Consider the following 42,763-nt stretch of genomic DNA (forward strand, 5'->3'; position numbering starts at 1 on the left):
TCACGCATCCGGAACTTTTGCACCTTCCCGGTCACCGTCATCGGGAAATCGTCGACAAAGCGGATATACCGCGGCACCTTGAAGTGGGCAATGCGTGCCTTGCACCAGCCCTGCAGCTCCTCGACCGTGGCGCTGTGCCCCGGGTGCAGCTTGATCCAGGCGACGATCTCTTCGCCATAGCGGCTGCACGGAATGCCGATCACCTGCGCATCGGCCACCGCCGGGTGGGTGTAGAAAAACTCTTCCAGCTCACGCGGGTAAATGTTCTCGCCGCCGCGAATGATCATGTCCTTGTTGCGCCCGACGATGCGCACATAGCCCTGCTCGTCCATCACCGCCAGGTCACCCGAATGCATCCAGCCGGCCGGGTCGATGGCATCCGCCGTGGCCTGGGGGTTGTCCCAGTAGCCAAGCATCACGCTGTAGCCGCGGGTGCACAGTTCGCCAATCTCTCCGCGAGGGACGATGCAGCCATCGGCGTCCACCAGCTTGTTCTCCAGCTGCGGCTGGGTGCGGCCGACGGTGGTCACGCGCAACTCCAGATCGTCGTCCGGGCCGGTCTGCAGCGACACGGGGCTGGTTTCGGTCATGCCGTAGGCGATCTGCACTTCTGCCATGTGCATCTGGTCGATGACCCGGCGCATCACTTCGATCGGGCAGGTGGCGCCGGCCATGATGCCGCTGCGCAGGGTCGACAGGTCCATGTGGGCACGGGACGGGTGGTCGAGCATGGCGATGAACATGGTCGGTACGCCATAGAGGATGGTGGCGCGCTCCTCGGCCACGGCGCGCAAGGTAAGTTCGGCGTCGAAAGCATCGTTGGGGTAGATCATGGTGCTGCCGTGGGTGATGCAGCCGAGGTTGGCCATGACCATGCCGAAGCAATGGTACAGCGGCACCGGGATCACCATACGGTCGCGGGCCGTCAGGCCAAGGCTTTCACCCACCATGAAACCGTTGTTGAGGATGTTGTAGTGACTGAGCGTGGCACCTTTGGGCGCACCGGTGGTGCCGGAGGTGTACTGGATGTTTACCGGCTGGTCGAATTGCAGGCTTTGCTGACGGGCTGTGCAGGCTTCGGCAGACGTCTGCCCTGCCCGCTCGGCCAACGCGTGCCAGGGCAGGAAGCCGGCAGGCGGGTTGGCGGCCAGGCTGATGACGCCACGCAACTCGGGCAGGCATTCACTGGCCAGCTCACCAGGCGCGGCACTGGCCAGTTCAGGCACCAGCTCCTGCACCATGGCGTGGTAATCAGACGTTTTGAAGGCTTCAGCGCAGACCAGCCAGCGGCAGCCGGACTGGCGCAACACGTATTCCAGTTCGCCCACACGGTAGGCCGGGTTGATGTTGACCAGAATGGCACCGACCTTGGCACTGGCCAGCTGCAAGATGCACCACTGGGCGCAGTTGGGCGACCAGATGCCAACACGGTCGCCGGTGTTCACGCCCAGTGCGATAAGGGCGCGGGCGTATATTTCGACCTGTTCGGCCAACTGCCGCCAGCTGTAACGCAGGCCCTGGTGGCGGGACACCAGGGCCTCGCTGTCGGAACAGCGGGCCACGGTGGCATCGAAGGCCTGGCCGATGGTCTGGGTCAGCAAGGGTCGGTCCTGGCGACCGCGGGTATAGCTCGGTTGACTCATGGGTGTCCCTTCTTGTGGTTGTTTTGGGCACGGCTGAAGCAAGCGGGAATACTCTGGCGCAGATTTACGTTTACGTAAAGGTGACGAGTGGATTGACAGTGACCTCATGCAGGTTTACGTTAACGTAAAGGTGATGAACGACACCCACTTGAGGCGTCACGCCACCCCCTGTGGGAGCGGGCTTGCCCGCGAATGCGACCGATCAGGTAATGACGGTGACCCTGCTGACGTATTCGCGGGCATGCCCACTCCCACAGGGGGCGGGGCTGGATCCCAAGCTATGGTGTAACCCAAATTCAAGAACAAGAAGGTGCCCCAGCATGCATTACCCCTCCCTGAACTTCGCCCTGGGCGAGACCATCGACATGCTCCGCGACCAGGTGCGCACCTTCGTCGCCGCCGAACTGGCCCCGCGCGCCGCGCAGATCGACCACGACAACCTGTTCCCCGCCGACATGTGGCGCAAGTTCGGTGACATGGGCCTGCTGGGCATCACCGTACCGGAAGAGTACGGCGGCGCTGGCCTGGGCTACCTGGCCCATGTGGTGTCAATGGAAGAGATCAGCCGTGGCTCAGCCTCGGTGGCGCTGTCCTACGGCGCCCATTCCAACCTGTGCGTCAACCAGATCAACCGCAACGGCACCCACGAGCAGAAGCTCAAGTACCTGCCCAAGCTGATCAGCGGCGAGCACATCGGCGCCTTGGCCATGAGCGAGCCCAATGCCGGCTCCGACGTGGTGTCGATGAAGCTGCGCGCAGAAAAACGCGGCGATCACTACGTGCTCAACGGCAGCAAAACCTGGATCACCAACGGTCCCGACGCCAATACCTACGTGATTTACGCCAAGACCGACCTGGACAAGGGTGCGCACGGCATCACCGCGTTCATCGTCGAGCGTGACTGGAAAGGCTTCAGCCGCAGCAACAAGTTCGACAAGCTGGGCATGCGCGGGTCCAACACCTGCGAGCTGTTCTTCGATGGCGTGGAAGTGCCGGCTGAGAACATTCTGGGCCAGCTCAACGGCGGCGTGCGCGTCCTGATGAGCGGCCTGGACTACGAACGTGTGGTGCTGTCCGGCGGCCCGACCGGCATCATGCAAAGCTGCATGGACCTGGTGGTGCCGTATATCCACGACCGCAAGCAATTCGGCCAGAGCATCGGCGAGTTCCAGCTGATCCAGGGCAAGATTGCCGACATGTACACCCAGCTCAATGCCAGCCGCGCCTACCTGTATGCCGTGGCTCAGGCATGCGACCGTGGCGAAACCACCCGCAAGGACGCTGCCGGCGTGATCCTGTACACCGCCGAGCGTGCCACGCAAATGGCCCTGGAAGCGATCCAGATTCTTGGCGGCAACGGCTATATCAACGAATTCCCGGCTGGCCGCCTGTTGCGCGACGCCAAGCTGTACGAAATCGGTGCCGGCACCAGTGAAATCCGCCGGATGCTGATCGGCCGCGAACTGTTCAACGAAACCCGCTGAACATAAGGGACGGCGCACATGGCTACCTTGCACACCCAGATCAACCCGCGTTCGGCAGAATTTGCCGTCAACAGCGCGGCCATGCTCGAACAGGTCCAGGCCCTGCGCGGCCTGCTCGCCCAGGTTGCCCAGGGCGGCGGGCCCAAGGCCCAGGAACGGCATACCTCGCGTGGCAAACTGCTGCCGCGCGAGCGTATCGACCGCCTGCTGGACCCAGGCTCGCCGTTCCTCGAGATCGGCCAGTTGGCCGCCCATGAGGTGTACGGCGAAGACGTGCCAGCGGCGGGCGTGATCGCCGGCATCGGCCGCGTGGAAGGCGTGGAATGCATGATCGTGGCCAACGACGCCACGGTAAAAGGCGGTTCGTACTACCCGCTGACGGTGAAGAAGCACCTGCGTGCACAAACCATCGCCCTGCAGAACCGCCTGCCGTGCATCTATCTGGTGGACTCCGGCGGCGCCAACTTGCCACGCCAGGATGAAGTGTTCCCCGACCGCGAGCATTTCGGGCGCATTTTCTTCAACCAGGCCAACATGAGCGCGCAAGGCATCCCGCAGATCGCCGTGGTGATGGGCTCGTGCACCGCTGGCGGCGCGTACGTGCCGGCCATGGCCGACGAAGCGATCATGGTGCGCCAGCAGGCGACCATCTTCCTCGCCGGCCCGCCGCTGGTGAAAGCCGCCACCGGCGAAGTGGTGAGCGCCGAAGACCTCGGCGGCGCCGATGTGCATTGCCGCACCAGCGGCGTCGCCGACCATTATGCCGACAACGACGAACACGCCCTGGCCATCGCACGACGCAGTGTGGCCAACCTCAACTGGCACAAGCTCGGCAAGCTGCAGCGGTTGGCCCCAGTGGCACCGCTGTATGCCGCCGACGAGCTATACGGCGTGGTGCCCGCGGATGCCAAGCAACCGTTCGACGTGCGCGAGGTGATCGCCCGCCTGGTCGATGGCTCGGTGTTCGATGAATTCAAGGCACTGTTCGGCACCACCCTGGTGTGCGGCTTCGCCCACCTGCACGGCTACCCGGTGGCGATCCTGGCCAACAACGGCATACTGTTCGCCGAAGCCGCGCAAAAAGGCGCGCACTTCATCGAACTGGCCTGCCAGCGCGGCATCCCGCTGCTGTTCCTGCAGAACATCACCGGTTTCATGGTCGGCAAGAAATACGAAGAAGGCGGCATCGCCAAGCACGGCGCCAAACTGGTCACCGCCGTGGCCTGCGCCCAGGTGCCAAAGTTCACGGTGATCATCGGCGGCAGCTTTGGCGCCGGCAACTACGGCATGTGCGGCCGCGCCTACGACCCGCGCTTCCTGTGGATGTGGCCCAACGCGCGGATTGGCGTGATGGGCGCCGAACAGGCCGCCGGGGTGCTGGCCCAGGTCAAGCGCGAGCAGAGCGAACGCAGCGGCCAGCCATTCAGTGCCGAAGACGAAGCCAGGCTCAAGCAGCCGATCCTCGACCAGTACGAACGTCAGGGCCACCCCTATTATTCCAGTGCCCGCCTGTGGGACGACGGCGTCATCGACCCGGCACAGACCCGAGACGTCCTCGGCCTGGCGTTGTCTGCCGCGCTGAACGCGCCGATCGAACCGAGCCGCTTCGGCATTTTCCGGATGTGACCCATGAGCGATTTCAGCACCCTCGAAGTGATCCGCGACCCACGCGGCTTCGCCACCCTGTGGTTAAGCCGCGAGGACAAGAACAACGCCTTCAACGCGCAGATGATCCGCGAGCTGATCGTGGCCATCGACCAGTTGGCCGAAGACGCCAGCCTGCGCTTTGTGCTGCTGCGCGGTCGTGGCCGGCACTTCAGCGCCGGTGCCGACCTGGCCTGGATGCAGCAGTCGGCACAACTGGACTTCAACACCAACCTGGATGACGCCCACGAACTGGGTGAGCTGATGTACGCCCTGCACCGCCTCAAGGCCCCGACCCTGGCCGTGGTGCAAGGCGCAGCCTTCGGCGGCGCGCTGGGCCTGATCAGCTGCTGCGACATGGCCATCGGCGCCGAAGACGCCCAGCTGTGCCTGTCGGAAGTACGCATCGGCCTGGCCCCGGCGGTGATCAGCCCGTTCGTGGTCAAGGCCATTGGCGAACGCGCCGCGCGCCGCTACGCCCTCACCGCCGAGCGTTTCACTGGCGTGCGCGCCCGCGAACTTGGCCTGTTGGCCGAGGTATACCCGGCCAGCGAACTGGACGACCACGTGGAAGCCTGGGTAAGCAACCTGCTGCAGAACAGCCCACAAGCATTGCGCGCCACCAAGGACTTGCTGCGCGAAGTGGACGACGGCGAACTCAGCCCGGCCCTGCGCCGTTACTGCGAAAACACCATCGCCCGCATCCGCGTCAGCGCCGAAGGCCAGGAGGGCCTGCGCGCTTTCCTGGAAAAACGCCGCCCTGCCTGGCAAACCGTTGACAAGAAGGAGCCGCGCCCATGAGCCGCCCCGCTTTGACCACCCTGCTGGTCGCCAACCGCGGCGAAATCGCCTGCCGGGTGATGCGCACCGCCAAGGCCATGGGCCTGACCACTGTTGCCGTGCACAGCGCCACCGACCGTGACGCCCGGCATAGCCGCGAAGCTGACATCCGCGTCGACCTGGGCGGCACAAAGGCTGCCGAAAGCTACCTGCTGGTCGACAAGCTGCTGGCAGCAGCCAAGGCCAGCGGCGCCCAGGCTATCCACCCAGGTTATGGCTTTCTGTCCGAGAACGCAGGTTTCGCCCGCGCCATCGAGCAGGCCGGGCTGATATTCCTCGGCCCACCGGCCAGCGCCATCGACGCCATGGGCAGCAAATCGGCAGCCAAGGCACTGATGGAAGCGGCCGGCGTGCCGTTGGTGCCGGGCTACCACGGCGAGGCCCAGGACCTGGACACCTTCCGCGCTGCGGCCGAACGCATCGGCTACCCGGTGCTGCTCAAGGCCAGCGCTGGTGGCGGTGGCAAGGGCATGAAAGTGGTCGAGGAAGAAAGCCAACTGGCCGACGCCCTGGCCTCGGCCCAGCGTGAGGCACAGTCGTCGTTCGGCGATGCGCGCATGCTGGTGGAAAAGTACGTGCTCAAGCCACGCCACGTGGAGATTCAGGTGTTCGCCGACCAGCACGGCAACTGCCTGTACCTCAACGAACGCGACTGTTCCATTCAGCGCCGCCACCAGAAGGTGGTGGAAGAGGCCCCTGCCCCCGGCCTGTCGCCCGAACTGCGCCGGGCCATGGGCGAAGCGGCGGTGCGTGCCGCTCAGGCTATCGGTTACGTGGGTGCCGGCACCGTGGAGTTTCTGCTTGATGCACGTGGCGAATTCTTCTTCATGGAGATGAACACTCGCCTGCAGGTGGAACACCCGGTCACCGAGGCCATAACCGGCCTGGACCTTGTTGCCTGGCAAATTCGCGTGGCCTGCGGCGAAGCCCTGCCGATCACACAGGAACAGGTGCCGCTGATCGGCCATGCCATCGAAGTACGCCTGTATGCCGAAGACCCGGCCAACGATTTCTTACCCGCGACCGGCAAATTGGCGCTGTACCGTGAATCGGCGCCTGGCGAAGGCCGGCGGGTGGACAGCGGGGTCAGCGAAGGCGATGTGGTGTCGCCGTTCTACGACCCGATGCTGGGTAAGCTGATCGCCTGGGGTGAAAACCGCGAACAGGCACGCCTGCGCTTGCTGGCCATGCTCGACGAGTTTGCCATTGGCGGGCTGAAGACCAACATTGCCTTCCTGCGGCGCATTCTCGCCCACCCGGCATTTGCTGCGGCGGAGCTGGATACCGGCTTCATTCCGCGTCATCAGGCGGTTCTGCTGCCTGCGCCGCAAGCACTGCCGGCAGCCTTCTGGGAAGCGGCGGCAGAGGCGTGGCTGCAGGGCCAGGGGGTCCATCAGCGCGAAGACGACCGCCATTCACCTTGGGGCGGGCGTAACGGCCTGCGCGTGGGCCTACCGGCACGCAGCAGCTTGCATCTGGTGAGCGCTGGGCAAGATCAGGCAGTGGCCCTGGAACGCAGCGCTGCTTCTACCTGGCAGCTGCAAGGTGAGCAGTTGGTGCATGACCAGAACGGCGTGCGTCGCCAGCATCTGGCAATCCGTCGGGGTGGCACGCTGTACCTGCACTGGGATGGTGAAATGCATGCCATCGAAGCTTTCGACCCGATTGCCGAGGCTGAAGCCAGCCACAGCCATCAGGGTGGGATGGGTGCGCCCATGAACGGCAGTATCGTGCGGGTGCTGGTCGAACCTGGCCAGGTGGTGGAAGCCGGTACTGCGCTGGTGGTACTGGAGGCCATGAAGATGGAGCACAGCATTCGTGCGCCGCATGCCGGCACGGTGAAGGCGCTGTTCTGCCTGGAGGGGGATATGGTCAGCGAAGGGACTGTGCTGGTCGAACTGGTGGAATAACGGTGCCGGAGGGCCGCTTTGCGGCCCTAACGCAACACAAGGCCGCCCCTGCAACAGCCCGTAGGAGCGGGTTTACCCGCGAAAGGGCCGGGCCTGCCGGCCAATCTTCACCCGCTGTTCACCGTTGCCGCCGCTACCGTATTCGCGGGTAAACCCGCTCCTACACCTGATTGGGGGTGGACACACATCGGTGATTGGGCGCAGGCCGCGTGTAGGAGCGGGTTCACCCGCGAAAGGGCCGGTCCTGCCGGCCAATTTCCACCCGCCGTTCACCGTTGCTGCCGCCACCGTATTCGCGGGTAAACCCGCACCTATCGGGGGTGGACACACATCGGTGATTGGGCGCAGGCCGCGTGTAGGAGCGGGTTTACCCGCGAAAGGGCCGGTCCTGCCGGCCAATCTCCACCAGCCGTTCACTGTTGCCGGCGCCACCGTATTCGCGGGTAAACCCGCTCCTACACCCGATCGGGGGTGGACACACATCGGTGATTGGGCGCAGGCCGCGTGTAGGAGCGGGTTCACCCGCGAAAGGGCCGGCCCTGCTGGCCAACTTCCACCCGCCGTTCCCCGTTGCCGCCGCTACTCAAACCCTTTCAAAAGGCCCCATGCACCCGCACGACCACCCCAAGAAATTCGCAACCGTCTTCGCACAACAGCGCCGGGTAGTTACTGTTCAATGCCTTCAGATAACGCTGCCCACCTTCCTCGGCCAGCTCGCGGAAAATCGCCGGCTTGCCCGGCTGACGAGCGATAACCAAACGCCCCGCCTCAGCCTCTACACCTGGGTCCACCAGCATCCGCATGCCCTGCGGCACACTGCGGCCACTGACAGCGCTCATGGCATCGTTTTCCACGGTTAGCCAGAACGCCTTGCCCTGTGCCAGGTAGTCAGTCTGCTCGAAAACAGCAGGCTCTACAGCCGTCGCAGCCTCTAACTCACTCCAACCCAGCACCGGGTAACGGAAGCAAACGATGTACCGCATGAGGTCGAGTTCATCATCGTCTGCTATCTCGTAAACACTACGCTCCTCGCCAACCTGCCCCTGGATACGCAGCTGCAGGCTGACGTTGTAATGAGGCATGCCAATCTCGACGAACGTGCGGTTCATCGATTCGATTTTCGGCTGACGCCGCTTGTTCACCCAATGACCGACACTGCCTTGAGACACACCAACGCGCTCGGCAAGCTGCTCTTGAGTGAGCCCTAGCTCCTCCATCCGGTCACGGACGAGGGCAATCCATTTATCCATATTCATCGCTGGCACGATACGGACTGCCTTCAAGCGCTCAATAAACATTCAGTATTATTTATCGGGAAGAATAAAAATACTGTAGGTATTACCATCGACCTGACCCCTTCCCTACTGGCTCCGGCAGGTATCAGGATGAAACTACCGAAAAACGACGAAACAGATCTCGACAGCGAAGCAGCCCGCCGCGCGCTCGACTATTACCTCAACCCCAACCCACCGCGGCCCACCCTGGACAACAGGATCTGGACCCTGCACGAAGGCGTAACCGGCGAACAGGCCAAGGAACACGCCATCGCCCTGCTGCGCTGCGCTGCGGCCACCGCCCAGGAAACCGCCACCCACCAGCACGGCAGCCAGCGCGAACTGACGTTCGCGTTGATGCACATGATGGACATGGCTCGCGCACTGCTGGAGCACAAACACACCGAGTGACCGGGTTTATAGACAAGAAAGGAGGGAGAGAACGTGATGGCCGCGTAACGGCAAAAGCCCCGATTGCCGGGACAAGGAAGCGCGCCGGTAAAACTTTTTTACCGGATTAGCGAAAATTCATTTGACTGCCAAATGATAACGATTATTATTGCACTCAGCTGATCGCGAGATCCGCTGGATAACCTGAAAGCTTAGGTCGCTCTCAGATTATCTCCTCATCAGGCTAATCACGGTTTTTGACCCGGCTTTTTTGCCGGGTCTTTTTTTTGGCTCTTCAGGCTAATGAAGATCGTGATGGCGCGCATGATAGCAAAGGTGTTTCAGGGCGTGAACGCTCGTTACAAAACTTTGCGGAATCAGCACTTGAGAATCAATCTCGTTTCTACTACGCTGTTTCCGCATCAAGGAAGATGCCCCCTCCTCCCCTTTATAGAGCAAGGAGCTGTCCATGACCCGTCTGCTGCTGCCCCTTGAGCACCCCACTCCTGCTGCCGAGCATGATGCCGACGATGCCCTGCTGCATGCACTGAAGCGGCTACCACGGCGCGTACAGCAAGTATTCCTGCTTAACCGCCTCGATCAGCTGGACTTCGCCAGCATTGCTGTGCGCCTTGACCTGCCACTGGCGAGTATCGAGCGCAACATGGGCCAGGCGCTGCAAGCTGGCCGCTCGCGCCGGGATGTGCTGGCGAGCGTGGCCGGGCAATGGTATGTGCGCTTGCAGAGCCCGCAGGTGACGGCGTGCGAGCGTATCGACTTCCGCCGCTGGCTGGATGCCGATACAGCGAACTTGCAGGCGTTTCACGATACGGAACTGCGGTGGCGCAGCCTGCTGGCGCCGGCACGGCAATTGGGCCATGACGGCTGGTATCGGCAAGGCCGGGCGGCGCTGTCGCTGGGTGGCTGCTCGGTTGCGGTCGGGCTGGGTGTGGCGGCGTTGGTGCTGGTTGGGTTCTGGGCTTGATCAGCGCTTCAACATGCCTGTAAGTCCCTGCCCGAGCGCATGCCCGACTTCAGTTGCTCAATACCCTGGGTACAGTAATGCCGCGCCTGGACTCGCGCTTCGTTTTGCACCACCTCCTGCTTATATGACAGGCACATCCGCCTGTTCGACCAACACCACCCTGGCTGGCTGTTGCAACAACCCTCGGGGCAACCGAAAACCTTTGAACGGTTGTTGAGTAATTGGGTTGAAAGCCTTTTCCGCGTTCAGCCGGTAGCGCATCACACCATCACCCGTCCTGAAGCTCAGGTCCACGCTGGTTGCCGTACGTCCATTGAGCGAACCGCGGCTCAGCAGGCGGAACATCGACCAAGGCCCTCGATACTCCAGGCTGCTGCTATTGCCGTTCTGCCTGAGCAGGGTCAGGTTGCTGCGCACGTGTTGCCCCAAGGTATTGGGCCAGACAATGCCGGTGATCTGGCTTGGGCCGTGGGTGTAGGAAATCAGCTGCCCATCCAGATCCAGCAGGCTGGTGCGTTGATTTGCACTGAGCCCCAATGGCTCGATGCTGAACTGCACGCTGAGGTTACCGCGCTGATCAAAGAACGTTTCGCGGATGCGATCAGCCAGTTTCAGCTGCTCGATCACATCAGTACGGATCAGGGAACGCCCCTGCAGACCAGCCTGCAAGGCCTCCAGATTGTCCTTGAGAAAGAGCTTCAGGTATTGATCCTGGAACTGCTGCAGTCGCCCATTCGGTCCAAAGAACGCTTCAAAGTCTTCCAGCGAAGCGTCGGGTGCCCTGACGACGAATGGGTAGCGCTCGGCCAGGCGCTGCTGGAAGAAGCTGTAGACTTCAGCATCCCACCGTCGCTCCAGCTCGCGCAGCGCTTCAACGTTCAGCACTTGCGCCGTTTGCTCTGCCACCTTTCTGACGTGATGATTGATTGGCTCCGGCAAGCCAGTGGCGACGCGTTGCAAGGTGCCGATGGGGTCGTGCCCGGTCATTGAAAAGCGCTGATGCACCGCGTGCAGCGCGGCCTTGCCTCGGTCTGGGCTACCCTGTACCGCCTTGGCATAGTCGTGGACGGCGGCTATGGCTGCGTGGGTTTCATCGTAGTAGCTCGGCTTTTCGCCTGCAGCGTGCAACATGGCGTTCAAGCCTGCAAACGCCCGCTGGATGGCCAGCGCCTGTTGTTGCTCGGGCTTGCCGTTGACCGAAACAAGCGAGGGGGCCTCATCCGCCACGCCAACATTCATTGGTGATAACAGCGAACTGTTGTCGCGAACCGTCTCCAGCAATCGGTGCAACGGCGCCGCTGGCCCGGCCAACTGTTCAAGGATCGTGATGCCATGATCCAGGTCTCGAAAATCCGCCACGGAGAATGCGTTCAAGGCGCGGCGCCAACTGGCGATGTAGTCGGCGCTGTACAGGTTGCGCAGGCGCTCGTTCAGCGCAGCCTGGTCGGCATCGGAGTAGTCCAGTTGAGCACGTTCCCCCAGTGCCCACTGGTCGATCATTGCCATTTCCGTAAAGCGCTGACTACGCGGTTCAAAATACTCCTTGAAGCCTTTGGCGGTGAGCATGGGCGCCAGCAAAACACCATTGTCGCCCTGGCTCGACCCGGAAGACAGCTGGTAAACGACATCGAACGCAGGCCCCACCTGATGACGCAGGTCCAGACCGGTATGCAACTGTTCCTGGGCCTGCTGCTTCAGGCCCGCATACACGCGTTGTGGCAACGGCACCTTACGCAATGTCTGCTGCACGTGGCTGACACGCTGGCGATACTGCGGCAGGTCGGTATCCGCGTAGGCCAGGGCATACTTCAGGTGCCGCATGAGGTCACGTTGCAGCTGCCCCTGGCCGGGGAAGGCCTGTTGCCACTGTCGCGCCATCCAGTCTTCGACCCATTCCGCTCGGCGGTTCCGGCGATCCTCGATCATCCGGTAAACCCGGAGCGCGGCCATTTGCTGCTCGCTGCCGGGGGGCGCCGCATCCATGGCATCGATCACGCCGCTGGCCAACGCAGGCAAGAAACGCCTGGACAACAAACTGAGGTACGCCTCATCAACGGTCGGCCCGATGGCACGGCCCTGGTACAGCCCCAGATCCGCAACACCCGGCCACGCAGCGCGGTAGTCGCCAAACACTGCTACCGCATCGCGGATCTGGTCCAGCGGCTCCAGCAAGTTGCGCCCGGTCGGGTCCAGACGCTGATCCACTTCGTGATGGCTGTACTCCCGGCTCTTGGCCAGCACGCTGGCGGCCTTGATGCCATTGATGTCGAAGTAACGATGCCAGCTGGCAATAGCGACACAGAAGGCCAGAACGCCTACAGAAGCACCCACCCACAGCAATTGGCGCTTGCGCCGTGCCACCCTGACGTTGTCGCCGGCAAGGCCGGCCTCCTTGTAGATGACCCGCCCAAAGGCCTGTTGAATGAAGTAGGCCAACGCCTTGCCCTGCGCCTTGCCCTCCAGCAAGGGGAGGCTGGTCTTGTAAGGCTGCGCCGCCTCACGGACAAAGGCGTTGCGCACGTCACCGTGCTGTACGACTGACGACCAATACACACCGCGCACCAGCGCCGGGGTGGTGAAACGGTCACTTGCCAAGGTCTCGCGCAGAAAACTCAACAGCATTGGACGCAACCCGAGCAACTGCCTATGCAGTGAGTAGAGACGTGAACGCAACGCAGGGCTACCCTGCACGTCCAGATGATCGATCACCTGCTCGAACAGCTGCTCCAGCAACCGATCGTAGTGTTCGCCATACTCGCCCAGCCAAGCGTCGAAGGTGTCGACAGCATCCAGCTTGAACGTGAATCCAAACAGGCTGTTGCGCTTGGCGGCCGAAAGCTTGCTGTAGAATTGGTCGAAGCCGTCCAGCAGATCGAATTTGCTCAACACGACATACAGCGGCAAGCGCGAGCCCAACTGGCTGCTCGCCTCGTAAAGACGTGTGCGCAGCAGGTGGGCAAGTGCCGTGCGTTGCTCGACGGTACCGTGCAGCAGCGCGGGCAGGTCGACAACCAGCACCAGGCCGTTTAGGGCTCTCTGGCTTCGATTGCGCTGCAGCCAATCCAACAGATGCTGCCACAGTTTGGCTTGGGTTCCAGACGGTACCGAAGACTCAACGTCAGTGGAGTCACTGCCCAGCGAATCTGCGGGGCCGTTCTGGCTGATAAAGGCACCGGGCGGGTCGATGATCACCGCGTCATTGCTGATCCACCACCCCACGGGGTAGGCGAGCGCCTGCGCTGGCCGTCCCCGTGCCTGCGCCTTGTCGATGCGGGTCAACGAGAAACTTTGATCGGTGCAGTCAATAAAGCTGCTCTTGCCGGCCTGCCTGGCGCCCAGCACGAGGTACCACGGCAATCGGTACAGCGCGCGACGCCCACCGGCATTGTCCAGGTAGCGTGCGAGCCCTTGGCTCAACGCCTTCTCTTGTGCATGAACGAACGGTTGCGCCGGATCCACCTCGGCAGCCATCGCCTGCTGACGTTCTGCTTGCAAGCGGCGAAAGCGCGTTCTCAAGACAACCAGCCAGCACAACAGCGCCACCAACACGAACACCAGGCTGGCCATACTACGATGCGCCACACTGGCCAACGGCTGCTGATCGCGCCACGTCCATTGCGGGCCGAGCCACCAGATGGCGACCAGCATCAGCACAGCGCCAAGCCCAAGTAGCAGCGGCATTGCCAGACCGATACGGGTCATCAGCGGCCAGCCCCAACGTTTGAGGTACTTCCAGAGTTGACTCATCGAGGCTCCTGCTCCTTGTTCCGATCGGCCAGCACGTGGGAGGACGCGTATTGTTGAAGCCGCTGGAATACCTCGGGCTCCCAGTCGCTGGCGGTGGTTTGCTGCATCGTGCGCGCTACCCCGGCGCACAGGTCCTGGGCTAACCAGGACACGCCTCGTGCGGCCAACAGGTCAGCTGCAATAACGGTGGTATGGCAGCGCTCGCGAGGGGCTCGAAAATCTGCCTGCATCCCCTGCAGCCTTAGCAACACCGGTTCTACGCCGCCGCTTTCCAGCTGGCTGACCAGTTCTTCGCGAAGGCTGGTGAACTCTTGGGAAGCTCCGGCTTGCTCGGATTGCCCGTCTGCCCCTTTGAGCCAGGCCAGGCATTGGTCGTCGACAAAAACCCGACCGTCGCTGAAGCACAGCTGCTGCAGCGCTGGCATGCGCAGCACGAAACGAGCGGTCGCCGCACGGATGGCCTCAGCCACTTCGCCCATCGCCAGCCGCGACGCGGCGGTTGCGGCAAGAAAGCTGCCGCGAATCCAGAAGGGCGAAGCCGACACACTTTTTTCAACCCGCTGGAGCAACGCCGCGTCGATTACGGTACCGGCTATGGCCTCCTCGTAGTCGCTGGCAATATCCCGCGGCACTGCCATCAACTCTGTACGGTTGCCCTGCCGGGTTTGCGGTGCGGCCTGAATGTGGGCCCACAGACCGAAGCGACGCAGTTGGTAGCCGGTCGGGTCGTAAGGGTCCTGCTGGTTGATCAGCTCGGCCATGCTCAGGATGGCTCGGCGCGTCTCGCGCTCGTTACCGATCGACATGCAGGGTTTCGGCGTGGCGATGACATCCACCAGCGGCGCAGGTTGGGGGCTCTCCACCGGGTTCTTGGGCGCATCGCACTCGCCAATACCGTTGGCAAGCGCCGTGTGTTTGCGCAACAGGCGCTCCAGCTCACCCAGAACAGCCGGGTCAAGCTGGGCGGCTTCCTGCTGACGTAGCAAACGGGCCAATGCACCCTTCGCCGCTGCGGCGTGAGCCGGGGTGTAAGTGAAACGATCAAGGCGCGGCAGCGCATCGATCAAGCGATTGAGCACCAGGCCAACGACCTTGCGCTTGGTCAGGAAGCCCTTCGGGCCAGGCGCTGGATGAGCGGTTTCCCAATAGCCTTCGATCATTCCGCCCAGCAACGCCAAGGTGAACCCCCAGCGCTCCCAACAACCACTGCGCAGCCACGCAACGCTCAAGTGCGCGACGATCCGCAGATGCTTGCACTGTCGCTCCAGGTACTGACCGGAGGCCTCCTCGATGTAGTCCCAGTCGATAGACGCTTCCTGCAGCCCACCCAGCTTGACCATCTCCTGGTCAATGGCCTGGTAGGTTTCGTCTTCCCCATCGAACAGCCCCGCCGGCACCTGGGCATCGATGGGTGCGAGCAACCGTGTGATTTCTTGCGCCTCGACATCAGCTACCAGCGACATGCCTTGCGAGCCTCGTCGATAAGCGGGTCCAGCCCCTGAGCGTCAAAAACGAGTCCATCAACGGCAGGGTTGTCGCTCTCTACGTGAATGCGATGGGCCCCGATCAATTGCTTGATCTGCTCGATACCCGGCAGGCCTCTGCCGGCGTCGAGCACTTGGCCGTTTTCCATCACTTGCCACGGTGTGGGTACAGTAGCGCCCCGCTCCCCTCTCAACCGCACCTGCACTCGGCTGGCATCGACGGGTTGGGCGGTGACCAGTTGCAACCTCGAGATGTTCTGCACGCAGCTGATGATCAGGTAGGGGTGCGGTGCAACTGAAGCAATCGCAGGTGCAGAGATCAGGAGCCCGCCTTCTTCAGACCTGAGGCGAAACATCAAGTCCTCGGGCGCCCGCCCCGTCTCATGGATCAATACGCGACGCAACGTGGGCGCTTCCAGTTCCTGCGCTGACCACTGTCGGTGCGGCGTGAATCCCGGCGTACCCGCCGCCTGATCGAAACACGCCAGGCGTTCGATATTGGACACGATCCGTGGGCAGTCCTGCGATGCACGGGTCAAGGCAGGCATTAACAAGAACAGGAATGAAAGTCCGACGCCACCTGCATAACGAATAATCATCTCACCTTAACTCTCCCACTCAATCGTACACATACCCGGGAATTAACCCAGCCATCCCAACAGCGGAAAAGAGGCTAGTACATAAACTCAATTCTATTCAAGAATTTATTTTGTTACATATTTGAACTCGACGCTCGACGATTATCCAGCGCATGGTTTTTACGCAACGAACAACTCAAATCTCAGAAATCATGTTTATTAAACGTTTAACGCGCAAGCTTACTTGTAGGAAGCGTCCTACATATAAAAACCACACTAAAAAGATATATAACCATGACTAAATCCTCCGGCTCCGTTGCACCCAAAGAACGCATCAACATCAAATATGTGCCCGCCACCGGTGACGAGCAGGCCGAGGTAGAGCTGCCGCACAAGATGATGGTGCTGGGTGACTTCGGCCTCGACGACAGCCGCTCCCTCGAAGACCGTCAGGTCATGCGCATCGATAAACACACCTTCAACAACGTGTTGAACGACGCCAATGTGAGCCTGGCCATGTCGGTGCCCTCCGCGCTTGGCGCTACTCCGGATGCAGAGCTGGCAGTCAACCTGCAATTCAAGTCCATCCAGGACTTCGGGCCAGACCGCATCGCACGCCAGGTGCCCGAGCTGAACAAGCTGCTGCAGCTGCGTGAAGCGCTGGTCGCCCTGAAAGGCCCGCTGGGCAACGTGCCCACCTTCCGCAAACAGTTGCAGCTTCTTCTGAACGACGCGCATGCCCGCAAGCAACTCGCGCAAGAACTGGACCTGGTACTTGAAGCGCCAAAAGCCGACTGAGACAACGGAGCGTCCCCATGCCAAAGCCAAGCACAACTGTCACTGTTGAAACACAGGCCGAAACACTGAGCAATGCCACCTTGCTCGACCAGATCATGGCAGAGACCAAGTTGGTTCCCACACAAGAGGGTTACCAAGTGGCCAGGCAGGGTGTATCCGCCTTCATTGCCGAAATTCTGAAAAGTCATGACCCAGATCAATTGATCAACAAACACCGCGTCGACCAGATGATTGCCGAGCTGGATCGGGTCCTCAGCAAGCAGATGGATGCCATTCTGCATGAACCCGCGTTCCAGCAACTTGAATCCGCGTGGCGAAGCCTCAAACTTCTGGTCGACCGTACGGACTTTCGCGAGAACATCAAGCTCGAAGTCTTGCACGTCAGCAAGGAAGACCTGCTCGATGACTTCGAGAACGCCGCCGACATTACCTGCAGTGGTATTTATAAACACGTCTATACCGCCGGCTACGGCCAGTTCGGTGGCGAGCCGGTCGCGGCAATGGTTGGCAACTACAACTTCGGCCCCTCTTCGCCTGATATCAAACTGTTGAGCTACATGGCGTCCGTCGGTGCCATGTCGCATGCGCCCTTCATTGCGGCACCCTCCCCGGAGTTCTTCAACCTGAGCAGCTTCGAAGCGCTACCCAATCTGAAAGAAATCAAAGACATCTTCGCCGGCCCACGGCATGCCAAGTGGCGCGCGTTCCGCGAGAGCGAAGATGCCCGCCACATCGCGCTGACCGGGCCGCGCTTCATGCTGCGCTCCGCCTACCATCACCAAGACCAGCCGATCAGCAGCTTCAATTACGATGAGAACATCAACGGCCGGCACGACAATTACCTGTGGGGCAGCTCAGCCTTCCTGTTGGCCAGCTGCATCAACGACAGCTTTGCCCGCTACCGCTGGTGCCCCAACATCATCGGCCCGCAATCGGGTGGTGCCGTCGAAGGCCTGCCGGTACATCTGTACGAATCGCTGGGCCAACTGCAGGCCAAGATTCCTACCGAGGTACTGATTTCCGACCGCAAGGAATTCGAGCTGGCCGAAGAGGGCTTTATCGCCCTGACCATGCGCAAGGACAGCGACAACGCCGCGTTCTTCTCAGCCAACTCGGTGCAAAAGCCGAAAAACTTCCCCAAGACACCCGAAGGCCTGCAGGCACAGACCAACTACAAGCTCGGCACCCAACTGCCCTACCTGTTCATCGTCAATCGCCTGGCCCACTACATCAAGGTGTTGCAGCGCGAGCAGATCGGCAGCTGGAAGGAGCGACGGGACCTTGAGTCCGAACTCAACAAATGGATCAAGCAATACGTCGCCGACCAGGAAAACCCTTCGGCCGATGTGCGCAGCCGTCGGCCGTTGCGTGCTGCCAGGGTCGAGGTCTCGGACGTGGCGGGTGATCCGGGCTGGTACCAGGTCTCGCTCGCCGTGCGCCCGCACTTCAAGTACATGGGCGCGAACTTCGAAATTTCCCTGGTAGGCCGGCTCGACACGCAATGAGTGGTTTCTTCGATCGCTTGATGGCGGACCCGTCCGCCATCCGGGAGCCGTCTCGCCAGGAAAGCGCTTCGCACAAGTTCGCGGCCATCAAGCGCCACCTCGAAACGTTGCTGAACGCTCGCCAAGGCTGCTCCCAGAGCAGCCCCGAGCTTGGCCTGCGCGACTTCAACGGGCATGACGTCAGCAGTGGCGACCTGCTGCAGCAAGTGAGCGCCGATATCCGCCGCACCCTCCAGCGCTTTGAACCGCGCATCCACGTGCGCGCGCTCAAAGCGGTACCGGATTGTCACGCCCCGTTGGAACTGCATTTCAGGCTCGACTGCCAGGTGCAGGTCAACAACCAGGCAGAGCAGTTGCAGCTGGAGCTGCTGGTAAACGGACACAACCGCTACACCCGAGTGAGGTGACCCATGTCACTGAAGGACAGATTCAGCGAAGAACTGCGTTACCTGCACGAGTTGGGAAACGACTTCGCCAAGGACAACCCTCAGCTTGCCCGGCTGCTAGGCAAGGCGGGCAGCGACCCTGATGTCGAGCGGTTGATGGAAGCCTTTGCATTCCTAACGGCCAAGCTTCGGCTGAAGCTGGAAGATGACCTGCCAGAACTCACCCACCCCATGCTGCAGATACTGTGGCCCAACTACCTGCGCCCGTTGCCCAGCGCCACGATCATCCAGTTCTCGCCACGCAAACAATCGCTCAGCCAGTCACAGCACATTCCCAAAGGTGCAAGGTTGTTCTCGAAACCCGTGGACGCCGTGCCCTGCGAGTTTCGTACCTGCACGGGAGTGAGCCTTCATCCGTTTGAAATCAGCGCCGTCAGCGCAACCCAGACACTCGACAGTTCTGTGGTTCGCATCGGCCTGCAAACCTTGGTCGAACGGCCCCTGAATACGTTGGGCTGCGCCCGTCTGGATTTCCACCTGAGCGGTGACAACCGCACCGCTCTGACGCTTTATCTATGGATTTCTCAATACCTCAAACACGTCAGCGTGATCATGGACGGCGAGGTGCGCCGGCTACCGGCCAACAGCATCGCGTTCCCGGGTTTCAGCCCTGAGGAGGCCTTGCTGCCCTACCCGCAAAACGTGTTCGATGGCTACCGGATCCTGCAGGAATACTTCGTGTTCCCGAAGCGCTTCCACTTCTTCAGCATTACCGGCCTGGAAAAGCTGTGGCCGGCGCAAGCCTGCCAGCAGGTGGGCATCGAGTTCCACTTCACGCGTCAACTGCCAGAACCCCTTCGCGTTGGCACAGAAGATTTCAGCCTGTTCTGCACCCCGGCTGTCAACCTGTTCAAGCACAGTGCCGAGCCCATCGACCTGGCCAGCGAGGCTGCCCAGGTCGAGCTCAAGCCCAGAAGCGAGGAGCAGTCCGCTTACGAAATCTTCAGTGTCGATGAAGTCATCAGCACCCGAACGACCACTGACGGAAGCACCGGCGAGCACCTGCGGACTTTTCGCCCTTTCGAGTCGTTCGCCCACGAAATCGAGCATGTCCAAGGCCGCACGGCGCTGTACTACCGCTACCAACTCGAAGAGTCCCTGCGCGGCGATGGCGTGACCCACCGCATCGCCTTCGTGCGCGCCGATGCCAACAGCTATATAGGCGAGCTTGAAACTGCATCCATCGACCTGACCTGCACCAACAGGGACTTGCCGCTGGCGCTGGGCGTGGATGACATCAACGTCCTCACCGAAGTCACGCCGCCCCTGGCGACCTATACCAACATCTGCGCCCCCACCCGCCCCTACCGGCCCGTGCTGGATGGCCAGTTGCAGTGGGCGTTGATCTCCAACATGTCGCTCAACTACCTGTCGCTGCTGTCGGTCGAGCCGCTCAAGGCGGTGATTCGCACCTACGACTTCGCGGCGTTGCACGACATCCAGCAAGCGCGCACCACCGGCAAACGCCTCGACGGTATCCGCGAACTCCACACGCAGCCCATGGACTGGCTGATCAAGGGGCAACCCATACGAGGCCTGCACACCCAACTGAAGCTGGACCAGGCGGCCTTCCTCTGCGAAGGCGACCTCTACCTGTTCGGCTGCGTGCTCGCGCACTTCTTCGCCCTGTACGCCAGCATCAATTCCTTCCATCAACTGGAAGTGATCAACACCACCAACAACGAGCACTACACATGGCCCATCCAGACCGGCAAGCAACCGCTGATCTAGCCGACAAGCTGCTCGCCAACGCGCACCAGTACAACTTCTTCCAGTTGCTGGAGCGGTTGCATGGCCTGCACGGGGACGACCTGGAACCGCGTTGGGCGGATGAGGCCACCCGGCTGCGCGTGCGGCTGGCCAGCGACCCGCGCCTGACCTTTCCCGTCTCTGATGTGTACAAGGCCGAGCGGATGCCCGGGGAGGATGAGCGCTATCGCGTGTGCACCACGTTCATGGGGCTGCACGGTACCGACTCGCCCTTGCCCACCTATTACCTGGAGCAAGTGGCTTATGAACATGCCCAGGGTGTAGGCGTGCGGCCTGCCTTCTTCGACTTCTTCAACCATTACCTGCTTAGCCTGCTGCACCGGATCTGGCGCAAGTACCGCTATTACATCCGTTTTCAACCCGGTGCGCAGGACGGGTTCTCCCAGTACATGTTCGCCCTGCTCGGGCTGAACGACAAACAGCTGCGCGGCGACACGACACTGCCCTGGAGCCGCCTGCTCAGCTTTGCCGGTGTTATCGCCAGCCGCAGCCGCGCACCGGGGACCGTCGCCGGCATCATCGCCCACTGCTTCGATCTGACGCACGTGCAGATCCGCGAATTCGAGACGCGCACGGTCACCACCAACAGCAAACAGCTTGTAAGCCTCGGGCGCAGCAACGGCGAGCTTGGCAGCACGTTCATGGTCGGCAGCCGCACCCGCACCCGCAGCAGCAAATTCACCATCCTCATCAGCGAACTCGACCAGGCGCAGCTGCATGACTTGCTGCCCAGCGGCATCAACTTCGGTCGCTTGCGCGCCTTGATTGATTTTCTGCTGCGCGATGGCCTGGCGTATGACCTGGAGCTGCGCCTGAAACAAAACGCACTGTCACCGTTCTGCCTGCACCGCAGCAAAGGCGCCTACCTGGGCTGGACCAGCTTCGTCGATGACCACGATGGCCAGATCAGTCCCGTTGTCCGCTTCCGGGGGCGGTCATGAGCCGCCTGGCCGTCTTGATTGCGCCTCTGCTGGTCGTGCTGGTCGGGCTGCCAGGTTGCACGTCCTTGAGCAGAGCCACCAAGGTGGTGCTGGATCACTCGTTACCGATCGGGCCGCCCAAGGACGACCCCACCCAAGTCGCGTTCAGCATCAACGTCAGCCCAACGCTCAACAGCAACCCGAACAGTGTCGACGTGGCGACCATCCCTGAGAGCATCCTGGAACCCAGCCCCTACGCAGTCACCTTGAGCGCCGGCGATCCGCACGCACTGACCGACAAAGTCGGGACCTTGCTCGCATACCTGCAAGCGCAATTCCCCGCGATGTCCCGCATGGAAACAGGCGAAGAGGACCAAAGCGAATGGGCTCGCTCCCCGATGGAAGAAAGCTCGCCCGGCAGCTATGACGACCCCACGGTGGTGCTCACACTGCCGGGCAGCAAGGCCGAAGCCAGCGGGCCTGTCGCCACACCGATTGCCATCAAGATCCTGCAACTGCGCGATGACTCGCTGCTGCGCAACAGCGTGTACCAACTGCTGGACGATGACCCCGCCAAGGCACTGCGCAGTACCTACATCCGCGATGACGATTACCTACTGAACCCAGGCCAGTTCAAGTTCATACCGTTTCAGCCCATCGAGCCCGAGACCCGCTTCGTCGCGGTGATCGGCGACTACAGAAACCAGGAGAACGCGACCTGGCAGCACGTGTTGCGGATTCCGCCACGCGGCCACCAGATCATTCTCTCAGTGCTGGTCAATGACGCGCAGATCCTGCTCAAGGAGGAGGAATGACAGCGCCTCTGCACCCTATCCCCCTTACTCACGCTGACACGGAGCGCTCATGAGTTCACGTAACCCCGTTCTGTGGCCCGAAGGCCTGTTCGTCAAACCGCAACATTTCCAACAAGCTGCGCGGGCCAGTGAAGCGGCCTTGCATCAACGCCTTGGCAGCCTCAACGCGGCCTTCTACGGCTTCAGCGAACTGCAGCTGAGCACCGAATACCTGAGCCTGGGCAAGGTCGCCATCACCAAGGCGCGCGGCATCATGCCCGATGGCACGGTGTTCGATATTCCCGCCGATCTGCCTCCGCCGCCACCCCTGGAAATCGAGGACGACGGTTCGAAAGACAGCGAGATTTTCCTGTGCTTGCCGCTGCGGACCGAGGGCGGCCGTGAAGTGAGCTGGCCCGACAATGCCGCCAACTTCCGCTACAACGCTCAGGCAGAGGAGATCAAGGATACCCACAGCGCCGACGGTGACCTGGTGCAGGTCGACCTGGCCGTGCCCAACCTGCAGCTCAAACGTAAAGCCGATGACAGCAGTGCCTACACCCGCCTGGCCGTGGCTCGTATCCTGGAACGGCGCCCCGACGGTAGCCTGCAGTTGGATGAAACGTTCTACCCCACCAGCGTTTCGGTGCGGGCAGTGCCGGCCCTTCAGCGTTTCCTTGAAGAAATCACCAACACCCTGCGCGAGCGTGCGCGCAATCTTGCCGCCCGCATTGGCGCTTCGGGCCAGTCGGGTATCGCCGACATCCGTGACTTCAACCTGCTGCAGGCCATGAACCGCTGGTGGCCGTGCTTCAACCACCTGGCCAGGCAAGGACAAACACACCCCGAGCAGTTGTACCTGTCCATGAGCCAGGCGTGTGGTGAATTCGTCACCTTCACCGACGAGAACCGGCTGCCGCAGGAATACCCGGCCTACCACCACACCGCACTGCGTACCTCGTTCAAGCCCCTGGAGGACACGCTCCGTCGAGCCCTGAGCACGGTCCTGCAACCCCGCGCCGTGTCACTGCCGCTGGAAACCCTGGACTTTGGCGTGATGACAACCACGCTGGAAGACCGGCGCCTGATCGACGAAGCCGATTTCATCGTCGCCGTGCGCGCCGACCTGCCGCCGCAGACGTTGCGCCAGATGTTCATACAGAAAGCCAAGGTCACCTCACTCGAATCCTTGAATGACCTGGTGCCGTTGCAACTGCCGGGCATCCCGCTGCTGCCCCTGCCGGTTGCACCACGCGACCTGCCCTTCCATGCGGGCTTCAGCTACTTCGAACTGGACCGCCGTGACCCCGCCTGGGCCTGCATGAAGACGGCCAACGGCTTCGGCTTCCACGTTGCAGGTGAGTTCCCAGGGCTTGAACTGCAGTTCTGGGCGATCAGGGGTGAATGATATGGAAAACAGTAACCCTACCCTCAACGACGCGAAGCACGTTGCGGATACGGATTTGCACTCGATGCTTGAGAAGTCGCTGCCCAACGACGCACCCGCACCCGCACCTGCAGCTTCCACTGCATCTGCACAGGAGCAGAAGCCGGAACCTGCATATCAGGGCTACCCCGCGGATCCGGAGTTTCAGCTCAGGGGTGGCTGCGCCAATCTCATGCTGGATGCCGCAGCGCCCTTGTTCGGGCTGGTCATGCGCCTGCGCACGCTTGATGAACTGCCCAACATCAAAGATGTGCATCAGCAAGTACGTATTCAGATCGACAGCATCCGGGAAGAAATACGCCAGCACGGCTATGAGCCCGCTCAGTTGCTGGCGTACTCCTACGGCCTGTGCCTGTACATCGATGAAGCGGTGATGGATCGGCCCTGGGGCAAAAGCAGTTGCTGGAGCCACGAGCCGCTGCTCAGCATCTTCCACGACGAGACCTGGGGCGGGGAAAAATTCTTCACCGTGCTTTCCCGCCTGATGCAGGAGCCCAAGCGCTATCAGGACGTGCTGGAGTTCATGTACTTCGCCCTGTGCCTGGGCTTGAAGGGCAAGTACGCCATCGCCCCCAAGGGCGAAGAGTCACTTAACGCCCTGATCCACCAGCTCCACGGGATCATCCGTGAGCTGCGCGGCCCTACGCCAGAAGAGGTCTGCGACCCCTACACCAACGTCGCCCCAAAGAACTTCCGCATGAGCCGGATATGGCCGTGGTGGAGCCCGTTGGTCATCTCCGCCATCGCCATGGCGGTGGCCTACGGGATCTACAGCTACCGCCTGCACCTGATCACAACCGAGGTGCTGGAGTCGCTGAACGGCATTTTGCAGCAATAGCCAACCGTGACACAGCACCACTGAGTTCAACGAATTCGCGAGGTTTTTGCCTCGCTGACAAGCCCATCGTTTCCGATGGCCACGCCACCTGTGGTGCGCGTGCTTTACCCACATGGACGCAGGAGTAACTGCCATGCCAACACCCGCTTACATCAAGATCGTAGGCCAGACCCAAGGCAACATCACCGCTGGCGCCTTCACCGCTGACTCCGTCGGCAACGTGTTCCAACAAGGCCATGAAGATCAGATTCTGGTTCAGGAAATCAAGCATGAGGTGACTACGCCCACTGACCCCCAGAGCGGTCAACCGAGTGGCCAGCGCGTGCATAAGCCTTTCATATTCACCAGTTCACTGAACAAAGCTACCCCCCTGATGTATCAGGCACTTGCCACCGGCGAAATGCTGCCAACGGTCGAGGTCAGCTGGTATCGCACCTCGTCGGAAGGTAAACAAGAGCACTTTTTCACCACCACGCTCGAAGACGCCACCATCGTCAGCATCAATACCGTGCTTCCCCACGCACTCGACAAAGACAATGAGAACTACACCCAACTGGTTGAAGTATCGCTGGCGTATCGAAAGATCACGTGGGCTCACGATGTAGCCAATACCGAAGGCTCTGACGACTGGCGCGCACCTGCCGCCTGACCTGTGCAAATGCCCCGGGCAGGCCATGCCCGCCCGGGCTTTGTGTTGATTCAGACGGCGGACAAGGATCTTTTATGCCTAGCCAATCTGATTTGCGCTACAGCTTTGAGGCACTCGTTGGCAAAGCTGAATTCGAGGTGGTGTCGTTCGAACTCCGCGAGGGCATCAGCGCACCCTTTGAACTGGAGCTGAAACTGATCAGCTTCGAAAACGACATCGACTTCGGCCATTTGCTCGACAAACCCGTGCTCTTCACCATCCTGGAGGGAGAACGCCCGGTACGGTACGTGCACGGCCTTGTCAGTAGCTTCAGCCAGGGCGAGAGCGGCTTCTACCGCACTTACTATCACGCCTTGGTCGAACCGCAACTGGCCCGCGCAAGGCTGCGTTCGAACTGGCGCATCTTCCAGCACAAGACCGTTCCGCAAATTCTCGAGCTGATGCTCAAGCGCCAGGGCATCGACCAGTACGAACTACGCGCCAGCATGGACCATCAGGTGCGCGAATTCTGCGTTCAGGCCGGTGAGACGGACTTGGCGTTCATCGCCCGCCTGGCGGCCGAAGAAGGCTTCGTCTACCGCTTCGCGCACAGTGAAAAGCTGCACAAGCTGATCATCACCGATCGGCTGCAGTCCCTCGGCCTGATCAGCCATGGCGCCGTCAAGGCCGACGATGAAGACGAGGGCTTATTCGATGACGATGAGCCTATAGACCCTGACAGCGTGCTGTACCAAGCCAACAGCGGTGGCGATCAAGCCATGCCCTGCCTTCGCCGCTTGCGCTACAGCGAGCAGGTGCGCACCGCTCGACAGGTTCAGCGCGACCACACCTTCACCAACCCGGCCTACCGCCAGGAGCACAGAGCCGCCGGGCCCTTCCTGGAGCACCAGAGCAAAGAGTACGAATACTTCGATTACCCCGGCCGCTATAAACGCGATGCCGTGGGCAAGCCCTTCACTGAAAACCGTATCACAGCGCTGCGCCATGATGTGCGTATTGCCGAGGTCCAGGGCGATGACGTGCGCCTGCAACCGGGGCTCAGTTTCACCCTGACCGGTCACCCACGTGACGACCTCAATGTGCATTGGCGGGTGAACACGGTTACCCATAAAGGCCACCAGTTCACCAGCCTGCAGGAAGAAGCCGCCGACGTCGATGTAAGCACGCGCTACGAGCAGACCGCAGTGCTGGTCCCCGGTCGGACCGAATGGCGCCCTGCGCCATTGAAAAAACCGCGAATCGACGGGCCGCACATGGCCACCGTCGTCGGCCCGCCTGGCGAGGAAATCTACTGCGATGAATGGGGCCGGGTAAAAGTCAGTTTCCCCTGGGACCGCGAAAGCCAGAACAACGAGTTCAGTTCGTGCTGGCTGCGGGTGTCTCAAGGCTGGGCGGGGGGCAGCTGGGGCTCGATGGCTATTCCCCGGATCGGCCAGGACGTGATCATCCATTACGTCAACGGCGACCCCGACCAGCCGATGATCACCGGGCGCACTTACTGCGGTGACCAACTGCCGCCTTACGACCTGCCCGACCACAAAACACGCATGACCATCAAGAGCCAGACCCACAAGGGGGAAGGTTTCAACGAGCTGCGTTTCGAGGATGAGCTGGGCAAGGAGGAAGTGTTCATCCATGCCCAGAGAGATCAGAACACTTTGGTCAATCACAACCAGTCCCTCTCTGTGGGCGTCGATCGCACCCAACAGATTGGCCAGGACGAATCGATCGCCATTGGCCGCAATCGTCTGCGCGTCGTCAAGGCCAACGACACCTTGAAAGTGGGGGGTGGCAAAAACGACCTCATCGCAGGCGACTACGAGGTCGAAGCGGGCAACACGCTACGCCTCAAGTGCGGCAAGACCCTTATCGAAATGCATGCCAATGGCACGCTGAACATCACCTGCGAGACCTTCAACTTCACCGCACAGCAGACCGGGCAGATCAACACCCTGGCGGCAAAGCTCGACCTCAACCCAACGGGTAGTTCGGCGGGCGCGGGCGCGAACGGGCGCGACAGTGACTCACTCAAGGCTGACGTGGATGGGCATTTCGACTAGCGCTCGCCCAGCCACCCTGCACTGAACTCAAAAAGGACTTACCCAAGATGACCCGATACCTGACGCACGATGTAATCCTCAATCTGGGTGATGAAGCCCACGAGGACTCGACGCTGAACATGCTGCGCTTTCCCGACAGGCAAACCACGTTGGTGATCGCTCGCAGCCCTGTTGCAAACACCAAGACCCTGGATGAGGCCTTGGACGACCAACTGAACCTATTACGGAAGAAGTCAAAGGCGCTGACCATTACGCCCGCGAAAGTGACCCGCCTTGGAAGCAATGAGCATCCGGTCGACAGTCGGGAAATGGCAATCCAGTTCATGGTCGGCGACAAGCCCCACTACCAGCTTCAGGCGGCCTGCCTGATACCGGGGCAGCAACGGATGCTGGTGCTCAACTACAGCAAGCCAGGGCCTTTGAGTGACGACGATATCAGCCACTGGCGCGCCCTCAAAGACGAGCTCCGATTTGCCTGAGCCTCTCCACGCACCAGGACAAGGACTTTCGGATTGCTAGGAGCTTACCGCCAATGGCGCAGACCGTTCACGCCGCCCGAATGGGCGACGCAATTCTTCATCCATCGCTTGCCGCTGAAATGATCAGCGCAGTTGCCGAAGCCGTTATCTATGCAGCGGCCACCGCGGCCGTCGCCGCAGCCATCAGCTTGGCCGTGGTTGGCACCGTAGCCACTGGCGGTGCGGCTGGAGTCGCCATCGCCGCAGTCGCGGGTGTGGCAGTCGGCGCAATGAGCACCCTTTCCGTCGGCGAAGACCAGACTGTCGGCGATGCCATCTCCAGCTTTTGCGACAGCCTTGGCAACAGCGTGGTCTCGCCCGATCCCTACGGAAAAATCGAGAGCGGGTCAACCAATGTGCTCATTAACAGTGAGCCCGCTGCGCGCGCGGCCGGCATCAGTGGCCCACCTGGAGGCGGCGCAGCCGATACTGAACAAGAGGAACCGTCCATCCTGGAGAACGTCGGCTCCATGGCCATGGCTGCGGTGCCTTATCTCGTCCCGTTCGTGGGGCTGGGGATGGCCATACGTGACATCTTCAACCCGCCCGTGACCACACCGGCCGACCCAGGCTCGGAGCCCGCTGAAGGAGACAAGATCAGCTGTTCGCGCCACCCGCCCCTGCCCGACACCTTCATTGCGCAAGGCTCGGACAAGGTATTCATCAATGGCCAACCCGCAGCGCGTTCAGGTGACAAGACCACCTGCGATGCCACGATTGATGTGAATGAAAACGTATCGCCCAATGTGCGCATTGGTGGCGGTACGGCGACGGTCCGGGACATTCGCAACGGCAAGAGCAAGATTGCGATGTTTACCGGGATTATTGCGGGGATGCTTATCTCCCGAAGGTTTGGCCGCATCAAAGGGTGCACATTAGGCAACCCGGTTGCCGTTGCCACCGGGAGCAAGCTGCAGGAGGGTCCGGAGGACATCGATTTCAATCTCCCAGGCTTGCTGGGCATCCAATGGGCACGGCGCTACGACAGCAGGGACATGCGCAGCGACGGTCTACTGGGGATGGGTTGGAGCGTCCCCTATGAAGTGGAGCTGGCCCGCGTCCCACATCCTCAAGGCGGTACGCTGTGGATCTACATCGACAACGACGGTAACCGACTGGAACTGGGCCGGCTCAGTGCCGGTGATGCCTTCGTCAGTGCCGTGGACGGCTTGGCCTTCTTCCAGCTGGAGGACGGCCAGACCGTTGTCGAAGATATCAATGAAGGGCTTTATCGGGTCTTCAATACCGACCCGTTGAATCCGAAACGCTCACGGCTGATCAGGCTCGGCGACCGCAATCTCAATTGCCTCGACCTGCTGTACGACGAACAAGGGCGCCTGAAAGCCCTCTATGACAAGTACGGCCAAACGGTCGTGCAGCTTCACTATGCCGCCAGGCATCCCCAGCGTGTCAGTGAGGTATCACGGGTGTTCCTGAAAAATGGTGGAACACCGACGGTAGAACGCAGCGAACTGCTGGTCAGCTATCGCTACACCGACAACGGGCAACTGCATGAGGTATTGGATGCGACGGGTCAACGAGTCCGCCGCTTCACTTACACCCCCGAGGGCTATCTCAATAGCCATCAACTGGCTAGCGGTGCTGTCCGCGAATACGAATGGGCGCGCTTCGCCATTCCTGAAAAGCGCCCTGCCCCCAAGCGCCTAGACGGTACGCCCTACCGCTTGCCTCCACTGCTGGAGCCCCAACCCGATCACGAGTGGCGGGTGATTCGCCACTGGGGCAGCGATGGTGAAGAGTACCGGTTCGAGTACAACCTGGAAGTCGGTGAAACCCTCGTCACGGACAACCTCGGCCGCCGTGATCACTACTACTGGGGGCCACTGTACGAGGTCTATAAGCACATCGACCCTCAGGGCAACTGCTGGCTGGCGGAAGTTATCGCCGGACAGCTGATCAAGCGCATCGACCCGCAAGGGGGTGAATGGCGCTACAGCTACGACGACATCGGCCGCCTGATCGAAACCCGCGATCCCCTCGGCCGCCGCGAACACATCAAATATTTGCGACATTGGGCACTGCCCGTCCAGGTCACCGATACAGCCGGACGGACTCGGCAATACGGCTACGACAGCCACGGCAATCTGCTCTGGCAGCAGGACCCGCTGGGGCGCGAGACACAGTACCAATACGACCCGGAAGGCCGTGTTATCCAGGTCACCGATGCCCTCGAAAAGAGCAAATACCTGAGCTGGAACACGTGCGGTCAGTTGCTCAGCTACCGCGACTGCAGCAATGCCCAGACGCTGTATCACTACGACGCCCATGGCCGCTTGCGCGAAAGCATCAATGCCCGGGGTGAACACACCCACTTCCGCTACGACGCACGTGGTTATCTGGTCGAAAGCGAACGCCCGGACGGTCGCATTGACCGCTATGAGGTCGATGTTGCCGGTCAGCTGACGCGCTACGTCGACCCTGCCCAGAAAACCCTGCAATTTCGCTACGACCCCAGCGGCCGGCTGGTCGAACGCACGGACGCCATGGGCTACAGCGTGAAATTCCGCTACGACGCCTATGGTCGGCTACTGCAACTTACCAACGAGAATGACGAGTCATACCGCTTCGGCTGGGACGAACTGGACCGGCTGGTGGCACAAAAAGACCTGGATGGCAGTGGCCGCCTCTATGCCTACAACGTGCTGGATGAGGTCATTCGTCTTACCCATGTGCCCTCGCCTGACGAGCAGCCGCCCCTGTCCGACAACGCCCCACCGACACGGACGACTGCCATCCGCCATGACTTCGAGCGGGACGCCATCGGCCGGCTTCTCAGCAAGCGCACTGAAGATGGCACTACCGACTACTGCTACGACGCGGCCGACAATCTGCTGTCCATCACCTTCACAGACAACCAAGGCAAGAAGCAGCAACTCGACTACACCTACGACGCCAACGGGCAACTGCTAAGCGAAACCAACAGCGCTGGCTTGCTGCAGTACCGCTACGACGAACTGGGCAACCTGCAGACGCTAGTCCTGCCCGACCAGCGCGAACTCAACCACCTGTACTACGGCAGCGGGCACCTGCACCAGATCAACCTGAACGGCCGGGTGATCAGCGATTTCGAGCGTGATGCGGTGCACGACGAGGTCCTGCGCACCCAAGGCAAACTGGTCACCTGCACGCGCTACGACACCAGCGGTCGCCTGGCCGGCAAGGCTATTCACTACCGCGATGCCCCTGCTGAAGTGCTGCCACTGCTGGACAAGGCCTATCGCTACGATGCCAGCGACAACCTGGTTGCCGAGGTACTGACCCAAACCCAGCGCCGAGGGATGACCAACGCGGCCAATGACGAAAACGCGCATCTCGAACAGATCATCGGTCGCTTCCTTGACCGACCCCACACGGGCAAGACCTATTCGGGACACAACCGCTACGGCTACGACCTCAACGAGCAACTGCAGACCGTTCACCAGTCACGCCCCAACTGGCAGGCCACGCAGGTCGAGGATTTCAAGTACGACAAGGCCGGTAACCTGTTCGACGGCCCCAAGCTCAATGGCCTGATCAAGCACAACCGGGTGTTGGTGTATCAGGACAAGCGCTATCGCTACGACCGCTTTGGGCGGCTGTGCGAGAAGCGGATCGGTAGCAATTGGGTGCAGTATTTCGAGTATGACGCCGAGCAGCGGCTGGTTTGCGTGGAGCAGTACCGCAGTGGCGAGCGTGAGCGGGTGGTGTTTGCCTATGACCCGCTGGGGAGGCGGATCAGCAAGGAGGTTTATCAGAGGGAGTATCCAGAGCCGCGTCGGCGGGTGTTGTTTCACTGGCAAGGGTTGCGCTTGCTTCAAGAAGTGCAGAGTGGGTTGGCTAGCTTGTATGTGTATGCCACTCCGGACAGCTATGAGCCGCTAGCACGCATTGACGGAAAATTGGGTAGTGAAACGACACATTACTTTCACACCAACCTGGCCGGTCTACCAGAGCAGCTAACTGACTCTAGTGGCCTGACTATCTGGCAGAGCAATTATAAAGGTTGGGGAAAAGCACCTGCAGAGTGGCTCAGCCCGAAGCAGGCGCGAGAGCAGAATTTGCGGTTTCAGGGTCAGTACCTTGACCGGGAAACGGGGCTGCATTACAACTTGTTCAGATTCTATGATTCACATGTAGGAAGGTTTACGCAACCAGATCCAATAAGCTTAAACGGCGGAATCAATCTATATCAATACGGGCCTAATACAATTGGCTGGATAGATCCATTAGGTTTAATACACGAATTTGGAATTGCAGGATACGGAAACCCTTTACACGCAAGGGATGGATTGACCGCTCATGAGCTACTACAAAATGCCTGGTTAAAAAATCACCAATTCATAACAAACAGAAAGTCAGGTATTGCAAATACAAATCCAGCAATAGCATTACAAGAAAACGCAATGCACAAAAACATATCTAAGCTACAAGCAAAGTACAGCCTACACAACCCGGAGACCTTGAAAAAACAGAGCGCAATACAAAACATAAATAGAAACACTGCAATAACACGCAGAGGCATATACGAGGATCTAGTAAAAAACAGAGGCTGGGACCCTCAAAACGCTAAAATATTTGCCACCGAAAAAGCAATGGAACTCAGACAAAAATCAATAAAATTCACCAGCAAACATGGATTAACAAAATGCCCATAAACAACCTAATCGCCAAAATTAATAAAAATTCACTCAACAAAAAAACTGGCAGGATCGGAGGAAACATTCCGACCATCCTCACAGGCATGGAGCAAAGTTTCGAAAACTATAATTTCTACGCATCATTCCAAAATCCTGACAACAAAAATAATTATATATCAGTTTTAATCCCGAAAGATTACTCAAACATGATTGACAAAAATATATATCCCGACTGCTCAATAAAAGTATTCTCCCACGACTTTTCAGAAGAAAGCGAAAACGAAAACCATACGATAAAGCACCTTAACAAATCATACATTACAGACTATTGCGAAGTAGCCTCGGATGAGTTTAACTTTATAACTCGAGCGGAGACCCCCTTGCTAATACAAGACGAACCATTCTACTATAACGACCTGAGAAGAGATAATTACAGCTTTTTCATACAAATTGATGAAGACTATTATCCAGACAACTTAATTAGCGGAAACTACATATTCGGATATGGCTCACTTTACTTGTATAGAAATAACGATACCGGAATCATAATCGCAGGGTTTTGGCAGTTCTCATAGCCACATGAACTACGTAAGTTCGCGAGTCGCTAGAAATATTCCCAAAGAAACGTATGCGACTCATGAACCCCACCTACTACAAAATGGAGCAGTACCAGGTTACAACTTCCGAACCTATTTCGTCGCTACCCCGCGTAAAAAATCGTAAGGCACCACGACTCGCCAGCCCATCTCGGGGCATGTATAAAATGCCCCAAACGAACGACCGCCATCCGCCATGACTTCGAGCGGGACGCAATCGGCCGGCTTGTCAGCAAGTGCACTGAAGATGGCACTACCGCCTACTGCTACGACGCTGCCGACAATCTGCTGTCCAACTAAAAAATCACGCAGCCATCAAGGCGATGTATCGCGAGTGGCTAAGAGAAAAAAATGGAAAACCTATGGAAGGCAAAGTAGATTGGTCGCAAATCAGCAATCGAGAGGTCATGCAACTTTCGGAGCGAATGTTTGACGCCGCAGGAGTCCCAGCCACCAGCAGAAGCATCTGAGGCAAGCTAAACATGCACACCATAAAACACATACTTGAGAAATTCAGCAATGACCCGAGAATTGACGTTTTCCCTTCAGACTCACCACTACCCATACTACCCAACTGCCTTAGCTATCCTCCAGACCTCGCTGAATTCTACAAACTTTGCGGCGGCGCCCAGTTGTTTTCCCCAAAAAACGAAAGCATCTCTTTTACCATACTACCGCCGCAACAGATCAAGCAATCCAATACAGAGATAGTTGGCACTCCATGCGATGATGATATCTCCTCATCATGGTACCTAATTTGCAAAACGTACAACAACGACTACATCTCCATCGACCTATCAATAGAGCGTTCTGGCCGCTGCTATGACAGCAATTTTGAAATTCATGGCGTCGCTGGAAGTTGCCCCATTATCGCATTGAGCTTCAAAGAGCTATTAATGAGCATCTACACATCTGATGGCAATGATATTTTTTGGAGAAATAGAAATTATGGAGATGCTTACGACTAAGAGCAAACATTACTAAAAATATCAATCAACCAAACCAACCACCACTACATCATGAGCAAAATAAACATTTAAGCCTCGACGACAGATCAAAAAAATGGTCAGACATATATATCACCTGTAACTTTTCGCGGGTTTACCACAACCAGAAAAACTTGCGAACAAGCCTTTTTAACGAAACAGCAATCAAAGCTTTGAGGGCATTTAAAACACCCTACCATTTTCCACCCACAATATTATTAGTGCTTGTCAAATTTTACATACTTCGAGCGTGAAGACGATATCAGCCACTGACGCGCTATCAAAAGCCAGCTCCGATTTGCCTGAGATTCTCTACTGCCTAGGACAAGGATTTTCGGATTGCTAGGAGCTTATAGCCAATGGCACAGACCGTTCACGCCGCCCGGATGGGTAACCCAATATAGCAATCTGGCCGGGCTACAGGAATAGCCAAGGATTTTAAATGACACTTTCCGAACTCATACAATCAAATACCTACATAAACCTCCTTGACAACTTAGACAAATACATTCCCGAGAAAGTAGATAGACAATCAAAAATTCACGAAACCGTCACCACTCTTATGGAGAAATGGATTCAACATTCCTCGTTTTCTTGCGACGACTTACATCACACCATATTAAATAACCAACAGCATTTAATTTCTTATATCATAAAAAAACAAGCAGCCTACACAGAACCCAATGGCGGCAGGGACAACATAATAAACCTAGCCCCAAAGGCAAATTTTCCAATCAGCCATATTATTGAGTACTGCATATTATCAAGGAAAAAAAGTAAATTATCAGAGTACATAACAAAAATTCGAATACCAGCCCCCCGACAATACACGAGAGAGATTGAAAAAATATTCTCTGAAACCAAGCCCTCGTGAGCAAAATGGTCATTCGGCGATGGAGGAAGCGCTGTACGAGCCCACCATCCTGCGCCAGTTCGCCCCGTCATCGCCTGGAAAATCCGTTGATTCATGCGTCAATCCAGATACGCAAGACAAGGCAACAGGACCAGAGAGTAACGCTTCAGCCGCTTGCCCGATTCGCCTTGGCCTACCTGAGGAATCAAACCGCGAATCCCCTCGCGAGCAAAACCGAAGCTCAGAAAAGCTGGCTGATTGAGCAGGGCTTCCAGGTTCAGGCATGCACCTGCGCTGACGCATGCTGCCTGCAGGCCATGCGTTTAAGGGGCAGCGGGGCATCGTGTGAATTTACTTCCAAACCGCCGCGGCGCCACTTCTATCGAAAGCGTTTAACCCCGCAGCGTCCATCGTTGAAACAAAGAAGGAGCCGTTGTTCCGCACCGTGCCACCCGTTCGTATCTGGCACTGGCGATGACGGAACCTGAAGAGCAAGCCTGCGTCATAGCCTCATGCAGCAACTCGGCATCAGTGGACTCGATGCCGCCATCCGCATGACTCAGGATGGAGACGGCGCACCGGTTTCGAGCCGTTCGATCTGGAATTGCCAGGAGCAACAACATGCGCAAACGGATGAGTGCAACCAACCTAAAGTGGGCCTGCGGCTGGCTCGCAGCCGCGGTTTTGGCACTGTGCTGGTGGCTGCCGCTACCTTTTCGTTCTACCGCCGATGATGGCCCGCAGCGGATCTACGGCAACCCCGAAGCGCGCTTCACCATCACCCTCTACGCCGACCTCGAATGCCCGCGCTGCCAGGCCTACCTACCGCAACTGCAACGCTGGATCGTCACCAACGATCACGTCAACCTGGTCTGGCGTCACCTGCCCCTCCCCCAGCATGAACCGGCCGCAAGTCGGGAAGCGCGGCGGGTCGAATGCCTGGGCCAGGGTGAGGGTCGCGAAGGCGTTTGGGGGGCCGTGCTCCGGGTCTACTTGCATAGCCAAGGCAACGGCCGTGAGTTGGCTGCTGGACACGACTATCCGGACATCGGCCCGTCCCTGCAACGCTGCCTGGCCGGCGAACGGGCTGCCCAAGTCGTGGACACGCAAAAAGCGGAAACCTTGGAGATTGGATTTAACGCTACCCCCACGCTGCGCCTGACCGACAACCACACCCAGCACACGCTGATCCTTGAAGACCCAATCGATCCCGATGCCTTGCTGTCCGCAGTGGACCTGTTGAGCGCACCCGAGATTTTTGAAATGCCCGCTGACGTGATCAGCGATATGTCCAGGTAGCACACGACGTCACGGCCAGGGCGCCGCGTTGTGGTGTTTGTACTTGAATTTCGTGGAGGGCGGGGTATTGAGGCAGAATGCATTCGAACGAAAAAAGGCCCCGAAGGGCCTTTTTTCAACGACTTACAGACTTCGACTGAAACCTGTAGATCTTTATTTGGAGCGGGAAACGAGACTCGAACTCGCGACCCCGACCTTGGCAAGGTCGTGCTCTACCAACTGAGCTATTCCCGCGTCGTGATGGGTGCCATTCTAGCGATTTCTAAAACAGCGTCAACCCCTTGATTCAAAAAACTTTTATTTTTTTTCCGAGCCTTCGCGCAGGTGCGGCCAGGCGGCCAGCAGGTAGTGCACCATCGACCACAGCGTCAGCCCCGCTGCCACCAGGAGCAGCCCGTAGCCCAGAATCACCCAGAAGGTCACCACCGGCGGGTTGCCCAGCAGGATCACCAGCGCCAGCATCTGCGCCGCAGTCTTCCACTTACCGAGGTTGGACACCGCCACATGCGCCCGCGCCCCTAGCTCAGCCATCCACTCGCGCAGCGCAGACACCACGATCTCGCGGCCGATGATCACCGCGGCGGGCAGGGTCAGCCAGAAGTTGGCGTGGGTCTGCACCAGCAGCACCAGGGCCACTGCCACCATCAGCTTGTCGGCCACCGGGTCGAGGAAGGCGCCGAACGGCGTGCTCTGCTGCAGTCGACGCGCCAGGTAGCCGTCCAGCCAATCGGTGGCGGCGGCAACGGCGAATACGCTGCTGGCGGCCATGTAACTCCACTGATAGGGCATGTAGAACAGCAGAATGAAGCACGGAATGAGCAGGACGCGTAGAACGGTGAGCAGGTTTGGAATATTCATCGGTACGACTGGCTGCAAGTTGAGCCCGGCATTCTACTCGCTATGCAGGCTGGCATAAATCGACTCGGCAAGCTTTTTACTGATGCCGGGGGCTTTGGCGATTTCATCGATACTGGCGCGGTTGAGCTCCTGCAGGCCGCCGAAATGTTTCAGCAGGTCGCGGCGGCGCTTGGGCCCTACCCCGGCCACATCTTCAAGGCTGGAGACTCGACGGGCCTTGCCACGGCGGGCGCGGTGGCCGGTGATAGCGAAGCGGTGGGCTTCGTCGCGGATCTGTTGGATCAGGTGCAACGCCGATGAATCGCCCTTGAGGGTGAATTCGTGATGCACATCGTTCAGGTACAGGGTTTCGAAACCCGCCTTGCGTGTGACGCCCTTGGCCACACCCAACAGGGTGAGGTCGGTGAAGCCCAGCTCCTGCATCACATCGCGGGCCATGTTCAGCTGGCCCTTGCCGCCGTCCACCAGCAGCACATCGGGCAGCTTGCCCTCGCCGTCCTTGATGCGCCCATAGCGGCGGGTCAGGGCCTGATGCATGGCCGCGTAATCGTCACCTGCGGTGACGCCTTCGATGTTGAAGCGGCGGTAGTCGGACTTGATCGGCCCTTCGGGGCCGAACACCACGCAACTGGCCACGGTAGCTTCACCACTGGAGTGGCTGATGTCGTAGCATTCCAGGCGTTGCGGCACTTCATCCAGGCCCAGCACTTCGGCCAGGGCTTCGAAGCGCGCAGCCATGTGCTGGCGGTTGGCCAGGCGGGCATTCAGCGCCTGCTCGGCATTGGTCACGGCCAGTTGCTGCCAGCGGGCGCGGGTGCCACGCACCCGGTGGCTGATGGTCAGTTCGCGGCCACGCAGCGTGTGCAGCGCTTCGGTGATGGCGTTGAAATCTTCGTGAACAACATTGACGATCAACTCGCCGGGCAGTTCGCGCTCTGCGTTGCCCAGATAGTACTGGGACAGGAATGCGGCCATGACCTCGGCCACCTCCTCCTCGATGCCCACCTGCGGGAAGAAGTTCTTGCTGCCCAGTACCCGCCCGCCGCGCACGCTGATCAGGTGCACACAGGCACCACCCGGGTTGACGAAGGCGGCGATGACGTCGACATCGCCGCTGCCGCCCTCGATGTACTGTTGGTCCTGCACGCGGCGCAACAAGGCGATCTGGTCACGCAGCTCGGCGGCTTTTTCGAAATCAAGCGCCATGGCGGCCTTTTCCATCTCGGCGTTCAACTCATTGCCCAGTTGCTGGCTACGCCCTTCCAGAAACATCACCGAATGGCGCACGTCTTCTGCGTATTCCTCGGCAGTCACCAGGTCGGTGCAGGGCCCTTTGCAGCGTTTTATCTGGTACTGCAGGCATGGCCGGGTGCGGTTGGCGTAGTAGCTGTCTTCGCACTGACGCACAGAAAAAGCCTTTTGCAGCAGGCTGAGGCTTTCGCGAATGGCCCCGGCGCTGGGGTACGGGCCAAAGTAACGGCCCTTGGCCTTTTTCGCCCCACGGTGAATGCCCAGGCGCGGGAACTCGCCATCGGACAGAAACACGTAGGGGTAGGACTTATCGTCGCGCAGCAGGATGTTGTAAGGCGGCCGCCACTCCTTGATCAGGTTCTGCTCCAGCAGCAACGCCTCGGTTTCGTTGGCGGTGATGGTGGTTTCAACCTGGGCGATGCGCGCAACCAGTGCGGCGGTCTTGGGCGCAAGGCCAGTCTTGCGGAAATAGCTGGCCAAGCGCTTCTTCAGGTTCTTGGCCTTGCCCACGTAAAGCAGCCGGGCTTCGCCGTCGAACATCCGGTAAACGCCCGGGCGACCGCTGCAGGTCGCCAGGAATGCGCTGGCATCAAAGACTTGGGACATGAGGTTTTACAGGCTTGCGTCAACCATACCGTGGCGAACGGCCAGCAAGGTCAATTCGACGTCGCTGGTGACCGAGAGTTTTTCAAAGATCCGATAACGGTAAGTATTGACGGTCTTGGGCGAGAGGCACAACTTGTCGGAGATGATCTGCACTTTCTGGCAGCCGACGATCATCAGGGCAATCTGGATTTCCCGTTCGGACAACGCGTCGAACGGAGACCCCTGCGGCTGGAACGGTTTCAGCGCCAACTGCTGGGCGATCTGCGGGCTGATATAGCGCTGGCCGGCAAAGGCCAGACGAATGGCCTGGACCATTTCGTCAAGGCCTGCACCCTTGGTCAGGTAGCCGGCAGCGCCGGCCTGCAACAAGCGTGTGGGGAACGGGTCTTCCTCGCACACCGTCACCGCCACTACCTTGATGTCAGGGTGGCTGCGCAGCAGTTTGCGGGTGGCCTCCAGGCCGCCGATGCCGGGCATTTTCACATCCATCAGCACAACGTCCGGTTTCAGCTCCCGGGCCAGCTTCAGTGCCGACTCGCCCGAGTCTCCCTCACCCACCACCTGCAGGCCGTCGATGTCGGCCAACATCCGTGTAATACCGGTTCGTACCAGATCGTGATCATCGACCACTAAGACCCTAATCAAGCACACACCTCGTCAGCAGGGCGATTGGATCCCGCCACCTTAACAAAATTTTTCACGGTGGGCCTAACGCATTGCTTCCGTCAGAAACGACTGACGTTCGACAGTAAGCGGCCGCACTATTTGCCGGGGCTTGGCGTCGTTGGCCAACCGCCCCAAAAGGTGCAAGAGCGCCGCCTGATCATCCGACCGCAATTTCCGAAAAGCCCCCAGCAAACCGGACTCATCCGTGTTCAAACCTTCGAGCGCTGCCGGGGTACGCAGGCCGCTGAGGACATACAGCGCATCCACGCCCCGGGTCGCCAATGCCGCCAGGTAATCTAGCCGCGGCGTGCGTTCACCGCTTTCGTACTTGCCCTGAGCGTTGGGCTCGACCCCACCGATATCGCCAAATACACGCTGGGTCATACCCAGCCGCTCACGCTCTTCCCGCAGCCGCATACCGATTCCGTTCATAGGGGCTTCTCCTTTTCCCTTATCTCCTCAAGTACGGCCTGCCCGCCTGCAGACAGCCGTAAAGGTGTGAATCCACTATGCCCATGCTCTGCGGTCGCGACAAGCCATCATTTAGCTACTATGTTGATATCTCGCTGCATCCGTACAAAGCATTCGTCTTCACCCATTTCGACGAAGCCATGACGCTGGTACAGCAGGCGGGCCGGGTTGCTGCGAAACACCATCAGCCGCAACAGGGGAAGGCGCCGCTGCCTGGCCCACAGCGCCAGTTCTTCCAGCACCCAGCTACCGACCCCTCGCCCACGGTGCTCAGGCAACAGGTGCAACTCGCGGATGAACAGCGCCTGGCGGTCCTGGCTGAGGCTGCAAAAACCCAACAGCGTGTCGCCTTCTATCACCAGCCACTGCTCGCGCCAGCCCCAGGCCGCGTCGAAGGCGTCCTCGATCCACAGCAGGTCGAATTCACGGTAGTAGGGCAACATGGCGCGGCGCGTAAGGTCGCGGGCGAAGGTGCAGTGGATGTCTTGGGCGGGAATCAACTGTAAGGGCATCGCATCGCGCTCATTGGGCATAACAAACTGGCGAACTGCCAGGGCCACACCGGTCCAGTTCGTTTTCCAACCAGTCGGCCAGCACCCGGGCATTGTTGTGCTCGCTGTCCTTGCCGGCATACAGCAATGTCAGCGTCCCCTTCCTGGCCATGTCCAGCAGCGGATACCAGTGTTCGGGGTGGGCCGCCAGCGCTTGCTGGTAACGCTGGGTAAAACCGGCGAAATCCACGTCCCCCTGGTGGAACGCCTTACGCAATTCATTCGAAGGTGCCACTTCGCGCAACCACTGACCATGGAGGTCTTCCTTGCGTTTGTTGCGCGGCCACAGGCGGTCGACCAGTACACGCTGGCCATCTTCATCTCCAACCGCATCATAGACACGCTTGCAGCGAATCATGGGCGTCTCCTGCCATTACCGTCTGTCTTGAGCCTAGATAATTCATTGACCGAGGTCACGGCCGGGTTACGAATTGTTTCTATGCTCAAGGCCTTCGGCATCATCGCCCAACGCCAACCGGAGCCCCCATGGCAACCCCGTCAGTGGCCAGCAGCCCACTACTGGCCCAACACGACGCCCGCCCGCAGCTCTCCCACAAGCCTGGGCGTGCCACCTTAACGTTGTTCTTCAGCCTGCTGCTGGCTGGTATCGCCTACACCGCCTGGAGCCTCAAGCAGGATGTGACCGCAAGCGGTACGGTCATCACCACGGCCACACCGTTCCTTCTGCTGGGCCTGGCGCTGCTGATTGCCCTGGGCTTCGAGTTCGTCAACGGCTTCCACGACACCGCCAACGCGGTAGCCACCGTGATATACACCCATTCGTTGCCGGCGCCGGTCGCAGTGGTGTGGTCTGGGCTGTGCAACTTCCTGGGCGTGCTTTTTTCCAGTGGCGCGGTGGCCTTCGGCATCATCGCATTACTACCGGTAGAACTGATTCTACAGGTGGGTTCTTCGGCCGGCTTCGCCATGGTCTTCGCCCTGCTGCTGGCGGCGATCATCTGGAACCTTGGCACTTGGTGGCTGGGCCTGCCGGCATCGTCCTCGCACACCCTGATCGGCTCGATCATAGGCGTGGGCGTGGCCAATGCGCTGATGCATGGGCGTGACGGCACCAGCGGCGTGGACTGGGCCCAGGCCAGCAAGGTGGGTTATGCCCTGCTGTTCTCACCGCTGATTGGTTTTGCTTGCGCAGCCCTATTGCTGCTGGCCCTGCGCGCGCTGGTCAAACGCAAGGCGCTGTACCAGGCACCGGAAGGCCAGACACCTCCACCGTGGTGGATCCGCAGCCTACTGATTCTGACCTGCACCGGGGTCTCTTTTGCCCACGGCTCCAACGATGGCCAGAAAGGCATGGGCCTGATCATGCTGATTCTGGTCGGCACCCTGCCGATGGCTTATGCGCTGAACAAGACCATGCCCAACGGGCAGGCCCTGCAGTTTTCCGCTGTCGCCGAGGTGACCCGCCAGGCACTGGTACGCAGCGACCCGCAAGCGGCCCCGGCTGACCCGCGCCAGGTACTGACCCTGTTCATTGCCGAGCCCAAGGCCAGCCCGCACCTGGTACCGGCATTGGCGGCGCTGACCGGGATGATCGGCGAAGAGGTCAAAGGCTATGGCTCGCTCAAGCGCATACCGGCTGAAGCCATGGCCAACGTGCGCAATGACATGTACCTGACCAGTGAAGCCATCCGCCTCATGGAGAAAAACCACCTGGTGACATTCGATGCCGACACACGCAGCCAAGTGCAGTTGTTCAAGGCCCAGCTGGACGACGCCACCCGCTATATTCCGTTGTGGGTGAAGGTGGCTGTAGCCATCGCGCTGGGGCTGGGGACCATGGTTGGCTGGCGACGTATTGTAGTCACCGTTGGCGAGAAGATCGGCAAGACCCACCTCAGCTATGCCCAAGGCGCATCGGCCGAAGTGGTGGCGATGTGCACCATTGGCGCGGCGGATATGTTCGGGCTGCCGGTGTCGACCACGCATGTGCTGAGTTCGGGGGTGGCCGGCGCCATGGTGGCCAATGGGTCGGGGATTCAGAAACGCACTTTGTTCAATCTGCTGATGGCCTGGGTGCTGACCCTGCCAGCGGCAATGCTATTGGCTGGCGGCCTGTACTGGCTGCTGAACCACATCTTCTGAACCCGTACGCCGTCGGGTGTAATCGATGGACTCGCCCAATCTCCGGCATGTGTCCACCACCTTGGTAGGAGCGGGTTTACCCGCGAATACGGTAGCCGCGGCAACCGTGAACGGCGGGTGGAGATTGGCCAGCAGGCCCGGCCCTTTCGCGGGTAAACCCGC

34 protein-coding genes and 1 tRNA gene (1 of these 35 running past the window's edge) are annotated in these 42,763 nt (G+C 59.8%); 23 read left to right on the forward strand and 12 right to left on the reverse strand.

What is annotated here, in order from left to right:
• Positions 1 to 1,643, reverse strand: the 5' portion of a protein-coding gene (locus N5D53_RS04585; RefSeq protein ID WP_104961282.1) for an AMP-binding protein. 40 nt of this gene lie to the left of the window's left edge; only the first 1,643 of its 1,683 coding nucleotides appear in the window; it begins with the start codon at positions 1,641 to 1,643; the stop codon falls past the left edge of the window.
• A gap of 320 nt (positions 1,644 to 1,963) precedes the next feature.
• On the opposite strand from N5D53_RS04585, the gene N5D53_RS04590 reads away from it, so the two are divergent.
• The 4 genes from N5D53_RS04590 to N5D53_RS04605 are packed head-to-tail and all read left to right on the forward strand — an operon-like array spanning position 1,964 to position 7,521.
• A complete protein-coding gene (locus N5D53_RS04590; protein WP_003251317.1) occupies positions 1,964 to 3,127 on the forward strand; it encodes an isovaleryl-CoA dehydrogenase in 1,164 nt (387 codons plus the stop codon).
• 18 nt (positions 3,128 to 3,145) lie between these two features.
• On the forward strand, positions 3,146 to 4,753 hold the full coding sequence (locus N5D53_RS04595) for a carboxyl transferase domain-containing protein (RefSeq protein WP_104961281.1): 1,608 nt from the start codon (positions 3,146 to 3,148) through the stop codon (positions 4,751 to 4,753).
• Positions 4,754 to 4,756: 3 nt separating this feature from the next.
• Complete coding sequence (locus N5D53_RS04600; protein ID WP_003251320.1) at positions 4,757 to 5,572, forward strand: gamma-carboxygeranoyl-CoA hydratase; 816 nt, start codon at positions 4,757 to 4,759, stop codon at positions 5,570 to 5,572.
• Positions 5,569 to 7,521, forward strand: coding sequence for an acetyl/propionyl/methylcrotonyl-CoA carboxylase subunit alpha (locus tag N5D53_RS04605; RefSeq protein WP_190869560.1), 1,953 nt, complete (start codon positions 5,569 to 5,571; stop codon positions 7,519 to 7,521). Before N5D53_RS04600 ends, N5D53_RS04605 begins: the two co-directional genes overlap by 4 nt.
• 593 nt (positions 7,522 to 8,114) lie before the next feature.
• On the opposite strand, the gene N5D53_RS04610 is transcribed toward N5D53_RS04605, so the two are convergent.
• On the reverse strand, positions 8,115 to 8,819 hold the full coding sequence (locus N5D53_RS04610; protein ID WP_190869561.1) for a LexA family transcriptional regulator: 705 nt from the start codon (positions 8,817 to 8,819) through the stop codon (positions 8,115 to 8,117).
• An 87-nt stretch (positions 8,820 to 8,906) separates the two neighbouring features.
• Here N5D53_RS04610 and N5D53_RS04615 point away from each other — a divergent pair, with 87 nt between their 5' ends.
• Positions 8,907 to 9,206, forward strand: a complete 300-nt coding sequence (locus tag N5D53_RS04615; protein ID WP_010954861.1) for a hypothetical protein — start codon at positions 8,907 to 8,909, stop codon at positions 9,204 to 9,206.
• A 448-nt stretch (positions 9,207 to 9,654) separates the two neighbouring features.
• Positions 9,655 to 10,170, forward strand: coding sequence for a DUF4880 domain-containing protein (locus tag N5D53_RS04620; protein ID WP_104961278.1), 516 nt, complete (start codon positions 9,655 to 9,657; stop codon positions 10,168 to 10,170).
• A 120-nt stretch (positions 10,171 to 10,290) separates the two neighbouring features.
• Here the strand turns inward: N5D53_RS04620 and tssM are convergent, their stop codons facing one another.
• The 3 genes from tssM to vasI are packed head-to-tail and all read right to left on the reverse strand — an operon-like array spanning position 10,291 to position 16,000.
• On the reverse strand, positions 10,291 to 13,917 hold the full coding sequence (gene tssM, locus N5D53_RS04625) for a type VI secretion system membrane subunit TssM (protein WP_190869562.1): 3,627 nt from the start codon (positions 13,915 to 13,917) through the stop codon (positions 10,291 to 10,293).
• Positions 13,914 to 15,380 carry a type VI secretion system protein TssA gene (gene tssA / locus N5D53_RS04630; protein ID WP_266023686.1) on the reverse strand — a complete coding sequence of 489 codons (1,467 nt, stop codon included), beginning with the start codon at positions 15,378 to 15,380 and terminating at the stop codon, positions 13,914 to 13,916. The genes tssM and tssA overlap by 4 nt, the downstream gene beginning before the upstream one ends.
• The gene (gene vasI, locus N5D53_RS04635) at positions 15,368 to 16,000 is read right to left on the reverse strand and encodes a type VI secretion system-associated protein VasI (RefSeq protein ID WP_266023688.1); all 633 of its coding nucleotides are present in this window, start codon (positions 15,998 to 16,000) and stop codon (positions 15,368 to 15,370) included. Before vasI ends, tssA begins: the two co-directional genes overlap by 13 nt.
• A 273-nt stretch (positions 16,001 to 16,273) precedes the next feature.
• On the opposite strand from vasI, the gene tssB reads away from it, so the two are divergent.
• The 16 genes from tssB (at position 16,274) to N5D53_RS04715 (ending at position 36,095) form a co-directional block, all read left to right on the forward strand.
• Positions 16,274 to 16,777, forward strand: a complete 504-nt coding sequence (gene tssB, locus N5D53_RS04640; RefSeq protein WP_190869563.1) for a type VI secretion system contractile sheath small subunit — start codon at positions 16,274 to 16,276, stop codon at positions 16,775 to 16,777.
• Between the two features lie 17 nt (positions 16,778 to 16,794).
• Entirely contained in the window at positions 16,795 to 18,282 is a 1,488-nt protein-coding gene (tssC, locus tag N5D53_RS04645) for a type VI secretion system contractile sheath large subunit (RefSeq protein ID WP_104886372.1), read from the forward strand.
• Positions 18,279 to 18,689 (forward strand): type VI secretion system baseplate subunit TssE, encoded by a 411-nt coding sequence (gene tssE / locus N5D53_RS04650; RefSeq protein ID WP_121783149.1) that lies wholly within the window; start codon positions 18,279 to 18,281, stop codon positions 18,687 to 18,689. The genes tssC and tssE overlap by 4 nt, the downstream gene beginning before the upstream one ends.
• Before the next feature lie 3 nt (positions 18,690 to 18,692).
• Positions 18,693 to 20,459, forward strand: a complete 1,767-nt coding sequence (tssF, locus tag N5D53_RS04655) for a type VI secretion system baseplate subunit TssF (RefSeq protein ID WP_190869564.1) — start codon at positions 18,693 to 18,695, stop codon at positions 20,457 to 20,459.
• Entirely contained in the window at positions 20,423 to 21,439 is a 1,017-nt protein-coding gene (tssG, locus tag N5D53_RS04660) for a type VI secretion system baseplate subunit TssG (RefSeq protein ID WP_190869565.1), read from the forward strand. The genes tssF and tssG overlap by 37 nt, the downstream gene beginning before the upstream one ends.
• On the forward strand, positions 21,436 to 22,233 hold the full coding sequence (gene tssJ / locus N5D53_RS04665; RefSeq protein WP_190869566.1) for a type VI secretion system lipoprotein TssJ: 798 nt from the start codon (positions 21,436 to 21,438) through the stop codon (positions 22,231 to 22,233). The genes tssG and tssJ overlap by 4 nt, the downstream gene beginning before the upstream one ends.
• Positions 22,234 to 22,282: 49 nt before the next feature.
• Positions 22,283 to 23,620: a type VI secretion system baseplate subunit TssK gene (tssK, locus tag N5D53_RS04670; RefSeq protein ID WP_190869567.1), complete on the forward strand. Its 1,338-nt coding sequence runs from the start codon at positions 22,283 to 22,285 to the stop codon at positions 23,618 to 23,620.
• Between the two features lies 1 nt (position 23,621).
• Complete coding sequence (icmH, locus tag N5D53_RS04675; protein WP_104886379.1) at positions 23,622 to 24,497, forward strand: type IVB secretion system protein IcmH/DotU; 876 nt, start codon at positions 23,622 to 23,624, stop codon at positions 24,495 to 24,497.
• Positions 24,498 to 24,630: 133 nt separating this feature from the next.
• Positions 24,631 to 25,146 (forward strand): Hcp family type VI secretion system effector, encoded by a 516-nt coding sequence (locus N5D53_RS04680; RefSeq protein ID WP_010954872.1) that lies wholly within the window; start codon positions 24,631 to 24,633, stop codon positions 25,144 to 25,146.
• A gap of 74 nt (positions 25,147 to 25,220) precedes the next feature.
• Positions 25,221 to 27,206 carry a type VI secretion system tip protein TssI/VgrG gene (tssI, locus tag N5D53_RS04685; protein WP_279840104.1) on the forward strand — a complete coding sequence of 662 codons (1,986 nt, stop codon included), beginning with the start codon at positions 25,221 to 25,223 and terminating at the stop codon, positions 27,204 to 27,206.
• A gap of 47 nt (positions 27,207 to 27,253) precedes the next feature.
• Entirely contained in the window at positions 27,254 to 27,685 is a 432-nt protein-coding gene (locus N5D53_RS04690; protein WP_129934019.1) for a DcrB-related protein, read from the forward strand.
• Positions 27,686 to 27,738: 53 nt separating this feature from the next.
• A complete protein-coding gene (locus N5D53_RS04695) occupies positions 27,739 to 32,379 on the forward strand; it encodes an RHS repeat-associated core domain-containing protein (protein ID WP_223843550.1) in 4,641 nt (1,546 codons plus the stop codon).
• Entirely contained in the window at positions 32,370 to 32,936 is a 567-nt protein-coding gene (locus N5D53_RS04700) for a hypothetical protein (RefSeq protein ID WP_049588243.1), read from the forward strand. Before N5D53_RS04695 ends, N5D53_RS04700 begins: the two co-directional genes overlap by 10 nt.
• 503 nt (positions 32,937 to 33,439) lie before the next feature.
• Entirely contained in the window at positions 33,440 to 33,925 is a 486-nt protein-coding gene (locus tag N5D53_RS04705; protein WP_121161286.1) for an SMI1/KNR4 family protein, read from the forward strand.
• Between the two features lie 857 nt (positions 33,926 to 34,782).
• Positions 34,783 to 35,058 carry a hypothetical protein gene (locus N5D53_RS04710; RefSeq protein ID WP_183079087.1) on the forward strand — a complete coding sequence of 92 codons (276 nt, stop codon included), beginning with the start codon at positions 34,783 to 34,785 and terminating at the stop codon, positions 35,056 to 35,058.
• 359 nt (positions 35,059 to 35,417) lie between these two features.
• Positions 35,418 to 36,095 carry a DsbA family protein gene (locus N5D53_RS04715; protein WP_121161284.1) on the forward strand — a complete coding sequence of 226 codons (678 nt, stop codon included), beginning with the start codon at positions 35,418 to 35,420 and terminating at the stop codon, positions 36,093 to 36,095.
• Positions 36,096 to 36,253: 158 nt separating this feature from the next.
• Here the strand turns inward: N5D53_RS04715 and N5D53_RS04720 are convergent.
• The 7 genes from N5D53_RS04720 to N5D53_RS04750 all read right to left on the reverse strand — a co-directional run bounded on the left by N5D53_RS04720 (position 36,254) and on the right by N5D53_RS04750 (position 40,856).
• Positions 36,254 to 36,329 (reverse strand) — tRNA-Gly (locus N5D53_RS04720).
• Between the two features lie 63 nt (positions 36,330 to 36,392).
• Entirely contained in the window at positions 36,393 to 36,953 is a 561-nt protein-coding gene (pgsA, locus tag N5D53_RS04725; protein WP_010954882.1) for a CDP-diacylglycerol--glycerol-3-phosphate 3-phosphatidyltransferase, read from the reverse strand.
• A gap of 33 nt (positions 36,954 to 36,986) precedes the next feature.
• Positions 36,987 to 38,810, reverse strand: a complete 1,824-nt coding sequence (gene uvrC, locus N5D53_RS04730) for an excinuclease ABC subunit UvrC (RefSeq protein WP_064493178.1) — start codon at positions 38,808 to 38,810, stop codon at positions 36,987 to 36,989.
• A gap of 6 nt (positions 38,811 to 38,816) precedes the next feature.
• Entirely contained in the window at positions 38,817 to 39,455 is a 639-nt protein-coding gene (gene uvrY / locus N5D53_RS04735; RefSeq protein WP_003251380.1) for a UvrY/SirA/GacA family response regulator transcription factor, read from the reverse strand.
• Positions 39,456 to 39,518: 63 nt separating this feature from the next.
• Positions 39,519 to 39,908: a helix-turn-helix domain-containing protein gene (locus N5D53_RS04740; protein ID WP_190869569.1), complete on the reverse strand. Its 390-nt coding sequence runs from the start codon at positions 39,906 to 39,908 to the stop codon at positions 39,519 to 39,521.
• A 107-nt stretch (positions 39,909 to 40,015) separates the two neighbouring features.
• Positions 40,016 to 40,459, reverse strand: a complete 444-nt coding sequence (locus tag N5D53_RS04745) for a GNAT family N-acetyltransferase (RefSeq protein WP_104887834.1) — start codon at positions 40,457 to 40,459, stop codon at positions 40,016 to 40,018.
• A 10-nt stretch (positions 40,460 to 40,469) separates the two neighbouring features.
• Positions 40,470 to 40,856, reverse strand: coding sequence for a DUF488 family protein (locus tag N5D53_RS04750; RefSeq protein WP_020192470.1), 387 nt, complete (start codon positions 40,854 to 40,856; stop codon positions 40,470 to 40,472).
• A gap of 128 nt (positions 40,857 to 40,984) precedes the next feature.
• On the opposite strand from N5D53_RS04750, the gene N5D53_RS04755 reads away from it, so the two are divergent.
• On the forward strand, positions 40,985 to 42,601 hold the full coding sequence (locus N5D53_RS04755) for an inorganic phosphate transporter (protein WP_104961152.1): 1,617 nt from the start codon (positions 40,985 to 40,987) through the stop codon (positions 42,599 to 42,601).
• Positions 42,602 to 42,763: the final 162 nt, after the last annotated feature.

This window comes from Pseudomonas sp. GD03862 (assembly GCF_029840855.1).
Lineage (GTDB): Bacteria > Pseudomonadota > Gammaproteobacteria > Pseudomonadales > Pseudomonadaceae > Aquipseudomonas > Aquipseudomonas alloputida.

What these genes read in the sequence shown, in the direction of transcription:
- N5D53_RS04590 (WP_003251317.1), top strand. Translation starts at nt 1,964, where the DNA reads ATGCATTACCCCTCCCTGAACTTCGCCCTGGGCGAGACCATCGACATG.
- N5D53_RS04595 (WP_104961281.1), top strand. Translation starts at nt 3,146, where the DNA reads ATGGCTACCTTGCACACCCAGATCAACCCGCGTTCGGCAGAATTTGCC.
- N5D53_RS04600 (WP_003251320.1), top strand. Translation starts at nt 4,757, where the DNA reads ATGAGCGATTTCAGCACCCTCGAAGTGATCCGCGACCCACGCGGCTTC.
- N5D53_RS04605 (WP_190869560.1), top strand. Translation starts at nt 5,569, where the DNA reads ATGAGCCGCCCCGCTTTGACCACCCTGCTGGTCGCCAACCGCGGCGAA.
- N5D53_RS04610 (WP_190869561.1), bottom strand. Translation starts at nt 8,819, where the DNA reads ATGTTTATTGAGCGCTTGAAGGCAGTCCGTATCGTGCCAGCGATGAAT.
- N5D53_RS04615 (WP_010954861.1), top strand. Translation starts at nt 8,907, where the DNA reads ATGAAACTACCGAAAAACGACGAAACAGATCTCGACAGCGAAGCAGCC.
- N5D53_RS04620 (WP_104961278.1), top strand. Translation starts at nt 9,655, where the DNA reads ATGACCCGTCTGCTGCTGCCCCTTGAGCACCCCACTCCTGCTGCCGAG.
- tssM (WP_190869562.1), bottom strand. Translation starts at nt 13,917, where the DNA reads ATGAGTCAACTCTGGAAGTACCTCAAACGTTGGGGCTGGCCGCTGATG.
- tssA (WP_266023686.1), bottom strand. Translation starts at nt 15,380, where the DNA reads ATGTCGCTGGTAGCTGATGTCGAGGCGCAAGAAATCACACGGTTGCTC.
- vasI (WP_266023688.1), bottom strand. Translation starts at nt 16,000, where the DNA reads ATGATTATTCGTTATGCAGGTGGCGTCGGACTTTCATTCCTGTTCTTG.
- tssB (WP_190869563.1), top strand. Translation starts at nt 16,274, where the DNA reads ATGACTAAATCCTCCGGCTCCGTTGCACCCAAAGAACGCATCAACATC.
- tssC (WP_104886372.1), top strand. Translation starts at nt 16,795, where the DNA reads ATGCCAAAGCCAAGCACAACTGTCACTGTTGAAACACAGGCCGAAACA.
- tssE (WP_121783149.1), top strand. Translation starts at nt 18,279, where the DNA reads ATGAGTGGTTTCTTCGATCGCTTGATGGCGGACCCGTCCGCCATCCGG.
- tssF (WP_190869564.1), top strand. Translation starts at nt 18,693, where the DNA reads ATGTCACTGAAGGACAGATTCAGCGAAGAACTGCGTTACCTGCACGAG.
- tssG (WP_190869565.1), top strand. Translation starts at nt 20,423, where the DNA reads ATGGCCCATCCAGACCGGCAAGCAACCGCTGATCTAGCCGACAAGCTG.
- tssJ (WP_190869566.1), top strand. Translation starts at nt 21,436, where the DNA reads ATGAGCCGCCTGGCCGTCTTGATTGCGCCTCTGCTGGTCGTGCTGGTC.
- tssK (WP_190869567.1), top strand. Translation starts at nt 22,283, where the DNA reads ATGAGTTCACGTAACCCCGTTCTGTGGCCCGAAGGCCTGTTCGTCAAA.
- icmH (WP_104886379.1), top strand. Translation starts at nt 23,622, where the DNA reads ATGGAAAACAGTAACCCTACCCTCAACGACGCGAAGCACGTTGCGGAT.
- N5D53_RS04680 (WP_010954872.1), top strand. Translation starts at nt 24,631, where the DNA reads ATGCCAACACCCGCTTACATCAAGATCGTAGGCCAGACCCAAGGCAAC.
- tssI (WP_279840104.1), top strand. Translation starts at nt 25,221, where the DNA reads ATGCCTAGCCAATCTGATTTGCGCTACAGCTTTGAGGCACTCGTTGGC.
- N5D53_RS04690 (WP_129934019.1), top strand. Translation starts at nt 27,254, where the DNA reads ATGACCCGATACCTGACGCACGATGTAATCCTCAATCTGGGTGATGAA.
- N5D53_RS04695 (WP_223843550.1), top strand. Translation starts at nt 27,739, where the DNA reads ATGGCGCAGACCGTTCACGCCGCCCGAATGGGCGACGCAATTCTTCAT.
- N5D53_RS04700 (WP_049588243.1), top strand. Translation starts at nt 32,370, where the DNA reads ATGCCCATAAACAACCTAATCGCCAAAATTAATAAAAATTCACTCAAC.
- N5D53_RS04705 (WP_121161286.1), top strand. Translation starts at nt 33,440, where the DNA reads ATGCACACCATAAAACACATACTTGAGAAATTCAGCAATGACCCGAGA.
- N5D53_RS04715 (WP_121161284.1), top strand. Translation starts at nt 35,418, where the DNA reads ATGCGCAAACGGATGAGTGCAACCAACCTAAAGTGGGCCTGCGGCTGG.
- pgsA (WP_010954882.1), bottom strand. Translation starts at nt 36,953, where the DNA reads ATGAATATTCCAAACCTGCTCACCGTTCTACGCGTCCTGCTCATTCCG.
- uvrC (WP_064493178.1), bottom strand. Translation starts at nt 38,810, where the DNA reads ATGTCCCAAGTCTTTGATGCCAGCGCATTCCTGGCGACCTGCAGCGGT.
- N5D53_RS04740 (WP_190869569.1), bottom strand. Translation starts at nt 39,908, where the DNA reads ATGAACGGAATCGGTATGCGGCTGCGGGAAGAGCGTGAGCGGCTGGGT.
- N5D53_RS04745 (WP_104887834.1), bottom strand. Translation starts at nt 40,459, where the DNA reads ATGCCCTTACAGTTGATTCCCGCCCAAGACATCCACTGCACCTTCGCC.
- N5D53_RS04750 (WP_020192470.1), bottom strand. Translation starts at nt 40,856, where the DNA reads ATGATTCGCTGCAAGCGTGTCTATGATGCGGTTGGAGATGAAGATGGC.
- N5D53_RS04755 (WP_104961152.1), top strand. Translation starts at nt 40,985, where the DNA reads ATGGCAACCCCGTCAGTGGCCAGCAGCCCACTACTGGCCCAACACGAC.